This is a genomic window from Enterococcus sp. AZ101 (genome assembly GCF_050499005.1).
Lineage (GTDB): Bacteria > Bacillota > Bacilli > Lactobacillales > Enterococcaceae > Enterococcus_L > Enterococcus_L ureilyticus.
This window is the reverse complement of record NZ_JBMHEZ010000001.1, coordinates 1,902,960-1,950,515: the sequence shown is the minus strand read 5'-3', so window position 1 is coordinate 1,950,515 and position 47,556 is coordinate 1,902,960. Positions and strand designations below refer to the sequence as shown.

39 protein-coding genes, 13 tRNA genes, 1 other RNA gene, 2 pseudogenes and 1 other annotated feature (1 of these 56 cut by a window edge) are annotated in these 47,556 nt (G+C 35.7%); of the genes and pseudogenes, 44 read left to right on the top strand and 11 right to left on the bottom strand.

Features of this window, described 5'->3' with window-relative positions; genetic code table 11:
- Positions 1-4: 4 nt before the first annotated feature.
- From IGJ50_RS09320 to IGJ50_RS09260, 13 genes are all read left to right on the top strand, one after another.
- Positions 5-78 (top strand) — tRNA-Asn (locus IGJ50_RS09320).
- A gap of 47 nt (positions 79-125) precedes the next feature.
- Positions 126-214 (top strand) — tRNA-Ser (locus tag IGJ50_RS09315).
- Between the two features lie 15 nt (positions 215-229).
- Positions 230-301: transfer RNA gene (locus tag IGJ50_RS09310), tRNA-Glu, on the top strand.
- A 12-nt stretch (positions 302-313) separates the two neighbouring features.
- A tRNA-Val gene (locus tag IGJ50_RS09305) sits at positions 314-386 on the top strand.
- 9 nt (positions 387-395) lie between these two features.
- Positions 396-469 (top strand) — tRNA-Asp (locus tag IGJ50_RS09300).
- Positions 470-482: 13 nt separating this feature from the next.
- A tRNA-Phe gene (locus IGJ50_RS09295) sits at positions 483-555 on the top strand.
- Between the two features lie 3 nt (positions 556-558).
- Positions 559-639, top strand: a tRNA-Tyr gene (locus IGJ50_RS09290).
- A gap of 10 nt (positions 640-649) precedes the next feature.
- Positions 650-720 (top strand) — tRNA-Trp (locus IGJ50_RS09285).
- Positions 721-733: 13 nt separating this feature from the next.
- Positions 734-806 (top strand) — tRNA-His (locus IGJ50_RS09280).
- A 32-nt stretch (positions 807-838) separates the two neighbouring features.
- Positions 839-911: transfer RNA gene (locus IGJ50_RS09275), tRNA-His, on the top strand.
- Between the two features lie 14 nt (positions 912-925).
- A tRNA-Gln gene (locus tag IGJ50_RS09270) sits at positions 926-997 on the top strand.
- Positions 998-1,032: 35 nt separating this feature from the next.
- Positions 1,033-1,103, top strand: a tRNA-Cys gene (locus tag IGJ50_RS09265).
- Between the two features lie 16 nt (positions 1,104-1,119).
- Positions 1,120-1,203, top strand: a tRNA-Leu gene (locus tag IGJ50_RS09260).
- A 115-nt stretch (positions 1,204-1,318) separates the two neighbouring features.
- On the opposite strand, the pseudogene IGJ50_RS09255 reads toward IGJ50_RS09260, so the two are convergent.
- Both IGJ50_RS09255 and IGJ50_RS09250 read right to left on the bottom strand, forming a co-directional pair.
- Positions 1,319-2,196 (bottom strand): annotated as a pseudogene (locus IGJ50_RS09255) (transposase).
- A 207-nt stretch (positions 2,197-2,403) separates the two neighbouring features.
- Positions 2,404-5,067, bottom strand: a complete 2,664-nt coding sequence (locus tag IGJ50_RS09250; RefSeq protein WP_429950002.1) for a sigma 54-interacting transcriptional regulator — start codon at positions 5,065-5,067, stop codon at positions 2,404-2,406.
- 255 nt (positions 5,068-5,322) lie between these two features.
- On the opposite strand from IGJ50_RS09250, the gene IGJ50_RS09245 reads away from it, so the two are divergent.
- From IGJ50_RS09245 to IGJ50_RS09190, 12 genes and pseudogenes are all read left to right on the top strand, one after another.
- Positions 5,323-5,658 carry a PTS lactose/cellobiose transporter subunit IIA gene (locus tag IGJ50_RS09245; RefSeq protein ID WP_069640234.1) on the top strand — a complete coding sequence of 112 codons (336 nt, stop codon included), beginning with the start codon at positions 5,323-5,325 and terminating at the stop codon, positions 5,656-5,658.
- 25 nt (positions 5,659-5,683) lie between these two features.
- Positions 5,684-5,986, top strand: a complete 303-nt coding sequence (locus IGJ50_RS09240; RefSeq protein ID WP_429950000.1) for a PTS sugar transporter subunit IIB — start codon at positions 5,684-5,686, stop codon at positions 5,984-5,986.
- 24 nt (positions 5,987-6,010) lie between these two features.
- Positions 6,011-7,270, top strand: a complete 1,260-nt coding sequence (locus IGJ50_RS09235; protein ID WP_207121837.1) for a PTS sugar transporter subunit IIC — start codon at positions 6,011-6,013, stop codon at positions 7,268-7,270.
- Positions 7,271-7,282: 12 nt separating this feature from the next.
- Entirely contained in the window at positions 7,283-8,326 is a 1,044-nt protein-coding gene (locus IGJ50_RS09230) for a tyrosine-protein phosphatase (protein ID WP_429949998.1), read from the top strand.
- Between the two features lie 264 nt (positions 8,327-8,590).
- The gene (gene licT, locus IGJ50_RS09225; RefSeq protein ID WP_069640237.1) at positions 8,591-9,427 is read left to right on the top strand and encodes a BglG family transcription antiterminator LicT; all 837 of its coding nucleotides are present in this window, start codon (positions 8,591-8,593) and stop codon (positions 9,425-9,427) included.
- A gap of 200 nt (positions 9,428-9,627) precedes the next feature.
- Positions 9,628-11,508, top strand: coding sequence for a beta-glucoside-specific PTS transporter subunit IIABC (locus tag IGJ50_RS09220; protein WP_429949996.1), 1,881 nt, complete (start codon positions 9,628-9,630; stop codon positions 11,506-11,508).
- Positions 11,509-11,549: 41 nt separating this feature from the next.
- Complete coding sequence (locus tag IGJ50_RS09215; protein WP_429949994.1) at positions 11,550-12,980, top strand: 6-phospho-beta-glucosidase; 1,431 nt, start codon at positions 11,550-11,552, stop codon at positions 12,978-12,980.
- A gap of 571 nt (positions 12,981-13,551) precedes the next feature.
- Positions 13,552-14,031 (top strand): GAF domain-containing protein, encoded by a 480-nt coding sequence (locus tag IGJ50_RS09210; RefSeq protein WP_069639658.1) that lies wholly within the window; start codon positions 13,552-13,554, stop codon positions 14,029-14,031.
- A 65-nt stretch (positions 14,032-14,096) separates the two neighbouring features.
- Positions 14,097-14,527: pseudogene (locus IGJ50_RS09205) on the top strand (VOC family protein).
- 111 nt (positions 14,528-14,638) lie between these two features.
- Entirely contained in the window at positions 14,639-14,962 is a 324-nt protein-coding gene (locus IGJ50_RS09200) for a DMT family transporter (RefSeq protein ID WP_069639707.1), read from the top strand.
- 141 nt (positions 14,963-15,103) lie between these two features.
- Positions 15,104-15,471: a transfer-messenger RNA gene (ssrA, locus tag IGJ50_RS09195) on the top strand.
- A gap of 327 nt (positions 15,472-15,798) precedes the next feature.
- Entirely contained in the window at positions 15,799-16,131 is a 333-nt protein-coding gene (locus IGJ50_RS09190; protein WP_429949992.1) for a hypothetical protein, read from the top strand.
- 272 nt (positions 16,132-16,403) lie between these two features.
- Here IGJ50_RS09190 and IGJ50_RS09185 read toward each other — a convergent pair whose 3' ends face one another.
- Positions 16,404-17,273 (bottom strand): LysR family transcriptional regulator, encoded by an 870-nt coding sequence (locus IGJ50_RS09185; RefSeq protein ID WP_429949990.1) that lies wholly within the window; start codon positions 17,271-17,273, stop codon positions 16,404-16,406.
- Between the two features lie 125 nt (positions 17,274-17,398).
- On the opposite strand from IGJ50_RS09185, the gene IGJ50_RS09180 reads away from it, so the two are divergent.
- A complete protein-coding gene (locus IGJ50_RS09180; protein ID WP_069639660.1) occupies positions 17,399-17,977 on the top strand; it encodes a DapH/DapD/GlmU-related protein in 579 nt (192 codons plus the stop codon).
- A 400-nt stretch (positions 17,978-18,377) separates the two neighbouring features.
- On the opposite strand, the gene IGJ50_RS09175 is transcribed toward IGJ50_RS09180, so the two are convergent.
- From IGJ50_RS09175 to IGJ50_RS09165, 3 genes are all read right to left on the bottom strand, one after another.
- A complete protein-coding gene (locus IGJ50_RS09175) occupies positions 18,378-20,021 on the bottom strand; it encodes a YfhO family protein (protein WP_429949988.1) in 1,644 nt (547 codons plus the stop codon).
- 267 nt (positions 20,022-20,288) lie between these two features.
- The gene (locus IGJ50_RS09170; protein ID WP_429949986.1) at positions 20,289-21,203 is read right to left on the bottom strand and encodes a helix-turn-helix domain-containing protein; all 915 of its coding nucleotides are present in this window, start codon (positions 21,201-21,203) and stop codon (positions 20,289-20,291) included.
- A 489-nt stretch (positions 21,204-21,692) separates the two neighbouring features.
- Complete coding sequence (locus IGJ50_RS09165) at positions 21,693-22,004, bottom strand: hypothetical protein (RefSeq protein WP_429949984.1); 312 nt, start codon at positions 22,002-22,004, stop codon at positions 21,693-21,695.
- A gap of 191 nt (positions 22,005-22,195) precedes the next feature.
- On the opposite strand from IGJ50_RS09165, the gene IGJ50_RS09160 reads away from it, so the two are divergent.
- The 10 genes from IGJ50_RS09160 to IGJ50_RS09115 all read left to right on the top strand — a co-directional run bounded on the left by IGJ50_RS09160 (position 22,196) and on the right by IGJ50_RS09115 (position 31,622).
- Positions 22,196-22,513 carry a hypothetical protein gene (locus IGJ50_RS09160; RefSeq protein ID WP_069639663.1) on the top strand — a complete coding sequence of 106 codons (318 nt, stop codon included), beginning with the start codon at positions 22,196-22,198 and terminating at the stop codon, positions 22,511-22,513.
- Between the two features lie 159 nt (positions 22,514-22,672).
- Positions 22,673-22,720, top strand: a sequence feature (sodium ion sensor (DUF1646 type); this cis-regulatory element may regulate processes involved in with the transportation of sodium ions).
- A 158-nt stretch (positions 22,721-22,878) separates the two neighbouring features.
- The gene (locus tag IGJ50_RS09155; RefSeq protein ID WP_429949982.1) at positions 22,879-23,205 is read left to right on the top strand and encodes a hypothetical protein; all 327 of its coding nucleotides are present in this window, start codon (positions 22,879-22,881) and stop codon (positions 23,203-23,205) included.
- Positions 23,192-25,195, top strand: a complete 2,004-nt coding sequence (locus IGJ50_RS09150) for a V-type ATP synthase subunit I (RefSeq protein WP_429949980.1) — start codon at positions 23,192-23,194, stop codon at positions 25,193-25,195. Before IGJ50_RS09155 ends, IGJ50_RS09150 begins: the two co-directional genes overlap by 14 nt.
- A gap of 16 nt (positions 25,196-25,211) precedes the next feature.
- Complete coding sequence (locus IGJ50_RS09145; protein ID WP_069639666.1) at positions 25,212-25,685, top strand: V-type ATP synthase subunit K; 474 nt, start codon at positions 25,212-25,214, stop codon at positions 25,683-25,685.
- A 13-nt stretch (positions 25,686-25,698) separates the two neighbouring features.
- Entirely contained in the window at positions 25,699-26,280 is a 582-nt protein-coding gene (locus tag IGJ50_RS09140) for a hypothetical protein (RefSeq protein WP_069639667.1), read from the top strand.
- Between the two features lie 108 nt (positions 26,281-26,388).
- Complete coding sequence (locus IGJ50_RS09135) at positions 26,389-27,390, top strand: V-type ATPase subunit (RefSeq protein ID WP_069639668.1); 1,002 nt, start codon at positions 26,389-26,391, stop codon at positions 27,388-27,390.
- The gene (locus IGJ50_RS09130) at positions 27,380-27,691 is read left to right on the top strand and encodes a V-type ATP synthase subunit F (protein WP_069639669.1); all 312 of its coding nucleotides are present in this window, start codon (positions 27,380-27,382) and stop codon (positions 27,689-27,691) included. Before IGJ50_RS09135 ends, IGJ50_RS09130 begins: the two co-directional genes overlap by 11 nt.
- Before the next feature lie 144 nt (positions 27,692-27,835).
- On the top strand, positions 27,836-29,617 hold the full coding sequence (locus IGJ50_RS09125) for a V-type ATP synthase subunit A (protein WP_429949977.1): 1,782 nt from the start codon (positions 27,836-27,838) through the stop codon (positions 29,615-29,617).
- Positions 29,610-30,986, top strand: coding sequence for a V-type ATP synthase subunit B (locus tag IGJ50_RS09120; protein WP_069639671.1), 1,377 nt, complete (start codon positions 29,610-29,612; stop codon positions 30,984-30,986). The genes IGJ50_RS09125 and IGJ50_RS09120 overlap by 8 nt, the downstream gene beginning before the upstream one ends.
- Positions 30,987-30,992: 6 nt before the next feature.
- A complete protein-coding gene (locus tag IGJ50_RS09115) occupies positions 30,993-31,622 on the top strand; it encodes a V-type ATP synthase subunit D (protein WP_429949975.1) in 630 nt (209 codons plus the stop codon).
- Between the two features lie 357 nt (positions 31,623-31,979).
- On the opposite strand, the gene IGJ50_RS09110 is transcribed toward IGJ50_RS09115, so the two are convergent.
- Positions 31,980-33,428, bottom strand: a complete 1,449-nt coding sequence (locus tag IGJ50_RS09110) for a lectin like domain-containing protein (RefSeq protein ID WP_429949973.1) — start codon at positions 33,426-33,428, stop codon at positions 31,980-31,982.
- Between the two features lie 178 nt (positions 33,429-33,606).
- Complete coding sequence (locus IGJ50_RS09105) at positions 33,607-34,548, bottom strand: serine hydrolase (RefSeq protein ID WP_429949971.1); 942 nt, start codon at positions 34,546-34,548, stop codon at positions 33,607-33,609.
- A 332-nt stretch (positions 34,549-34,880) separates the two neighbouring features.
- On the opposite strand from IGJ50_RS09105, the gene IGJ50_RS09100 reads away from it, so the two are divergent.
- Both IGJ50_RS09100 and IGJ50_RS09095 read left to right on the top strand, forming a co-directional pair.
- On the top strand, positions 34,881-36,410 hold the full coding sequence (locus IGJ50_RS09100; RefSeq protein WP_429949969.1) for an ABC transporter permease: 1,530 nt from the start codon (positions 34,881-34,883) through the stop codon (positions 36,408-36,410).
- A gap of 15 nt (positions 36,411-36,425) precedes the next feature.
- Positions 36,426-37,085, top strand: coding sequence for an ABC transporter ATP-binding protein (locus tag IGJ50_RS09095; RefSeq protein WP_069639675.1), 660 nt, complete (start codon positions 36,426-36,428; stop codon positions 37,083-37,085).
- Between the two features lie 54 nt (positions 37,086-37,139).
- Here the strand turns inward: IGJ50_RS09095 and IGJ50_RS09090 are convergent, their stop codons facing one another.
- The 3 genes from IGJ50_RS09090 to IGJ50_RS09080 are packed head-to-tail and all read right to left on the bottom strand — an operon-like array spanning position 37,140 to position 40,547.
- Positions 37,140-39,032, bottom strand: a complete 1,893-nt coding sequence (locus IGJ50_RS09090) for a fructose-1,6-bisphosphatase (RefSeq protein WP_429949967.1) — start codon at positions 39,030-39,032, stop codon at positions 37,140-37,142.
- A gap of 15 nt (positions 39,033-39,047) precedes the next feature.
- A complete protein-coding gene (locus tag IGJ50_RS09085) occupies positions 39,048-39,860 on the bottom strand; it encodes a pyruvate, water dikinase regulatory protein (RefSeq protein ID WP_069639677.1) in 813 nt (270 codons plus the stop codon).
- Positions 39,861-39,911: 51 nt separating this feature from the next.
- Positions 39,912-40,547, bottom strand: coding sequence for a helix-turn-helix transcriptional regulator (locus IGJ50_RS09080; RefSeq protein ID WP_069639678.1), 636 nt, complete (start codon positions 40,545-40,547; stop codon positions 39,912-39,914).
- 171 nt (positions 40,548-40,718) lie between these two features.
- On the opposite strand from IGJ50_RS09080, the gene ppdK reads away from it, so the two are divergent.
- The 6 genes from ppdK to IGJ50_RS09050 form a co-directional block, all read left to right on the top strand.
- The gene (ppdK, locus tag IGJ50_RS09075; RefSeq protein WP_429949965.1) at positions 40,719-43,325 is read left to right on the top strand and encodes a pyruvate, phosphate dikinase; all 2,607 of its coding nucleotides are present in this window, start codon (positions 40,719-40,721) and stop codon (positions 43,323-43,325) included.
- Positions 43,326-43,576: 251 nt separating this feature from the next.
- Positions 43,577-44,572: a serine hydrolase domain-containing protein gene (locus IGJ50_RS09070; RefSeq protein ID WP_207121465.1), complete on the top strand. Its 996-nt coding sequence runs from the start codon at positions 43,577-43,579 to the stop codon at positions 44,570-44,572.
- 90 nt (positions 44,573-44,662) lie between these two features.
- Positions 44,663-45,964 carry a diaminopimelate decarboxylase gene (gene lysA / locus IGJ50_RS09065; protein ID WP_429949963.1) on the top strand — a complete coding sequence of 434 codons (1,302 nt, stop codon included), beginning with the start codon at positions 44,663-44,665 and terminating at the stop codon, positions 45,962-45,964.
- Between the two features lie 185 nt (positions 45,965-46,149).
- Entirely contained in the window at positions 46,150-47,118 is a 969-nt protein-coding gene (locus IGJ50_RS09060) for an alpha/beta hydrolase (protein WP_429949961.1), read from the top strand.
- Between the two features lie 16 nt (positions 47,119-47,134).
- A complete protein-coding gene (locus IGJ50_RS09055) occupies positions 47,135-47,503 on the top strand; it encodes an EamA family transporter (protein ID WP_069639683.1) in 369 nt (122 codons plus the stop codon).
- Positions 47,500-47,556, top strand: the 5' portion of a protein-coding gene (locus tag IGJ50_RS09050) for an EamA family transporter (protein WP_069639684.1). 291 nt of this gene lie beyond the right edge of the window; 57 of the gene's 348 nt are visible here — the first part of the coding sequence; the start codon lies at positions 47,500-47,502; its stop codon lies off the right edge, out of view. The genes IGJ50_RS09055 and IGJ50_RS09050 overlap by 4 nt, the downstream gene beginning before the upstream one ends.

The following is a 47,556-nucleotide window of genomic DNA, read 5'->3' as shown; positions in this document are numbered from 1 at the left end:
TTATTCCGGCATAGCTCAGTTGGTAGTAGCGCATGACTGTTAATCATGATGTCGTAGGTTCGAGTCCTACTGCCGGAGTTCCTTAATATAGGACTTGTGAGTAATACTTTGCTTCCTTTAACTCTGGAGAGTTGTCCGAGTGGCCGAAGGAGCATGATTGGAAATCATGTAGACGGTTAACGCTGTCTCAAGGGTTCGAATCCCTTACTCTCCGTATTAAGTTTTTATTGGCCCGTTGGTCAAGCGGTTAAGACACCGCCCTTTCACGGCGGTATCACGGGTTCGATTCCCGTACGGGTCATTTATATTTTTTGGAGGTTTAGCTCAGCTGGGAGAGCACCTGCCTTACAAGCAGGGGGTCGGCGGTTCGATCCCGTCAACCTCCATTAAATTACGGTTTGGTAGTTCAGCTGGTTAGAATGCCTGCCTGTCACGCAGGAGGTCGCGGGTTCGAGTCCCGTCCAGACCGTTTTATATTTTTTGGCGCAGTAGCTCAGTTGGTAGAGCAACGGATTGAAGCTCCGTGTGTCGGCAGTTCGATTCTGTCTTGCGCCATTTGGAGGAATAGCGAAGTGGCTAAACGCGACGGACTGTAAATCCGTTCCTTAGGGTTCAGTGGTTCGAATCCACTTTCCTCCATTATCTTAGTAGGGATATAGTTAAACGGTATAACTACGGTCTCCAAAACCGTCATTGTGGGTTCGATTCCTACTATCCCTGTTAATAGTTTATGGCGATTGTGGTGAAGTGGTTAACACAGCGGATTGTGGTTCCGCCATGCGTGGGTTCGATCCCCATCAGTCGCCCTTAGCTTTTAATTTTTATTATATGTTTTATGGCGATTGTGGTGAAGTGGTTAACACAGCGGATTGTGGTTCCGCCACGCGTGGGTTCGATTCCCATCAGTCGCCCTTAGTTCTAATTTTGGGGTATAGCCAAGCGGTAAGGCAACAGGTTTTGATCCTGTCATGCGTTGGTTCGAATCCAGCTACCCCAGTTTTCTCTTTTAGAGATTGTTTTATAGTTAAATATGGCGGTATAGCCAAGTGGTAAGGCAGAGGTCTGCAAAACCTTCATCACCGGTTCAAATCCGGTTACCGCCTTGCAAAATTATTTCATGCCGGCGTGGCGGAATTGGCAGACGCGCTGGACTCAAAATCCAGTGCCCGCGAGGGCGTGCCGGTTCGACCCCGGCCGCCGGTATAAAAAAACTACGATGATCATCGTAGTTTTTTTTTATGAAATTATGAAATATCGGCTCTTTGTCAACTAATGTTGGTAAAGAAAAACCAAAGAATTAAATCGATTAGTATGATCCCTAGAGGAACTTTCCTCTAGTTTTTTTATTTTCTTGAAAAAGAATCGTACCAAAACATAAAGAAATTCTCAACTTGAAATTGTAAAAGTTACGAAAGCCGTATGCATTTCTCTTCAACACTTTAATATGATTATTTAAACATTCTAATAGTCCATTAGAATAAGGCAATTCTAGCGCATTTTTAATTTCATTTTGGTACTTCTTAAAAGTACCGATAGTCTTTTGATAGTAGGAAGGAAGACGGCGGAAATCTTCGTCTAATAGTGTATGAAACCGATCAAAATCTCTTGTCTGTACGGCATAAAGAAAGTCCTGATAACAGGTGTAGCCACTTTTCAATTCGTCATCATACGCAAGTAATCGATCCACGACTTTTGTTTCAGTTAAATAAGTGCGGAAGGTGAGTCGATTGATTTTTTTAGGTTCATAAAATCGTTTCAAGACACGGTAAATAGAGGAAACTGAGACCTTCTTTTGACGCGCAATTTCACTCATAGAAGTGGTTTTTCTGAGCCGATCGGCAATGGATAACTTCACTTTAGTTGAAATCGAACAATGTTTTTCAACAAGACTCGTTTTAGCAACGAACGATCGATTGCAGGATTGACAGAAGAAACGGCGTTTCTTCAAGCGTAAATGAGTTTGATACTCCGAAACATCATTCAATAAAATTAGACAGCTTGTAAAGCCCCAACGGATAATCGCCTCCTTTTCTTCTCCTTCACAGTGAAGCCAACATGAGCAACATAATCGAGCGTACCTGAGAAGACCTGACAGATTCTACCTTTGATTCGTTCTTTTTTTAAGCCATTTTCATTAAAAGTAATGTTTAAGTCTAGAATATCTAAGGTTTCTTTGATAAGATTGGTGTAGGACATCTTGATTTCCTCCTTTTTGAATGGTTTTAGACGACTTAATTCTAAAGGATATCAGGGTGTCTTTTCTATTATTTTGCATTAAAAAGATGCCGGTGATTTCTCACCAACATCAGAAAGTATAGAGCCAAAATAGTTGATCAACTTATTCTTTTATAAACTAAAAAAAGTGGGAAATCAGAAGAAAATGATTTTTCACTTTTTTTAGTTTTAAAATAAAGATTCATTCATAAAAAATGCGGTAATATAAAAGATTTCATCTTCTGGAATTACAATGGCATAGTATGTTTCTAAAAATTGACTATTTTTTCGAACACTGGCAATTTCAGCTGAATATTTTTTTTTGAAAGCTAATGTTTTTGGAAAACTACTAACACTTTTACCCTTTTTTAGTCGATCAATCATGCAGACGACATGACAAGCTAAACCTACTTTTATTTCGTAAGAAACATTTGGATTGATTTCAGCAGCTATTGCTTCAACCCACTCTCGAACAGAGATTATTAGTTCTTTTCCGTGTTCATATTCTAGCATATTTGCGATATTATGTTGCATACCGTCAAAAGCAATCTCATAATCGATCAGTGATTGAATATTTTTAGTTTTAGTCTCATCTAAAGCATCTGTAATCGTAAAGTGTGGCGAAGTTAAGGAAAGTTGAAAAGTACCAATTGTACAAATGATTTTTCCAGAAAGAGTTAAATTTTTCAGCGTTTGTTCTAGTAATTTTTCGTCAGTAATTTGTAATGATATAAGTTCACAAGCATCTCCACGAAAGTTTAAGCGGTTACTCAGCATTTTTTTGATTAATTGAGCTGAGCCTTCACCAGTTGTACACAGTGTTAGAATATATAACTTTGATTCCTTTCGTTCATCGTCACTATTTTTTTGATAAGTAGAAAGGCCTTTAATGTTTCTGGTCGATTCAAATACCTCATTAAGTTCGTAACCTAGAGAAGCTTTTCTGCTCGCTTCCAGCACATGAAGAGTGCTGACTAGCTCAATACAGCGAATGTCAATACGCAGTTTTTGTTGCAACTCATCGCTAAAGTTGATTAACGACCCCATATCAACTAATAATAGGACGTCTTTTAGTTGATCTTTTGCTATTAGATAATTTTTAATATTGTTTAGAGTTACGATTGGTTTTTCCTCAAGAGACATATCAAAACCTACGGCAATTTGTTCCCCAAGTAATTTGTTGACAACACTTGCCATACTAGTTGCAGTTGAATCACCGTGAGCAACAACGATGACTTCGACTTTCGCTCTTTTTTTATTTTTGTTTTCATAAGAGGTAAAAAATAAGGCAAGAAAGCCAGCTTCATCTTCTGGAAGCTGAATACTAAAATCCGCTTCTATAACTGAGAGACAGTGTTGGGCTGTTTTGAAAAGGGTGGCATGTTCCTTTTTTATTTCTGTTATTCGAGGATTAATGATTCTTTGACCTCTCTTAACTCGTTGAATCGTATTATACAAATGAAGTGCCAATCCATAGCGAACATTATCAGATAAATGAAGATTTAACAATCGGGAAGCTTTTTCACATACTTTATTCGCAGTTGCAACAATCTCTGAACCGACGATTTGTTCAAGGTTCTTTAAATCAATGACTGAATCAGTATTATAGGAACGATAATAATTTGTTATCGTGGTATCAATGATTTCAGATGTTTGCGAAGTATCAAGGCCGATTCGCTCCATATCACTCATTTTTTGCTCGATGATTTGGTAGATATCATTATTTTTAGTGTCTTTTTGTAAAAATAAGGTTGTATCTTCATCATTAAACATGAAAAAACGTGCATTCATATTCGGAAGTAGTAGCCAAATTTTTGGACGATCTTCCGTGTTATAAAGGCCTTCACGGATGTAATGAGGCAGTTCATAACTACTGATTTTGATAGTTTCTTCTTGTCGAGCGATAAAGTGAGAATAGGCTTTTGCACAAAGTAGCTGTATATCGGCTTTTAGTTGACCTACATTATTAGGACAATGATAGCCCAATAATGCTCGAATCGTATTCGTAGAAACTTCTATCGGTGTTTTTAATTTCTTGGTTTCAGCTTGAAAAAAAGTTGAAATCAAGCTTAGCCGTTCGTCTAAACCACGATCTATTAAACTAGGAATTTTAATTCGCATGGGAATTCTACGGATAAACGTTTGTAGCAATGAAGAGGAAGTATCTTCAGTTGTTGCACAGACCAATAATACTTGGGCAGTTCTTTCACTATTGGTTTCACCAAGCCTTCGATAGATACCGCGATCAATAAAGGTGAACAGCATTTCCTGACCTTCAGGAGGGAGCCGATGAATTTCATCTAGAAAGAGAATACCGCCATTCGCTTTTTCCAATAGCCCGATACGATCATTATCTGCACCCGTGTAAGCACCTTTAAGAATACCAAAAATAGAACCTACTAATAATTGAGGATTGTTCGCATAATCGGCACAATTGAACGTAATAAAGTTAGAATCCGCTTTCAATTTAGCTTGGGAAACGGCATAGCTATAAATCAGTTCGGCAAACATACTTTTCCCGACACCTGTTTCTCCAGTCAATAATATATGCATGCCATTTGGCGGATATAGCACAGCTGCTTTAGCCTGTTCACCACAGTGAAATAGGCTAGGGCTTTTTTTGATGAAATCATCTAAAATAGTGCTTGTTTGTTTTTCTTTTGGACTTGTTGAACAAAAATAAATTGGTTTAGTACCACTTTTTTTAGCTTTTCTTAGCTTGACTAATTGATTCAAGTCACTGCTAACATTTGCACGTGTAAGATTCAATTGTTTAGCAATCTCACTGGCGGTTACCAGTTGATCTTCAGAATATTGTCCTAACAATTCTGCTATTTTTTCAATTCTTTTCATTTTTTTCCGACCTTTGATGAATAGTGTTTTTTTGTTCTATGCCCTTAAGTATAATGTTGAATAGTGAAATAGTCAAAGTCATCTGTTTTTGTATGCGTTAATGTGTTTTAATTTGTTGTTAAAATGTGTTTCGAAAATTATTTCTGGGAAACACATACAAGTGAAATCCTGCTTTATAGAGATTTTCTGTGTTTGGCACACTAGTTGCTTATATTAATATGAAAACGTAATTAGTGTTTGAAGGGAGACGGTCAAATGATTTCAGAGACAGATGTGATGCAAATCATCGTTTATGCAGGTAATGCAAAATCGCTGGCAATGAACGCAATTAAAGAAGCAAAAGGTGGAGAGATCACCGAGGCAAAAAGAATATTGGAGGAAAGCAAAGACAATTTAAAAATTGCCCATCAACATCATACAAACATTTTAAAAACCTTTGCAAGTAATCCAGATGAACCAGTAAATATGTTTTTGACTCATGCGCAAGATCATATGATGGCAGCAATTACAGCAACTGATTTTACAAAAGAATTTATTGAGTTACATGAAGAAATACAAGAATTGCGTACTTTAATTAAAGAGAATGCATAAAATCAAAATAGAAAAGGTGATCAGGATGAAAATTACATTAGCATGTGCAGGTGGAATGTCAACAGGAATGTTAGTTAAAAAAATGGAGGAGTATGCAAAATCCCAAGGAATCGAAGCGGATATTTCTGCATGCGGACTAAGTGAGCTAGAAGAAAAAGTATCAGGTTCAGATATCATTTTACTAGGCCCACAAGTGGGGTATCAATTAGATGATGTAAAAAATGAGTATCCAGATATTCCTGTATTGGTGATTGAAATGATGGATTACGGCATGATGAATGGGGAAAAAGTATTTAAAAATGCACAGGAAGTTATTGCATCGAGATAAGAATGAGTTAGGGGAGGATTACAAATGTCAGAAACAAAAAGAAGTTCATTTATCAACGGGTTGAATGTCTTTGTCAACAAATTTTCAAATAATACCTTTGTTAAAAGTATTGCGAATGGAATGATGATGACACTGCCGATTACTATTGTGGGAAGTCTGACAACGATTATTGGAATGATTCCAGGGTTGCCAGATATTGTTATGAAGGCTTGTTCATTAGGGACCTCAATTTCCAGTAATTTGATTACAATCTATGTAATTATTGGTATCTCTTGTGCAATGGCAAGAGAGAAAAAGGGCGATACGATTGCTTCAATCATTTTGTCTTTAGCTGCGTTCTTTGTTTTGACACCGATCACAGCTTTTGATATTGGGCAAGAGAAACCAGTCATGGCTTTTGAATTAACTTACCTAGGCTCAAAAGGTATTTTTGTTGGAATGATCGTGGCACTTATTGTGACTTGGGTCTTCGCAAAAATGGTAGAAAAGCGCATTACGTTTAGAATGCCCGAAAGTGTCCCAACGGCGATTGCTAAAACTTTTGAAGCAATTGTTCCAGCAGCTATTATTTTTATTGTGGTTATTATGATTAGTACGGCTTTTGCCGAAACTAAGTTCGGAAATATCCATGACTTTATTTATACGAATTTACAAACCCCTCTAGAAGCGTTAGGTGGATCGATTTGGTCAGCATTATTTATTATGTTTTTATCAGAATTGTTGTGGTTCTTTGGAATTCATGGAAGTATGGTAGTAAGTTCTGTCATTGCTGTTTTGTTTACAACTCAGGCTTATGCCAATATGGAAGCAGTTGCGGCAGGTGAAGTAGCTACAAATATTATTAATTCATTTTTCTTAGATGCATTTAAAGGACCAAGAGCATTGGCATTAGCTGTGATTTTAGTTTGGATGAGTAGAAGTGAAAAATTCAAATCAATTGGAAAAATTTCACTAATTCCAAGTATCTTTGGTATCACGGAACCAATGAAATTTGGTATACCAATGATCATGAACGCAATTATTTTCATCCCTTTGACACTTTCAGCTGCGATTTGTGTCGGTATTGCATATCTTGCAACGATTATTGGCTTTTTACCTGTCATTAGTGTAAATGTTCCCAAAAATCTACCGACGTTCTTATCTGGGTTTATGGCTGCTGGCTGGCAGGGATTGGTTGTACAGTTAATTCAATTTGTTGTGGTACTATTATTATATCTACCATTCATGAAAAAATTGGATAGCCAAGGAGTCACAGAAGAAGAAGCAACGCTTCAAAATCAATAGGAGAGTGAAATAATGCAAGCACTTCAAGTGAAAAGAATTGGGGATGAACTTGAGATTTGTATTCCTGATACAGTACAATTACCTGTGAAAGTGTATTATGGAACAGGTAGTACAACTGAAAATAAAACTGGATATATAGAATTTACTGAAAAAGGGTGGCAAAAGACAAAAGATCCCAATTTTCAAGAACGACTTTATTTTCAACTACAAACCGATTCTGAACTATTTATTGGAGCAGAACGCCGTTTGCCATTAAATAATTTGTACAATTGTCGTGATATGGGCGGTTATCTTACTACAGATGGTCGATTAACAAGATGGGGGCAGGTTTTTCGATCAGATGCGTTACATCAAATTGATTCTCAAGGACAAGTTTATATGGAACGGATGGTTATAAAAAAGATTATTGATTTTCGTTCACCAGAAGAAATAGTGAAAGATCCTAACAAAATGATTTCAACGAGTGAGACGTTTAATTTTAATCCTCATGCTGATTTAGCACAGCAGGCGAGTACACAATCTATTTCCAAAAAAGATGAAGATAAAATCGCTCATTTAGAACAACTAGTTCAGACTGAAGCAGGTCGAAACCAGTTGTATAAGAATCGAAATATGATGATCAAACAAATGGAACAATTGGTGATAGGAACAAATGCGATCGAGGCGTACAAACAATTTTTTAAAGTCCTATTGCAAGCTGATGTGACTCCTCTTATTTTTCATTGCCAAGGTGGCAAGGATCGAACTGGTTGGGCAGCTGCTTTGTATCTGGCTGCCTTAGGTGTGGATAAAGAGACAATTTATCAAGATTATTTACTAACAGATAAAATGAATGCACCTAGAAATGCCAAACGAATGGCTATTTATAAAAAATATACGGACAATGAAGAAGTTTTGCTATTTCTAGCATCGCTGCAGCAAACTAGAAAAGACTATTTAGATGGTGCTTATAAAACTGTGGAAGAACAGTATGGCACGATGACGAATTACTTAAAAGAAGTACTAGGGATAGACAGTGATCACTTAGAAATACTTAGAAATAAATATTTATATTAGTATTGTGTATGGAGGGAAATAACAAGGTAGACAAATAAAAGCTACCTTGTTATTTGTTTGCTATACGTTTCGTAACAATAATAGTTTAGTATCATTATTACCTGGTCTAAAAAAAAGCGTTCTTTTTTCCTTTGTTGACAACGCTTTACTTTCATGTTTTAATAACAAGAGAAATCAAGATTGTTACTGAATGTTCAGGCTATACTTAATTTCTTTTATAGACATTTTATTAGCTAGCTGATCTAATCTCATTGAGGAGATATTATGGAAGTAAAAAAAGTAATCAATAATAATATTGTAAAGTCTCTTGATGCTGAGGGTCACGAAGTATTAGTGATGGGTAAAGGTATTGGTTTTAAAAAAAATATCGGTGATATCATTGAAGATACTCTTATTGAAAAAGTGTATACTAGTAATGCTGATTCGAATACAAATAAGCTTACGCAGTTACTTTCCAATGTTCGCTTGGAACATTTACAAGTAGCAAATGACATAATTGGTTTCGCCAAAGTTTCTCTAGGCAAAAAGCTAAATGAGAATATTTATCTTACATTAACTGATCATATTGATTATGCGATTGATCGACATAATAACGGTCTGCCTGTTAGGAATGCACTACTTTGGGAAATCAAGCGATTCTATAATCATGAATATTTGATTGGTAAAGAAGCATTAAACATAATCTCCAATCGTCTAGATATTTCATTACCAGAAGATGAAGCTGGTTTTATTGCATTGCATATTGTGAATGCAGAACTAGATTTGTCACAAGTTAGTCAGGTTTCTGAAATGACAAAAGTCATTCAAACAATTATCAATATTGTTAAATATCATTATAAAACTGATTTAGACGAGTACACATTGAATTATGAACGATTTATTACGCACTTAAAGTTTTTTGTTCAACGCTTATTTAGCGGAATTGAGCTGGATAAAGACAAAGATGAAGGTTTCTTATTTATGTTAAAAGAGAAATATCAAGAAGAATATCTTTGTGCACTGAAAATTCGTGAGTATATCGGCAAAGAATTTGGTCGTGATCTACAAGAAGATGAGATGATCTATCTCACTATCCACATAAGAAGAATAACCAATAATTAGAGGATTGTTACTGCACAAGAGCAGGCTATACCTAAGAAAAATCTCTTTGACATAAGAGGTTTCTTAGGTATTTTTTCATGTTGTTTTATGCACTTTATGAGCTGTTTTTTTTAAAATAAAAATTTTATTACGACAAAAAAGGATCCCTCTGATTTCAAGGTCAAATGTTTTTATTACACGTTTAATTTAGGAGGAAAGAAATGAACTATCAACAATTAGCTAAAAAAATTATTGAAACTATTGGTGGAGAAAAAAATATCAGTGGCTTGACTCACTGCGCAACAAGATTACGTTTTAATTTAAAAGATGAAGGAAAAGCGCAAACTGATGTGCTAAAGAATACAGAAGGGGTCATGGGTGTAGTCTCAAAAGGTGGACAATACCAGGTCATTATCGGTAGTGATGTCGGTAGTGTGTATAAAGAGATCTTGAAAGAAAGTCCATCGTTAGATGAGCAACAAATTGAATCAACAGAAAAAGACGATCGTAGGGCAGCATCGAAAATTATTGATACGATTACTGGTATTTTCACGCCTATTTTACCTGCGATCACAGCAGCCGGAATGTTAAAAGCTGTTCTTTCGTTATTAGTTGTTTTTAATGCAATTGATAAAACTGGGCAAACTTATATCATAATTGATTTTATGGCTGACTCAGCGTTTTACTTTTTACCGATTTTATTAGCAGCCTCTTCTGCTCAAAAGTTTAAAACTAATATGTATTTAGCGATGATGGTCGGTGGTATTTTGCTTCATCCTAACTTTGTGGGAATGGTCAATGCAATTAAAGAAGCTGGTGAAGGCGGAATACATCTTTTTGGAATGCCGATTTCGGCTGTAACATATGGCTCATCAGTTATTCCAATTATTTTGTCAGTTTGGTTTATGTCCTATGTAGAACCAATTGCAGATAGAGTATCACCAAAAGTAATCAAGTTCTTCAGTAAACCATTGATTACGATTGCAATTGTCGGAACCGTGTCATTAGTAATCATTGGTCCAATCGGGTATTTGATTAGTGATGGGATCTCAAATGGCATCAAAGCATTAGAAAGTTTTAGTCCCTGGTTAGTACCAACAATTATTGGTGCTTTTACTCCGTTGTTTGTAGCAACAGGGACCCACTATGGACTTGTTCCAATCGGGATTAACAATCGGATGACCACAGGTTACGATACTGTGATTTATCCAGGTATGTTAGCCTCAAATTTAGGTCAAGGTGCTGCATCACTGGCAGTCGGTCTTAAAAGTAAAGATTCAGCAATCAAACAAATGGCGGCCTCAGCTGGTTTGACTGGTTTGTTTGGAATTACTGAACCTGCATTGTACGGAGTTAATTTACGATTTAAAACACCACTTTATGCAGCGATGATCGGCGGCGGATTAGGTGGATTATTTATGGGAATTGGCCGAGTAAAAAACTTTACAGGTGGTTCACCAGGTTTGTTAACACTTCCGAGTTATATTGGAGACGATACGTTAAGACATCTATATTTAGCCTGCATTGGTGCTGCAATTAGTATTACAGTCTCTTTTGTAATCTCTTATATCTTATATAAAGAACCAACTGTCAAAGCAACACAAAATGTTGTGAATGATTCAGCAGTAAATGAAGCCACAGTAGAAAATATCTTAGACGTCGCAAACCCAGTTAAAGGCGAGATCGTTCCTTTAGCATTAGTTGAAGATGGTATGTTTTCAGAAGAAATTTTGGGAAAAGGTTTTGCAGTTAAGCCTATTGAGGGAACTGTTTATGCTCCTTTCTCAGGAATGGTTACTGCTATTTTCGATTCTAAACATGCGATTGGTTTAACAAGTGATTCAGGTGTTGAGTTGTTAATCCATATTGGAATTGACACGGTTCAATTAAATGGAGTCGGTTATGAATATTTTGTTGAAAAAGGAAGAAAAATTCGAACAGGTGATAAATTAATTGAATTTGACTTAGATAAAATTGCTGAAAAAGGCTATAATATAATTACACCCGTTGTTGTAACAAATTCAGTAGATTTTGGTGATATTATTACATTGACCAAAGCATTGTCTGAACCAGGTGAGCAAGTAATGAAGGTTATTCGATAATAAGAATTCCTTTATTCTAATAAATTGGAGGATGATTTGACATGGCATTTAGAAAAGATTTTTTATGGGGTGGCGCAACTGCAGCCAATCAATGTGAAGGAGGCTATAACGAAGGCGGCCGAGGGTTAGCGAACGTGGATCTAGCACCAGTTGGACCAGACCGTTTTCCAGTGATCACAGGTGAGAAAAAGATGTTCGCTTTTGAGGAGGACCATTTTTACCCTGCACAAAATGCGATCGACATGTACCACCGTTATAAAGAAGATATCGCACTATTTGGCGAAATGGGGTTTAAAACTTACCGTTTATCAATTGCCTGGAGCCGTATTTTCCCTCTAGGAGACGAGACAGAGCCCAATGAAGAAGGGTTGAAGTTCTATGAAGATTTGTTCAAAGAATGCCGCAAGCACAATATCGAGCCTCTTGTAACGATCACGCATTTTGATTGTCCAATGCATTTAGTTGAAAAATATGGCGCGTGGCGCAGTCGTGAAATGGTTGGTTTTTATGAGAATCTTTGTCACGCAATTTTCAATCGTTATAAAGGCTTAGTGAAATATTGGTTAACCTTCAACGAAATCAATATGATTTTACATGCACCATTTATGGGTGCAGGTCTTTATTTTGAAGAAGGCGAAAACAAAGAACAAGTCAAATATCAAGCAGCACACCACGAACTATTAGCAAGTGCGATTGCCACAAAAATTGCTCACGAAGTTGATCCAGAAAACCAAGTTGGCTGTATGTTAGCGGCTGGCACAAACTATGCCTATACGTGTAAACCAGAAGATGTTTGGGCAGCGAAAAAAGCTGATCGTGAGAATTTCTTCTTTATCGACGTTCAATCTCGCGGAGAATATCCAGCATATGCGTTGAAAGAATTAGAACGTGAAGGCATCAAATTACCAATTGAAGAAGGCGATTTAGAATTACTGAAAGCACACACAGTAGACTTTATTTCATTTTCTTATTACTCATCACGTGTTCAATCAACGGATCCAGCAATCAATGAAAAAACAGCTGGAAATATCTTTGCCTCAGTGAAAAATCCATATCTAGAAGCAAGTGAATGGGGTTGGCAAATCGATCCACTAGGATTGCGTGTGACAATGAATGACTTATATGATCGTTACCAAAAACCATTATTTATCGTTGAAAACGGCTTAGGTGCAGTGGATGAACCAGATGAAAACGGCAATGTGATCGATGATTACCGAATCGAATATCTAGCGGCACACATCCAAGCGATGAAAGATGCAGTAGAACTTGATGGCGTAGATCTTTTAGGCTATACGACATGGGGCTGTATCGATCTTGTTTCAGCTGGAACTGGCGAAATGAAAAAACGCTATGGATTCATTTATGTCGATCGCGATAACGAAGGAAATGGCACCTTGAAACGTTCGAAGAAAAAATCATTTGACTGGTATAAAAAAGTCATTGCGACAAATGGGGAAGATTTGACGAACTAAGAATTTCTGTTTAAAAGTATACGAAAAAAAGTTGTCTTGGACATGTTATGCTCAAGACAACTTTCTTATTATAATTTACTATAATCATGGTGAGGTTTCGGACTGTGTTTTAAAAATGAAAGAGCAGCAAACATAATTGCTGATAATGTTGCTCCTGTAACCAAAATCTTTTTCATAATACCTCATTCCTTTCATCAGATTTGTATATAGGATTAAGTACATAGAGTGCACATACGTGGACGGTAGGATTCGAACCTACACCTCATCAGGTCGAGAATAAACATCCGTTAGTCCTCAAAGAGTTTTAACACCACGTTCATCCACAAAATTATTGGTTGTTTACTATGATTAAACTATAGCCTTAATAGATTAAATCAAACATAAAAAAGGTTGAAAAAAGTGTGAATTCATTTGAAGTTGTTATGAAGAGTATGAACTTCAATATGAGAAAAAATGGAAATAAGATACAGAATAATTGAAAATCAATGAAAACTCTTAAAGATAAATTTATGCTATAATAAAATGAATAGCAGTAGTACTGATTCCAGATGGAAAAGAGCGTGAATGAACAATGTGGAAAAGCAAAAAAGAGAAAATAGAGGCGTATGAACTTCTAGTCCAACAACAAGCTGCAATCATTGAAATTGAACAGGATAAAATTGCCAATTTAGCAAATTCTTCAGCATTGTTGGCGGATGCCTTACCGAATACAGTTTTCGCTGGTTATTATTTGTTTACAGGAGAAGAATTAGTTTTGGGACCGTTTCAAGGTAAAGTCTCTTGTACCCGAATCAAAATGGGGAAAGGAGTCTGCGGCGAATCTGCTGAAAAGCGAGAGACGGTGATTGTGACTGATGTGAAAAATCATAAAAACTATATTTCGTGTGATTCTGCTGCACGATCAGAAATTGTTGTACCACTGGTCAAAGCAGGAACGTTGTTTGGTGTTTTAGATTTGGATAGTTCAGTGACAGATGGCTATGATGAAATAGATCAAGAGTATTTGGAACAATTTGTTACAGCGCTCTTAAACAATACAGATTTTTCCTGAAAACGGAGCATTCCTTTCGCCTAATCTATTTTCACATGAGATAATCGAAAGAATAGATTGAGAGGATGATGAACATGTTAAAAGTGTATCTGAACTTTAAGAATGAGGCAGCTGCCGCAATTGCATTTTAAGAAAAAGTATTTGATGTAAAAAGCGAAGAAGTCATGACTTTTGCCGATGCTCCCGAAGATCCAGAACACCCCACACCTGCAGCATGGAAAGACTTGATCGTCAATGCGTCGATGACGATAGAAGGAGTTCCGGTTATGTTTTCAGATGTTCCAGACGGAATGGGCTGACGTTTGTGAGAGGCAATAATGTTTCTTTAGTGATCAATACGGATGATGAAGCAAAGCTTGATCTGTTTTTCGCCAGTTTATCAGAAGATGGGCAAATAACAATGCCGTTTGGGGAAACTTTTTGGTTTAAAAAATATGGGATGGTCATAGATAAATTTGGAATCAACTGGATATTAAATTACACTGTAGATCGTTGAGTTTATATCGGTGCGATTACATATAGTCGAATAAGAATCATCGAGGGATGTTGAATGACTAAATCTTTCGATGATTTTTTAGAGTAAGTAATGGAGGAGGAGAGTTATGTGATTGGATACTTGTATCTATTTGTTGCTATAATAAGTGAGGTCATTGCAACAAATTTATTAAAGGCAACGGATGGGTTCAGCAAATTACTACCATCAGTTGAATGCTTGATTGCTTATATTGTTTGTTTTTACAGTTTATCTAAAGCAATCAAATATATGCCTTTAAATGTAGCCTATGCGTTATGGGGAGCGATCGGGATCATATTGATCACTATTTTTTCCGTGATATATTGGAAAGAACAAATCAATACACCTACGATCATTGGTATTGGTTTTATTGTGATTGGAACGATTCTTGTCAATACATTTGGGACAGGTCACTGATTTTTAGAATGGTTGCGCCATTGTCAGTTTCTTTTGTTATCATGTATGAATAACGAGGCAGTAAATCAGCCTCTACTCCTTTGAAAGTCTGGAAAAATATGTTATACTAAGCAAAGCATAAAATATGCTATCAATCATAACGGGGACGTTACGGATTCGACAGGCATAGTTGAGCTTGAATCGCGTTTCGTAGGTTACGTCTACGTAAAAACGTTACAGTTAAATATAACTGCTAAAAACGAAAACACTACTTTCGCTCTAGCTGCGTAAAAACAGCGGGTGAAGATCCTCCCGGCATCGCCCATGTGCTCGGGTAAGGGTCTCAAATTAAGTGGGATACGTTAAATTTTTCCGTCTGTAAAATTTAAAAGAGATCATCAGACTAGCGAGAGTTTGGGCCTGTTATGCGGCATGAACTTCAGCGAAGCCTTAAAATAGTATGACTATGAGCGTAGAAGTTTAAGTGACAATGTGTTTGGACGCGGGTTCGACTCCCGCCGTCTCCATTTTTAGTAAATGTGAGAAGAAAAGTTGAAACGAAGAAATAGTTATAAACGCCTTTTTATAAGGGTTTATGGCTGTTTTTTTATTTTTTAGTAAATGGGAGAAAAAGGAAGTAATGCAAAAGTTACTGATTTTGTATTAGAAATAAAAAAAACGGCGTTAAGTATCAGCGTAAATTAAATTCATTAATCAATAATTATAGTTCTTGAACTATTAAAAATATTAAGAAGTCGTGAATCCGACAATAAAAAGAAGTAAGTTGGTCTAAATGAATGTTAATGTGCGTTATTCGTGTATTTCTTTTTATCCGTTACATATTTAAACGTTTCTTTGTGAAAAAGAGATTGTTTATAAGTGGTAGTTTAGTAGTTTTTGGGTTAATGTTGAATGCTTTATTACCAGTGGTGGCATCAGCCGAGGATTTATCGCCTAGCGAAGTATTTTATCGAGACCACATAGTCGTGTATAATGTGGCAGCAAAAGCACCACAATTAAAAAATGAGGCACCACTTGATCCAGGAGGTTCATTTATAAGTGGCGGTGGTTTTGTAGGGGCAAGATCAAGTTCAGGTAGATCAAGGCAGACAAGTTATCGAAGTAATTCAAATTATACATCTTCTAGTAGTAGAAGCTCATCTGGTCGTTTTTCCGCAGGACGGAGATAATAACAAAACAAGTAGATAGCGTAAAAGTGATCTACTTGTTTTGTTATTACTCAAAGTCTAAATCACCATGATATTAATTTTGGGTGTAATCCTGCTGAAAGCCTACATTATATCCACTTTTGAAAAGAATAATTTTATAGAAATTTCTAAATGATTATCCTTTCTCTCATCAAAATTTTGTATTCAACATCATGAAGCTTCAGCTTAAGGCTATTTTCATAAATAATTGAATTTTATAAAACACGACTTTTGATCGTTATACAAGTGAACGATTACAGTGAAGCTTTAATCATGCGTAAGAATTCTTTTGAAGCCCGTGAAAAGAATTGATCTTTTTTCCAAACAAGATTGACATTTGCACTCAATGGAGGTGAGAAAGGAACAAACGTTAGATTTGTATTGGTTGTATTCACAATACCATCGATACAAAGAACACTGGCGACATTCTCTTTCACCAACAGTGAAGCATTGTAAAGTAAGTTATAAGTACCAATCACATTAAAATGATCCATATTTCCACCAAGCCATTCGGAGAGTTGATTATCAACCAATGATTGGTTTGAAATGAGCAAAGGTGTACGTTGAATATCTTTTGGTTGGACTTTGTCTAGGTTCGCAAGAGGATGCAAGTTATTGACTAATATTCCCCAAGAATCGATTAGAGGCAGCCGAATATATTCGTATTTTTGTTTTTCTACAGGGTCAATAACGAGTCCAAAATCTAAAAGCCCTGTATCAATTTTTTCTAATACATCATCAGCATTTCCACTATAAAGATGGATGTCAATTTCCGGGTAGTCGTTTCTAAGATCGTGAAAAATACGACCAAGAAACTCAAACGCTTGTGTTTCTCCGCCACCGATCGTTATTTGTCCACTGATTATTTCATTTTTAATAAGGTTTGTTGTTGTTGACTCAACTAAAGATAGAATTTCTTTTCCTCTATTAATTAAATAGATACCATCTTCCGTTAAAGTGATAAATCGATTTCCTCTAGTAAATAATGTAACACCTAGCTCTTCTTCTAATTCTTTTAATTGTTTTGAAAGAGTCGGCTGGGACAGATGTAAGACTTCAGCGGCTTTACTAATTGTTTTTTCGCTTGCAACAGTTAAAAAATAGGTTAAAACACGAAGTTCCATGGACTATTCCCTCCTATAACTAAAATGAATAGTTATATATATTTAATTGGTATTAGTTAAGTATAACGGGTTTAGGTATAATTTGGATAGTGAAAAATGAACGAATATGTAAGGAGGGAAAATGAATGTCAGCTTTAGAGTTACAGCAGAAGATTATAGGGAAAGAGATATTAAAAGATTCGCCCTTATTTAAAGAAATCCATTTGGTCAAACAGGATAATGAACGATTAATAATGTTGTTGAATGCAAAATATTATTCCAATGAAGAGGTTTTACAGTATTTAGGGAGAATTACTGGACAAACAATTGATTCATCGGTAAAAATTTCTCAACCTTTCTATACTGATTTTGGGAAACATATCACTTTTGGTAAAGATATTTTTATTAATCAAAATGTTACGTTTGTTGATTTGGGTGGTATTACGATTGAAGATCAGGTGTTAATTGGTCCAGGTTCTAGATTAATTACAGTGAATCATTTGATTTCCCCCGAAAAAAGACGCGGAATTAAAGTAGAGGCGATTTGTATTAAGAAAAATGCGTGGCTTGGGGCAAATGTGACGGTTTTACCAGGCATTACTATTGGAGAGAATTCGATTGTTGCTGCGGATTCAACAGTAACAAAGGATGTTCCTGATAATGTGGTTGTAGTAGGAAGTCCAGCCAAAATAGTGCGAAAGATTGAAGAAGATGACGAAACGTAAAAGAATACGGGGCATTTTACTGCTAAGTGTAATAACTTGCTCTAATTGCACAACAAACGAAAAAATTAAAAGATCCACTTCCAATAAGAATTTGTCCGACTACAATCAACACAAAGTTATTCGCGAAAATTACAGACTGAAAAGCCGTTGATGGAATGTTTAGTTTGAGAAGTAAATCAAAGAAAATACGACTAGACCTCGACTGAGCAAATAGAAGGAAGAAGGCCAGAATAAATCATTTAGCAACTATTTGCGATGGCTGTTCACCTTTTTCGAAAGAAGGACACAGTTCAACTATCTAACGTCAAGAAATAAGAAGAACTTCCATCTTATTTCTTGACGTTTCCTTCGCTTTCAATTGACTGAGTCTATACAGCGAAATTTGAAAAGAGAAACTGTATCACTTGTTGAGTATTTTTTTGCCTATATATTGAAAGCATAGTATCCCAAAAATCAATATTGAAAAAATAACCGAAATTTTTTGAACCAATGTTTTCTTATATGAAATAGAAAGAGCATGCTCCCCTTCATTAAGTTTTACAGTAACGAGTCCTGCTTTATTATAGTTAGGAATCACTTTTTGATTATCAATGACTTCATAGCCTTTATAGAAAAACTTGGGTAGTTGGACTTCTTGAGTACCATTAGTTCGTAACGTAAAGTGGTTATAATTATATTTGTTGCTACTTGGATCAGAAAAATTAGTGGTAGAAGGAACGCCATCAATAATCAGAGCGGGACTGGCAAAATATTTTTTGAAGTCAGTGTCTTTTACTAAATATTCTTTCCCATGACCGATTTCCGATTCATAAAAATCAGAAAAATTTTCATTTGTCACGGTCACATTGTTTTGAATGCGAGCTTGCACTAAATTATTACTATTAAATCCAATTGTTAAAAAAATAGATAATGCAATAAATATTAGAAACTCCTTTTTAGAATCCAGTTGAAATTGTTCGATCAAATAAACTGCAAGTAGACTAGCAAAAAAAGAAGCAAATAATAATAGTCTCCAAGGAAATTGAATCGTTGCTAGGATTGATGTTTTAAAAAATGCCCATGGGAAAAGGTTAGTAGCCAGTAAAATAACAAAAAGAGTCAGTAACGTGAGTCGTTGAGTCGTTTTTGTGAGTTTAGGGTAACTAAATAGAGCAGCGATAATGGTTACTAAGAGAAACAAGCCAATATTCGGTTTTAGTTCGGTAAACGGGGCACTTAAGTTGGTAAGACTATTTATAAATAAATCGCCTAAACTAAAATGCAAACCGTTCGCCCATAATGTGGTGTTGTTAAAATTAAATTTTAGCTGTTCGATTTGTTCTAGATAAGGGAATAAAAACCAGGCGGATAAACCAACTGTTAATAAGAAAGCTTTAGTAAGGCTTTTTAGCTGAGCTAGCTTGCACTTTTTCCAATTGAATATGAGAAAAATAAGTAGCAAGAGAAAAGAATAAAAAGCTGTGATCAAATGACTGGCAATCAACAAGCTCATTCCTATTGCGAGCAGTTTCCAGTGATGTTGATGCGTATAAAAAAGGGTGTAAATACCTAAGACTAATAAAGGTAAAAAGGCAAATGCTAATGTTTCACCAAGTGCAGCTCTAACAGACTGATCGATTAAACGATAGGTAGATAGCGTATAAAAACAAGAAAATAGCAAGGATGATTTTTTTGAATGGTGTATAGAATAGAAAAAATAATAAGAGATAATAGCTGTAATAAAGCTGATAAATAGTTGAAATAGGTAGTAAGAAGATACGAAAGAAAATCCACCAATTCTAAAAAGTGCAAATGGCAGCAATAAAATAGAAGGATAAAATAAATCAGCACCGTATCCAAAATTTAGCCCCATTGTAGGAAAGATGCGTGGGAAAAAATCTAAATGCTTTACCGCTAAGGTGTAGCTTTCTAATCTGGTTCTGTGAAATAAAAGGTCATCTTGACTGAAAATATAGTTATTAAAAAAATAAGGAAAGATAGAAGTAATACTAATCAATATTAAAAATATAATTATAATTCCGTTTTTTCTAAATATAAAATTCAATTTATGTCGCCTTCTTTATCTTTTTTTCTTTATTTTAACAGAAAAAATAATAATTATGAAAATAATTGGACTAGTAGTATCAAAATAGAGAGGCGAAAAGACTTTGAATAAAAAGTGAACTAAAGGGTTGAAATTGATAACATGATGTAGTATTATAAATGTACCCTAACAGTATTTCATTTTACTCAATCCGAGTAATACTCCTTATCCCACCTTGAAAAAGGTGGGATATTCTTGTTTTAAGGTGATTTTAAAACATAAAATAGACTAAGTTTCTTTTAAAAGTCCAACTGAATAGCTGCTTAATAATTTTTCACCATCTTTTTCATGGGTGAGAATCTTTACTTCTTTTTTTACTTGTGCAGCCTGCAAAGTATCTCCAGTATTTTCTAGTAAGTGAATGAAATCATAGACACGTTCCATATAAAAGGGTTCGCCTTCACGAATGTAATTTAGAAGGTTCGACAAATACTGCAAATTCAATTTGAAACTATAATTCTCACTTTGTTTATCTTGTTTCTTAGCTAATCTGATATATTTTTCAGCACCAATATAATCTTTGGCATACAATTTTAAGGAGATTAGGTTAATCAGAATATTATAGGCAAATTTTTTAGTAGTGAAGTCTCGCTGTTCCTCATATTTGATGGGAAACATTCGAGCAACCAATAAATCAGCTTGTTTTGCGCTAAAAAAACGAGTTAAGTTCGCAGTGATTACATAGTCATATTGAAGATAAAATGATTTTTTTAATAGTTCTTCAAAAATATCATTGACTTCTTCTGATTTAATTGGCTCGACCTCTTTCCAGTGCGCGTGGAAAAAATTCTTAATCGCTATATAGTTTGACAGTTCTCTTAAGTTTTTTTCTCTTTTATCATTTAATGAATAAAAGTAAGTTAATAATTTTTGTTTGGTTGTTTTATTCTCTAAGTGAGCGCCACAATAATAAAAAAATTCTCTAAAATCTTGTTGCTCTTTGTCGAAAGTTGTAAAACTAAAGAATTCATCCGCATTAATAGAAATCTGTCCTAATATTTCTTCCAATTCATTTACTTTTAAAGAACGCTTACCACTTTCAATTTTTGAATACGTAGAAGGATCTGTGTATTCTGACATCATTTCTCTTTGTGTAAGTTTCAATTTTAATCTAAAAAAACGTAAGGTTTCTATGATATTCAAGCGTTTCTCTCCCTTCTTATGCGATTATAGCATGGAGTAATCATAAAATTCTTGTTTTTAATAAAAAAAGATGTAATATATTAGGTTTTTATGCCAATTTCGCACTTTTCAATATTTCTACTTTATTTTTTCGAGTCTGTTTGTTATTCTTTACTTAAGGAAAATTATTTGTTTGCAAACGTTGATCCGAAAAAAAATGATTTGGGGGTGCGCTAATGCTATCATTAATGGCTCTAGTCTCTAGTGTTATTTCTGTATTTGTTATTACTGGTGGGGGCTAGATAGATTATTAAGGTGCCTTATATTTGAGTTTTAGAAGACAATGATGTAAACAAATAATTTAACTAAAAAAAACTAAATGTATAAGTAAAAAGTGCGTAACAAAAAAAGTGCAAAATAATAGCTTCTGATTTACTTTTCCTGTTGAATGAAGTAAATCAGAGGCTATTATTTGTTTTTTTAAGAATCTTTAGCAAAAATGTCTTTGGCTTATGTTTCACTTATATATTGTTCTATCTGATAATTTTCTGCTAAAGATTTTGAGTAAACTTTTTCTTGAACTTTTTTCATATAATAGAAAAAGGCACTTTCGCTTTCGGTTGGTTCTTCTGTAACCAGAATCTCTTTATAATAAGTTAGTGCAATTTCCTCAGAAAAATAATAAGAATCGTTTTTTAAAATAGACAAACGAAGTGTATCGCCAAATAATATATTATTTTCTTCAGAAAAAAGATCTTTTTTCTGATCGACCAACCATGTATTATGGAAAGTCGTCGTTATTTTGATTAAATTTTGTTTCATTTAGTTGTTCTCCAATCGTTAGCTTAATAGACTCTACTTTGATTATATCAAATAGTCCGTAATTTTAAACAAAAAGATTGTTTAGAAGGATTGTTGATTTTGCTGAATGATTTAAATAATCATCAGATCAGGAAGAGATATGATAGAATAAGCAGTGGAATAATTTAGTGTATATGGAGGAGCAAATAAATATGAAAAAAATTACACCTAAAATGTTTATCACACTATTAGAAAATAAAGAAGAACGGTTTGTGGTGGTGATCAATCATTGGTTTTATTACATAGAACAAGGACGTATTTATAGATTTCAACAACATAATAACACGAAGATGCTAACACTGTTAAGTTCATTTTATGCAGATGAGATTGATGATCTGTTGATGAAGGATGGGTTGAAAAAGAGTATTATCGATCAAATAAAATATGATTGGTTTACAGACGTCTGGAAAGAGACGCTCATGGAGCGTATCGGACGTTCATACTATGATTTGGAAGTATTTTTTTTCTGAAAAATAGGAGAGCAAGACAAATCTATTCTAACAATAAGTTTTTTGTTTGCTCTCATGAGTAAAACTTCTTTCCTAGCTTTTTTAGTTAGATAAAGTTTACTTGTAAAGAAGTTGTAATTTCAGATTATTTTTGCTAAGATAAGGTTATACAAATAAAATGGTTGGGCGTAAGCTTCAAGGATCAGGTTCTTCAAGGGGTGAGAAGAATGTTTTTTTGAACTTATGCCCTTTTTTATTTTTTAAGGGAATAAGTTTGTGCTTTTTGTCAGTTAAAGTGCAGATTATTCCCTTTTTGATTGTAATAAAGGCTGATACGTACAATAATAAAATGGAAGAAGAACGACTTAAAAGATAGGGGTGAAAAAATGGTTTTAGAAGCTTTGGACAAAATTCGTGAAGCAGAAAAAGACGTAGAAGTAATGAGACAACTAGTTAAAGAAGAACTTACTGTATACGAGCAAGAAAAAACAGATGCTTTAAAGCAAAAAAAAGAGGAAAGTCAAAAAAAAGTAACGTGTTTACTTCAAGAGTTAGAGACACAAAAAGAACAACAACTGCAAAAAGAAAAGGACCTGCTATTAAGTGAAGCAAAAGAACAAAATCAAGATTTCGAAAAAAAATATGAAAAAAATAAAGAGTCGATCATTGATTATGTAATAGAAAGGGTGAAAGAAATCTATGGCAGTCAATAAAATGGAAAAAATGACAATTATTGCTGCGTCTGAAAAAGAAGAAGAGATTCTTCAAGCTATACAAGGACTGCAAACGATCGAGGTCAAAGATTTTTTTCATTCAAATGTAGATAGCTCTTATATAGAAAAACATTTTGCTTCAACATTGTTGAAGGAAGATCCAACGCAGCAAAAACATTTTGAAGCAATGTTATCTGAAATTCAAGAAGCATTAACTTTTATTGAACGATTTTCAGAGAAGTCCTCCAAAAAGAAAAGAATAAAAAGGCAAGTCCTGACTTTGGGTTCGTTAGAAAAAAAGTTTGATGAACCTAAAATCAGTAAGTATCTAAGAGAAATTGCCTTTCTTAAAAATGAGTTAACTAGACTTGCATCAACAAGGAAAGAATTAGTAACAAAAGAAAAATGGTTGGCTCGTTGGCAATATTTAGATGTAGTTCCTAAAAAAAATGTATTAGAAAGTAGCAATCTTTTATTGGGCTCAATCAATGCTGCGAACCAGTCCCTTTTCTTAGCAGATTTAGCAAATGTGAATTCTGTTTATGTAGAGGAAATTTATCACAGCCAAAATCATATATATTACAGTTTACTCTATTTAAAGAATCAAACTGCTGAAGTAGCGGAGGTTATTGCAAAATATAGCTTTAACGAATTTAATTATCCATACGATCGTTTGCCTAAGGAAGCATATCAACAAAATAAAGAAAAACTGACTGCACTTGTAGAAGAAGAAAAGCAATTAAAAGTTAAATTATCTTCTTATCATGCTTATTTAGAAGAGTTATATTTAGCTGAAGAGATGACTTACGCTTTTATTCATCGTGAAGCGGCTAAAAAGCATCTCTTGAACACTTCTTACTTTTTCATTATGCAGGGGTGGATTCCTGTAGACGAAAAAAACGAGTTATTGACTGTCTTGCAAGAAAATAGGCCAAAAGATGAACTTTACATCGTTTTTGACTTACCTACAGATGATGAAATTCAATTGGATATTCCAGTGAAGTTAAAAAACAATTCTGTAGTAGCACCATTTGAGATGCTGACAGAAATGTATAGTTTGCCCAAATACGATGAGATTGATCCAACGCCGATCATGACGCCTTTTTACATGGTGTTTTTTGGGATGATGGTAGCCGATATTGGCTATGGACTGATTATGTTAGTGGGAGCATTGCTTGCACTCAAGTTAATGGTTTTACCACGTGGAATGAAGCGATTTGCAGATTTCTTTCTGATCTTATCATTTCCGACGATTATCTGGGGGTTTATATATGGCTCGTTTTTTGGTGCTACTTTACCCAAAGTATTATTCAGAATACAGCTCCCGTTTCCTATTTTATCAACCACGGAAGATGTGAATACAATTTTGATTTTATCGGTTGTTTTCGGATTTATCCAGTTATTGACTGGTTTGATGGTCAATGGGATCGAGTTAACGAAGCGTAAGCGTTATTTAGAAAGTATCAGTGAAAGTTTTGCATGGCAAGGGTTACTGATCGGATTAGTGATCGTAGTTTTAGGTATGTTGATTTTTAGTAATGATGGGTTTGTTACAGTGGGAATCGTTGTAGCTGCTATTTCAGCCTTATCGATCATTGTCGTACCAATCATTCAATCAAAATCAAAAGTCAAAGGGTTAGCCAAAGGGTTATATGGCCTATATGGTTTGACAGGGTATATTGGTGATCTAGTTAGCTATACGCGTTTGATGGCTTTAGGTATTTCTGGTGGAAGTATTGCGGCAGCATTTAATATGTTAGTAGAATTTATGCCGCCTGCTGCACGCTTTACCGTTGGGATTGTATTGATCATAGCCTTACATGCATTGAATCTCTTTTTAAGTTTACTAAGTGCTTATGTACATGGTGCACGATTGCAATATGTAGAGTTTTTCGGAAAATTTTATACTGGCGGTGGACGGGCATTTAATCCACTAAAAGCTGAAGAAAAGTATATGAACATTGAAAAAAAATCAAAAGTAAAAGACTGATGGAGGAATAAAAAACATGATAGATTACTTAATTAACAACAATGGCGGCATTCTTTTCGCCGTTTTAGGAATGGCAATGGCAACAATTTTAGCTGGGATCGGTTCTGCTAAAGGGGTTGGTTTTACCGGGGAAGCTGCGGCAGCATTAACGACTGAACAACCAGAAAAATTTGGTCAAGCATTGATTTTACAATTATTACCAGGTACGCAAGGGTTGTACGGATTCGTTATCGCGTTCTTGATTTTTATTAATTTAGATAACAGCATGTCAATGGTTCAGGGATTGGATTATTTTGTAGCGTCTTTACCGATTGCATTTGCGGGTTTGTTTTCTGGTATCGCTCAAGGTCGTGTTGCAGCGGCTGGTATTCAAATTTTAGCTAAAAAACCCGAACACGCAACAAAAGGGATCATTTATGCTGCGATGGTTGAAACATATGCCATTTTAGGGTTTGTTATCTCATTCTTACTTGTACTAAATGTGAAGTAGTAGGAGGATAAAAATGGATGCAATTGAAAAAATTGTCGAACAGATTCTAGAAAAAGGTCGAATAGAAGTTTCTGAGCAAAAAAAAGTAGAAATTATGCGGATCGATCAAGAATATCAAGAACAAGAAGAAGCGTTGTATTTACAAGAAGCAAAACGAATTGAAAAAAATGAAGAGCAAACTATGAAAGCCTTTAAGCAAAAGCAAAACCGTCAACAATTAGACATAAAACAAGCAACTTTAAATCAAAAACAAGGTTATCTAGAACAGCTTTTTACAGAAGCAACTGAACGTATGAATGATTGGTCGGAAGTGGAATTTCAACAGTTTGTAGAACAAATCATTCATCAACTGCCAATAGAAGGACGAGCTGGTCTGAAACTAGGAGAGTTTTCCAAAAATAAACTGTCTGATCAATGGCTACAAGTACATTCGCCAGAGAAACTAGTTTTGGTTTTAGAAAAAGAAGTGATTCCAAACGCTGGAGGCTTTATCGTAGCAAAGGATGGCATTGAGTATAACTTTTTATTTTCTAGCCTTGTGCAAGAAATCAAGAAAATAGATAGTTTTAAGGTAGCGAAATTGCTTTTACAGTAACAAAGGTTCTTTTACTCATAGTGAGTTAAATTGGATAAAAAAGCTTTTTAATAACTAGATATAGAAATAGAAATGATTTGTTTCACTTTTTATGACAGGAGGATCATGATGAAAGAAACTGCGTATAATCAAATCAATCCTTTGATTCGTCTTAAAGAAACAGAACTGCTAAGCAATGCTCAGTACGAGCAATTATTGACTGCAAAAACTGTTGAAGAACTAAAAGATATCTTGAAAAATACAGTTTACAACGCTTATATGACGGATGATTTTGCTGAAAAGTTTGACTATATTTATGCAAAAGAAAAAGGGAAATTGTATGAGTGGCTGTACGAAATGGCACCCGAACCAGAAGTGATCACAATCTATACGTCAAGAGCCACTTTTCATAATTTGAAAGTATTGACGAAAGCAGAGCTAACAGGTAGGGACTTGGATTATTTATTTTTAGATGACGGACGATATTCTATAGAAACGCTAAAAAGTGCGATTCGTACCCGAGTGTCTACAGAATTACCTGAAGCTTTGATGGATGCTATTCTTGAAGTATTGGATTATTTTCAAGAATCATCTACATTGCAAGCAATCGATATCATTTATGATCGGAATTTTTTGACCTTTCAGCGCCAATTAGCTGAATCCTTAGAGAATAAAGATATTGTGAGAGAAGTTGCTGCATTTATTGATTTGACGAATATATCCACGATGGCTAGAGGAATTATTCAAGGGCAGCACGAGAATTTTTTATCAACTGTCTTATCTAGTTCAGGGACGATCGCAAAAGAGAATTTTCTTGCCTATGCCAAACAATCATTACAGGCTTTCACCGATTTTACATTAAATACAGCGTACGGTGGACTGTTAACAGCGATTGTTTCTACTAGTACAAAAGAATTAGATTTAATTGCCTTTGAAAAGGTTAAAGATAATTATTTAACAAGTTTGTATGACAAAGCAAAAATCATGGCCTTTGGGCCGTTGCCACTCTTGGCATTTCTAAATGCTAAGGAAGTGGAGTGGAAGAATTTACGGTTGATTTTAGTTGGGAAACGAAGTGGTTTTCCACTAGAAGTCATTAGAGAAAGGATGAGGATGACAGATGACCTATAAGATCGGCGTAATCGGTGATAGAGACTCTGTGATGCCTTTCAAACTTTTTGGCTTTGAGGTTGTCTACGCAATTTCGGAAAAACAAGTGAGAGAAACGATTGAAATAATGGCCAAAGATGATTTCGGTGTCATTTTTATCACAGAAGATGCTTCTGAATTAGCTGTTGAAACGATTGAACGTTATAAAAGTAAAGTCACACCTGCTATCATTTTGATCCCAAGTCATAATGGGACAAAAGGGATCGGGCTGAAAGAGATACAAGATAATGTGGAGCGAGCAGTAGGGCAAAATATTTTGTAGGATGTTAGAGTACTTTACAATAATATGTGGGATCTAGCTTTACGAGTCAGCTTTCGACTGAGAAACACAAGGAATAACTGAAATGATGTCGAACCGTAACAAGCGACTTTAGGAGCATTACTACATTTGATAGGAGGAATGATTTTGCAAACTGGTACAATTATTAAAGTATCTGGTCCTTTAGTCATGGCAAAAAATATGTCTGATGCAAGTATTCAGGATATTTGCCATGTGGGAGAATTAGGTGTTATCGGAGAAATTATCGAGATGCGGGGAGACGTCGCATCGATTCAAGTATATGAAGAAACAACAGGCATCGGACCAGGTGAGCCTGTCGTAACGACTGGTGAAGCGTTATCGGTTGAATTGGCGCCAGGATTGATTTCAGAAATGTTTGATGGCATTCAGCGGCCACTAGATACATTTGCACAAGTAACAGAAAGTAATTTTTTAAGTAGAGGCGTTCAGATTCCAGCATTAGACAGAAGTAAAAAATGGTTGTTTGAGCCAACTGTTGCTGTAGGAGATAATGTTTCAACAGGAGATATTATTGGGCTCGTCCAAGAAACGAAAGTAATCCCACACAAGATCATGGTTCCATATGGCATCAAAGGGAAGGTCAAAGAAGTGAAACAGGGTGAATTTACCATTGAAGACACCATTTATGTGATTGAAACATCGATAGGAGATCAAGAATTTACAATGATGCAAAAATGGCCTGTTCGCCGCAGTCGTCCGATTCTGGAAAAAGTAAATCCAGATGTTCCTTTATTGACAGGACAACGTGTGATCGATACCTTTTTTCCAGTAACTAAAGGTGGCGCTGCTGCAGTTCCAGGACCTTTCGGAGCTGGTAAAACAGTGGTTCAGCATCAAATTGCGAAATGGGCAGATGTTGATTTAGTGGTTTATGTTGGCTGTGGTGAACGTGGAAATGAAATGACCGATGTGTTGAATGAGTTTCCCGAGTTAATTGATCCAAATACAGGTGAATCTGTTATGGAACGCACCGTTTTGATTGCTAACACGTCTAATATGCCGGTAGCAGCGCGTGAAGCATCGATCTATACAGGAATCACAATTGCTGAATACTTCCGTGATATGGGCTATTCTGTTGCGATCATGGCAGATTCAACTTCCCGGTGGGCAGAGGCACTTCGGGAAATGAGTGGCCGTTTGGAAGAAATGCCAGGGGATGAAGGGTATCCAGCTTATTTAGGCAGTCGTTTGGCAGAATATTATGAACGTGCCGGCAAAGTTGTAGCTTTGGGTAAGGATCATCGTGAAGGCAGTATTACTGCAATCAGTGCAGTTTCGCCATCGGGTGGAGATATTTCTGAACCAGTGACACAAAATACATTGCGTGTGGTCAAAGTATTTTGGGGACTAGATGCGACTTTGGCACAAAAACGTCATTTTCCATCCATTAATTGGCTACAAAGTTATTCTTTGTATGATTCAGAAGTTGGCAAATATTTAGATCAACAGCTTCAGGTGAATTGGTCTGATATGGTGATGGAAGGGATGAGGATTTTACAAGAAGAATCGCAATTGGAAGAAATCGTTCGCCTTGTTGGGATTGATTCGTTATCTGATAAAGATCGTTTGACGCTAGAAGTTGCGAAGTCGATTCGTGAAGATTACTTGCAGCAAAACGCTTTTGATGATGTTGATACCTTTACTTCAAGAGAGAAACAATACAAAATGCTTCGCTTGATTTTGACTTTTTATGAAGAAGGACAAGTTGCTTTGACATTAGGGGCATATTTGTCTGAGATCATGGCTGGAACCGTTGGATTAAGAGATCAAATAGCTAGAAGTAAATATTTACCAGAAGATGAAATTGACCGATTAGATGGTCTAGTTGATGAAATCAAATTAACCTTAAAACAAATTATTGCTGATGGAGGGATGACAAGTGATTAAAGAGTATCGTACAATCAATGAAGTTGTTGGTCCCTTAATGATCGTTGAAAAAGTGGAAGGCGTTAAATATGAAGAATTGATCGAAGTCCGAATGCAAAATGGAGAGATCAGACGTGGGCAAGTGCTTGAAATAAATGGTGACAAAGCAATGGTTCAAATTTTTGAAGGAACGAGTGGAATCAATCTGCGTGATTCAAAAGTCCGTTTTCTTGGTCATCCATTAGAGTTAGGCGTTTCAGAAGATATGGTTGGTCGGATTTTTGACGGTTTAGGACGTCCTAAAGATAACGGACCTGAAATTTTACCTGAAAAAATGGTGGATATCAATGGTGAAGTGATCAATCCAGTCGCTAGAGACTACCCTGACGAATTTATTCAAACAGGAATTTCAGCGATCGACCATCTAAATACATTAGTTCGAGGGCAAAAGCTACCAGTTTTTTCTGGATCAGGTTTACCCCATAAGGAATTAGCCGCACAAATTGCTCGGCAAGCAAATGTATTAAACAGTGATGAAGAATTTGCTGTAGTTTTTGCCGCAATTGGCATTACGTTTGAAGAAGCTGAATTTTTCATGGAAGATTTTCGTCAAACTGGCGCTATCGATCGCTCAGTAATGTTTATGAATTTAGCCAATGATCCAGCAATCGAACGAATCGCTACACCAAGAATGGCATTGACGGCGGCTGAATATTTAGCTTATGAAAAAGGCATGCACGTTTTAGTGATCATGACAGATATGACTAATTATTGTGAAGCACTAAGAGAAATCTCTGCAGCGCGTCGTGAAGTTCCAGGACGTCGTGGCTATCCAGGTTATCTTTATACGAACTTAGCCACATTGTATGAACGTGCTGGACGAATTAGGGGCTTAAAAGGCTCTGTAACACAGATCCCAATTTTAACAATGCCAGAAGATGATAAAACACATCCAATTCCCGATTTGACAGGATACATTACCGAAGGACAAATCATTTTATCTAGAGAGCTGTATAAAAGCGGGATTCAACCGCCAATTGATGTACTGCCGTCACTTTCTCGTTTAAAAGATAAAGGGACTGGAGAAGGAAAAACTCGGATCGATCATGCGCCGACAATGAATCAATTATTTGCAGCTTATGCACAAGGGAAGCAAGCGAAGGAATTGGCTGTTGTCCTAGGCGAATCAGCACTTTCAGATGTCGATAAAATCTATGCTAAATTTGCGGATCGTTTTGAAAAAGAGTATGTAAATCAAGGCTTTTATACGAATCGTTCAATTGATGAAACGTTGGATTTAGGCTGGGAACTATTATCGATGTTGCCAAGAACGGAATTAAAACGAATCAAAGACGATATGTTGGATGAATACCTGACTGAAGGAGAGTGATCGAACATGGCACGGCTAAATGTGAATCCTACTCGAATGGAGCTCTCTCGTCTAAAGAAACAACTAGGTACGGCAACTCGAGGACATAAATTATTAAAAGACAAGCAAGATGAGTTGATGCGCCGTTTTATTTTACTTGTCAAAAAAAATAATCAACTACGGATCGATGTAGAACAAGAATTAACAACAGCTTTGTCTAACTTTGTATTAGCGAATGCAACGTTGAATGAAGCTTTTATCGAAGAATCAGTTGCAATTCCAGCAAATGAAGTCACACTAGATGTGATTGAAAAAAATATCATGAGCGTGACTGTACCAATCATGAACTTTTACTATGATGAAACGGTAGTCGAAGCACCATTGAATTATGGCTATCTAAATTCAAATGCAGAATTAGACGGAGTTTTTGATAGGATTTCGACGATTTTACCCAAATTGTTGGAATTAGCTGAAGTGGAGAAAACATGCCAGCTAATGTCAGAAGAGATAGAGAAAACACGTCGTCGAGTGAATGCATTAGAATATATGACGATTCCTCAATTAGAAGAAACGATTTATTATATCCAGATGAAACTGGAAGAAAATGAGCGAAGCGAAATTACTCGTTTGATCAAAATAAAAAATATGGGTAGTTAAATAAAATAGAAGTAAGTGAGAACATTAAAAAATTGATTTGTTCTTACTTACTTCTTCATTTTCTTATGGAAATCGTATAGTTACCGATATAGTTAGTGAGTGAATAATAGTTTTTATTTGAATCAGATAAAGTGGCTAAAACAGGTCTCCCTTCATTTAGAGGAGTAGACGAATTAAAAGAAGTACCGTGATGGTTTACGATTATTTCTTTCGGTGCTTTATATCATGATCATTCAATTTGGCTGTTAGTTGTTGAATTGCTTGAAGTAATGACCGTTTCTAGTTGTCGAGATTCTCCTTTATACATAATCATATTTTTTCTTTTATAGTTAAAAATTCTGATGATACTTCGGGTAATTATTTTAAATCATCCGTATAAACATGGATATAAAAGTCAGTTTTGAGACTTTGAAAATTTAAAGAAGTATCAGAACGGCTAGAAGAATAAAACGATTGATTACTTACATCTACTTTATCAGATATCCAAGTAAACTCAGCAGGAAAATATGCAAGAGCTACACCATCAGGACGTTTAAACTTGATTACAACTGAAAATTTGTCTTTACTATAAATAGGAATATGTTCTTTCAAACGAACGGTTTCAAAACCTGGTGATTCTTTTATTCCTTCTGCAACTTTGATCAGATTTTTCAGGTTTTTATTTTCAGTACCATTAGGATTTATATAGATTTCATAAGGCGTATTATATTGAACGGTACGAATTCCAATGGCTTTAATAATTTCATGATTATTTTTTGGCGCATCATAGTTGTTACTAAGGTAGTAATGTGGACTATCAATAGAATAACTTGATTCTGTGCTAGGGGTAATGAAATCAGTTTTACTATATTGATGTTCATAATTATTATTGTTTTCAATAGAGCTGATAGCATGTGAGTCGTTCGTCATAAGATGATAATCTTCATATGACACATAAAAATAACCACCATCATTATATGAAGTCCCCCAACTGTTTTTTACTATAAACGCACCATTTTGTGATGGCGGGGTAGAAAAATTATTTTTGCTGAAATTATCATCCCAACCAACAATTAGACACACATGATTGATAGCACTTGGATTATTCTTTATCGCAGTAAAGTAAGAATCAGTTTTAGCATTGTAGTGTGCGTTCGTTGATTGTAAATATTTACCATTGTTGCGAAAGGTAACACCACCATTGGTGAGTGTTTCTTTTTTTATTTCATTGACTCTGGCTACTTGTTCAGAATTGGTATAGTCTTTGCTCAATTTTGGTATATCAACAATTCCTTGGACATGGAAAGGAGTTGGTTTATCCAAATCTATCAAGGACAATGGCTTAAGTGATAATTGAAAAGGCATATCTTTTTCTAAAACTGGAGATTTCCATCGAATTGAACTGTAAAACGTAGCGGCTTCTTGTCCACCTGCCCCTAAGTTACGATTATAAGCTAAAGGGTTCTCATTTAAAATAGAAGTGGCATTTCTTGCAAAAAAATAATCACTATGACGTTCAGAAAGGGAAATCGGTGTTCCATTTTTTTTCTCGTAATGATGTTCCAATGCTGCATTTGAAGCGAAGGCCCAGCAGATATTTAAACTGCCTTGGTTTTTAACGGCTAAATTATTCGTGGTTCTTGGATCATGAATTCTTGGTAACGTTGTTCTTGTTTGTCTTTCCAATAGTTTAGGTTGCTCGATTGCAGGACTATTATCAGGAATGACACCATTTGTTGGTGGGGAGGCTAGGACCTCATTTGATGGATACAAGAATAGAACACTAAACAATAACAACCCACTTTGTTTAAACAATCTTTTTTTCATGATTCTCCCCTTGATTTTATTTTGTCACGTAATTATTATAATATATTTTAATTTATATGTACAATATATTTAACTTTATTTTTGGTCTATAATTAGTGAATAGGTTTTATTTCCGAAAAAAAAATTATTGAGGAAGTTATGAATTGATAACTTCGCTCAATAATCTGTTTAAAAATGATTATTCATTTGGATAATTATTTTTTTGAATCGTCCACAATTGATCAGTGATCGTTGAGATAAAAGCAATACCAGCATCTGTTTGACCCTTTGTAAACACCGTCAAGATAAAAGGCTGTTCTGTTTCCAAAATACCAATGTCATGTATAAAGCCTTCATAAGAACCAATTTTATGGGCCACTTTACCTGCGGTTGTTGGAGTCTCCATTCGTTCATGGAAAACAGTGTTTTTCATATAGTCATAAATCGTTTGATACTCCACATTTGATGCTTTTTCTTTATACAAAATCTTAAGAATCTTAGCCGCATCTTCAGAGGTGAATTTTGCGTCATCCCAATCCGTTTCTTTTTGTAAAAAATGAGCATAAAGTGCTTGTTTTGCTTTAACATCACCACCAAAAGTGTCATATAACATGTTTTTTGCAATATTATCAGAATAGGTGATGTTATATTCTTGCAAAGTTCTCACCGAATATTGTGGCTGGATATTATTGATAATGATCCCGGTTCCATCTTCATAATCTTCTTTTTCATTAAAAGTAAGCTGATCTTCCCATTTTAGACTACCTGATTCAGCTTTATCCGCAATCATCATTGCTAAAGGAACTTTGATCGTACTAGCGCTGTAAAATTCTTTCGTTCCATTTACAGAAATTTGCTTGCCTGTAGTTAAGTCAACATAAGTCATACCTATGTCGCCATTAAATGTTTTGGCAGCATCTATCATTGTTTGGTTGATTTTATGGTAGAAATCCGTCAGCTCAGGAGTTTCTATAGTTTTTGGTTCAGGATTTTTGTTTGCCGAAACAGCTGCTGATTTGATTGGAATACTAATTTTTTCACTTATTTCTGCTTCGTTTGCATAATCTACTGTATGAGCAGAAAAAAAGAACGATACGATCAAGAAGAAACAAATAGAGAAAATCATTCCATATAGAGTCATTTTCTTTTTTTCCAAATACCTTTCGTTCCTTTCTAACAATTGTAAGATAGCAATCTTATCTGATACTTATTTATCTAGTTCATTAAAAATAGAGCCACAATCATTTAATCATTTTTCTTGTAGATTTGCAAGGTTAGATATGGACGAAAATAATTGAAATCTGTATTTAAGGTTTGTTTAAGGTCCGTAAACTAAAGTAGTATCTGTCCAGAAGAAATAGTATTAATTGCTTTGGCAAATCATTAATACAGATGGATCAGCTAGAGTTGGCGGATTAATTTTTAGGAACGATAAAATGAGTCCGTTGCGTTTTTTATTTAAGGAGGAATTATATGAATTTTATCAAACGAGCAGCATTAAGTATGAAAGCTAAAAAGGGACGAACATTTTTATTATGTGCTGTTTTTTCAGCGATTTTAATTTTTGTTTTAGCTGGATTAACCATTCAAAGCGCTGCAATCACTGCAACAGAAAATGCCAAGAAAAGTGTTGGTGCCAGTGTCACGCTATCGGCGAATCGTGAAGCTGCGATGAAGAAAAGTCAAGACAGCACTACCAGTACAAAACCAGATCCAGGTAGTTTTAGTTTGACGCCAGTTTCATTAGCAGATGCGCAAAAAATCGCTGCTTTAGACAATGTGAAATCCTATTCATTTTTAGCCTCTTCATCGGCTGGAGCAGGTGATGGGATCACACCGATTTCAACTGATTCGGAAAGTGAGACGACAACTTCTTCAACAAGTAATAATGAACAAGCTGTTAATGAAGGGGAGGAACAAGCTCGAGGTGATGGACAAATGGGCGGTGGACCGATGGCTATGCAGCAGCAAAGCGATTTTCAAGTAAGTGGCGTAATGGATTTGTCGATGTTGAGTGATTTTTCAGACGGCATTGCTGAAATCACAAGTGGTGAAGCAATCAGTGAGGCTGATGTGGAGACAAATAATGTCGTTATTGAGCAAACCCTTGCTGAGGCAAATGAATTAAACGTTGGCGATACATTTAAACTGACAGATCCCGAAGATGAGACGAAAACTTATGAATTAACGATCAAAGGAATTTATAAGACATCTGAAAACGGAGACAGCATGGGGATGCAGTTCAATTTCTTGAATCCAGCGAACACCTTATATACATCATATACCTTTGCAAATACCTTAAAAGGAGATGACGCAACAGGAACGATTGATTCAGCAAGCTACACACTTAGTGATCCAAAAGCAATGGACACCTTTGTTGCCTCTGCTGAAAAGCTGATTGATACAGACAGCTTTAGTTTGCAAACTAACGATCAAGCCTATCAACAAATGCTACAACCTTTGAATAATGTTGCAAGTTTTGCTAAAAATATTGTGATTTTAGTCGCGGTCGCGGGAGTAATTATTTTAACTCTGATCGTCATGATGACAATTAGAGAAAGGCGATATGAAATCGGTGTATTATTATCACTTGGAGAATCACGCTTTAAAGTTGTCTTACAATTTTTCAGTGAGATCATTATTTGTATGGTTGTTGCTTTAGTCATTGCAACATTTAGTGGGAATATTGTCGGAAATGTTGTCGGTGAACAATTGATCAACCAACAATCTCAAAATGCTCAACAAACGGAAACGAATCAAGGTCAACCAGATAAAATGGGCGGTGACGGACAACAGCGCCAAGGCGGTCCAGGAGGAGCCATGGGTCGAATCGGAGCAAGCTCTGTTGAAGCAGCAGAAGCGATCCAAGAGCTAAATATTTCTGTACAACCAAAAGAAATCGCACTATTAGCAGGTTTAGGTATTCTAATTAGTTTCTTCTCGATAGTTTTATCTTCCGTTGGTATTTTGCGATTGCAACCAAAAAAAATCTTGACCACATAGAAAAGAGGAATTGCGATGTTACAAACACAAGAAGTAGGCTATTGGTATAAAAATGAAGACGAATTTCTTTATAAAAATGTGAATTTAACGTTTCAGCGAGGAAAAATGTACGCTATTTTAGGAGCGAGTGGTTCTGGCAAGACGACATTTCTTTCTTTAATTGCAGGACTAGACTTGCCAAAGGCTGGAGAGATCCTTTACAATGAAGAATCCTTGAAAAAAATTGGTCTTAGAAATTATCGTAAAAACGATGTCTCGATTATTTTCCAAGCGTATAATTTACTCCCTTATATGTCAGCGCTGGATAATGTTTTAACAGCTATGTCAATATCAAGTTCAAAACAGGCTGATAAAAAGACCTATGCTCTAGAAAATTTAGCGAATGTTGGGATTGATGAGGTCCTTGCCACTAAGAATGTGACCCAGCTTTCTGGTGGACAACAACAACGTGTGGCAATTGTTAGAGCGTTATGTTGTGACCATGAACTGATTGTAGCCGATGAACCTACCGGGAATTTAGATGAGAAAACATCCAAAGAAATCGTTCAGTTGTTCCAAAAAGTGGCACATGAACAACAAAAATGCATAATTATTGTGACCCATGAACAAGAAGTAGCGAATGCTTGTGATGCGGTTTATGAACTAAAGAATCAACGATTTGAACTGGTTAAGTAAAAAGGAAAAACGTGGAACAAAACTGTACTTTGGTTTTGTTTCACGTTTTTTTAGTTAAAAAGCTGATTGACCAGAATGTTTCAATTGATTGTTTAGCTGCTGTGTTTCTTTGATCAAAGTATGACCAATCGTTGTATCTTTGACCTTTAAACGTTCAATTTTCCGGTCAACGATTTGGCGGGTAGAAATAATATCATCATTTTTTTCGATGGCAGTTTCTTGATCAGAGAAGGGTTTATGGGCGGCTAACTGCATTCCAAAAGAATTATATAAAAGTGTATAACCGCCAATTCCAGTGACTTTTTGATACGCTTTTGAAAAACCGCCATCAATAACGATCATTTTGCCGTCAGCTTTGATTGGTGATTCGCCTTTGATTTGTTTTACAGGAGTATGGCCGTTGATAATGTGGCTATCAGGTTCATTAAGCCCGAAAGCTTTTAAGATATTTTGGCATACTTGAGAATCATTTCTTAATGAGTAATAAGCATTTTTTTCTTCCACGTGGGTTTGACATTCTTCAATAAAATAGCGCTCGAATGTTTTCATTGCTTCTTTTCCAAAGAGTGATGAACGCTCACCACACCATAAGTACCAAACGAGATCTGTTGAAAAATCTTCGGTTAACCATGGTTTTGAAAAGGCCTGCTGTATATTCGTTTCAAAAAAATCTAGTAACGCTTTACCCGCATACTTATTTTTGTTAAAGCTGATTTCTTGAAATGATCCATCATCATTAAGAGGAATACAGCCATGAATCAATAAATTGTGGTTATAAGACAGATACAATGCGCCTTTTTCCATAAGAAAAGTCATGTGCTGTTTTAATTTTGGGGAATTTTGAAACTGCTGCAATAAATCAGTGATGACCAATTCTTCTTCTGCTGATAATTGATAAGGCTGCTTCCAGTCAACTGTTTGAAAACATGTATTGACTAACTGATAAGCTTGACCATCGATCATAAGCTGATTTTCATGAATCTTGTCTAATAATAATCGATGGTCCATTTGAAATTCGGGACGGCGCTGAATTAATTGTCCTTCTAATTTTTCTTGGATCATTGCCATCGCCTGCTGGATTTTCATTGCATCTGTGCTTTCTAGAGTTGTAAGTTCTCTGTAAGGATTTTTTTTAGGGAAAAAATCCTTATTTTCCTGATAGATTTTACGGCTAAATGATTTTAGTAACTGTAAATCAATACCGTAGGCCTCTTCCAAGAGGTCTAAGTTGCCATAACGGGCACAAATTCGTAATACATTCGCTAAACAAGCTTTAGAGCCGCTGACAGCGCCAAGCCAAATGATATCGTGATTGCCCCATTGAATATCAAGTGAGTGGTAGTCGAGCAAAGAATCCATTATTTTATCAGGGTGAGGTCCTCGATCATAGATATCTCCAATCACGTGAAGATGGTCGATCACAAAACGTTGCGTTAAATAAGACAAGTCGGCTATAAAACGTTCAGCTTCTCCAAGTTCGATGATTTTTTGAATGATTTGTCGATAATAGGCTTTTTTATCTGTGGTTTCATCGTATTGATAAATCAATTCTTCTAAAATATAGGCGTAAGTTTGTGGTAATGCTTTACGGACTTTAGAACGTGTATATTTACTTGATGCAAATCGGACAATGATCAGTAACTGTTCAATCGTTTCAAACCACCAATTTTGCGGTAAACTTTGCGCCTTCTTTAATGACTGTATCTTTGCTTCTGGATAATAGATTAAAAAGCAGAGTTCATCTATTTTGTCTTGAGAAAGTTCTTGACTGAACAGCGTACTTACTTTGTCACGAATACTTCCTGAGCCATTTCTCAAGATATGATTGAAGGCGGCAAACTCACCATGAAGATCACTGATGAAATGTTCCGTTCCTTTTGGTAAATTTAAAATAGCTTCTAAATTAATAATTTCGGCAATCAGCTCATTTGAGTGAAGATTACTCATCAAGAGGACTCCTTACTATTGGTTTTGTGCCAAATCTTCGATTATTGTTGTCGTTTCTTCAATTGATTTTTTATCAACATTGATCACTAGGGCATTATATTTTTCAAAGATTCGATTAGCATAATCTAGCTCTTCTTGGATACGCTGCGCATTTGTATAAGCAGAATCTTCTTTCAATCCCAGTGAATGTAAACGCGATTTGCGAATGCCCATCAAGCTATCAATACTGGTTGTTAATCCGATGATTTTCTTTGGATCGATCTGGTCTAGTTCTGCAGGTAAAGCAACTTCTGGAATCAAAGGTAAATTAGCTACTTTATGATTGCGATTGGCCATATACATACTTAATGGCGTTTTGGATGTACGTGAAACACCTAATAAGACATAATCAGCGTCCAAGAACCCTTTTGCATCTTTTCCATCGTCATATCTTACGGCAAACTCAATTGCAGAAACGCGGCTAAAATACTGTTCGTTTAGCTTGTGAATAGCACCTGGTTCTTGCAAAGGCTGAACCCCAAAAGTTCCCTCAACAATTTCACTTAAAGGACTCATGTAATCAACAAATTGTAATCCAGTTCGAGTAGCGAAATCTTTCACTAAATTGACTAGTTTTTTGTTGACTAGCGTTGTAACAACGATTGCTTTATCGTGAAGGGCATCTTTTAGAATCGGCTGTAATAATTCTTCATCTGTAATAAATGGGAATCGTTGAATATCGCTCATATCAATGCTCGGATATTGAGCTGAGACAGCAGAAATGATTTTTTGTGCGGTTTCTCCAACTGAATCTGAGACTAAATAAATTTTAATTTTATCCTTTTGCATGAATACACTCTCCTAATTTTTAAAGGTTCGGTTGTTTGATCCGTTTTTTGATTAATAATTTTCCTTTTCAATATCATTGCCTGCATTGATAAAATAGGCCATCATTCTCGTTTTTGTGACTTTTCCAATCACTTTTTTTGGTTGATCAAGTGTAACAACGGGCAAGGTATCAATACTATGCTGCATCAATAAGCCGCCAGCTTCTAAAATCGTACGATCACGAGTGATGGTGATGATGTTGGGCATACGACTCATGATCATGGCTACTGGTGTTTTTTCAGTATTTGGATTACTGATAGCTGCTCGAAGCAAATCCTTGCGAGAAAGGATACCATTCAACTCATCATTGTCATCTTTGACGTATAAAGAACCAACATCATACATGAATAAATTGGTTACAGCATCATAAACTGTCGTACTTTGATGAATGAGGATAGGAGGTAACATGATGTCTTCCACCTTTTTTTTGTACAATTTTTCATAGAGTAAGGGTTCAATTGTTTGACCAGTATAAAAATAACCGACTTTTGGTCTAGCATCAAGCAAACCAGTCATCGTCAAAATAGCTAAATCACTGCGCAAGGTCGCCCGACTCAATCCTAGTATTTTTGCAATATTATCACCACTGATCGGTTCATTCTCCTTAACGATTTTGATGATTTCTAATTGCCTTGAGGTAAGTTTCATTTTATTGACCTACTTTCTAAATGTGACACACTAATTATTATATATTTCTTATAAAAATAAAGCAACCATAAAAATAAGATACACTAATAATGATTGACAATAAATGTGATACACAATATAATGATTTTTATACAAATGTGATACACTATTAGAGAGAAGGAGAGTTTGCGAGTGAAATATGTGATTGATTTTTTAGAAGGAAGTAAAGAACAAGCTGATTTGTTAGGAGGTAAAGGAGCAAATTTAGCGGAGATGACGAAATTGAAATTACCTGTTCCTACTGGTTTTACAATCACAACAGAAGCATGTTTAGCTTATTTAAAAGAAAAAGAGCAGGTCTTAAAGGAACTGAATGAAGAGATTCAAGTGCATATTCATAGTATGGAAAAAAGCACGGCAAAAAAATTTGGAAATGTCGCTGATCCATTATTAGTTTCAGTAAGAAGCGGATCCAAATTTTCAATGCCTGGCATGATGGATACTATTTTGAATTTAGGGTTAAATGATGAGACGGTGCTTGGTCTGGCTAAAAAGACTAGTGATGAACGTTTTGCATACGATTGTTATAGGAGATTGTTGCAAATGTTTGGTGATGTTGTTTGTGGTATTGATAAAAATCGTTTTGAAGAACAATTGGATTTTTATAAGTCAAAGAATAACTATCAGTCGGATACAGAGATGCAAGCGGCTGATTGGCAAGAATTGGTAACGGTTTATAAAGATATATTTTTGGAAGTGATCCATCAACCGTTTCCGCAAGATCCTTACGAGCAATTGACTCTAGCAGTTGAAGCTGTTTTTCGTTCGTGGAATAATCGCAGAGCTATCACTTATCGCCGTCTACATGATATTTCTGATTCACTAGGAACGGCGGTCAATATCCAAGAGATGGTCTTTGGTAACTTTGGGACTGATAGTGGAACAGGGGTAGCTTTTACAAGAAATCCTGCTACAGGTGATAAAGGAATTTTTGGAGAATTTTTACTCAATGCACAAGGGGAAGATGTTGTGGCAGGAGTAAGAACGCCACAACCAATCAGTCAACTTGAAACGTTGATGCCAGAAGTTTATCAAGAATTTTTGAAAATAAGTCATTTATTGGAATGTCATTATAAGGATATGCAAGATATTGAGTTTACGATCGAAAATCGAAAATTATATATTTTACAGACGCGAAATGGTAAGCGGACGGCCAAATCTGCGTTTAAGGTCTGTATTCAATTAGTAGAAGAAGGAATTATTTCTAAAAAAGAAGCAATTCAGCGAATTAATCCAACAATGGTGACGCAATTACTCCATCCGGTTTTTGAACCAGATGAATTAGAAAAAGCGACTATTTTTGCGAAAGGTCTGCCAGCAAGTCCAGGTGCTGCTAGTGGAAACATTTATTTTACAGCTGAAGGGGCAAAAAAAGCGAGTGAACAAGGAGAAAAGGTCATCCTAATTCGGCAAGAAACCTCACCAGAAGATATTGAAGGGATGGTAGTGAGTGAAGCAATCGTCACTTCTAGAGGTGGTATGACATCGCATGCTGCAGTAGTCGCTCGTGGGATGGGCGTTTGTTGTGTTGCCGGTTGTGAAGAAATATATGTTGATGAATTTCTAGAGCAAGCCACAGCAGGAAATGTTATTTTACGTCAAGGAGAGACGATTTCTGTCGATGGAACAACAGGAACCATTTATAGAGGTAGTATTCCCTATGTTGAAGGTGATGAATGGCAGTTGCTAGAAACGATCACGGATTGGGCAAAAGAAGAAGCCAGTATTGGTGTAAAAGCAAATGCAGAAACACCTGCAGATATTAAAACTGCGCTAAAATTAGGAGCCGAAGGAATTGGCTTGGCGAGAACAGAGCATATGTTTTTTGGTGAAAAGCGAATATTCGAAATGCGCAAAATGATTTTGGCGGAAAATGAAGAGTCACTAATGAAACCGTTAAATAACCTAAAAGAATTTCAAAAAGAAGATTTTCGGACGATGTTTACGTTATTAAACGGCAAAGCTTGTACAATTCGTTTATTAGACCCACCCTTACATGAATTTTTACCACAGACGGAAGAAGAAATTGCCCATTTAGCCAGTGCGACACAACGAACAATAGAGGAAATCAATCATCGAATTGAAGAACTGCATGAACAAAACCCAATGCTTGGGCACCGTGGTTGTCGTTTGGCGGTTACCACACCACAAATATATGAGATGCAGGTAGCTGCTATTATTGAAAGTGCTTTGGAGATTTCTCAAAAAGAAACAGACAGCGTGATTGTTCCTGAAATCATGATTCCACTGATTGGCAGTCAAGCAGAGATGAAATGGCTAAGAGAACGTTTGGAGCAAACAGTTCAATCAATTTTTTCTAAAACAGGCCAAGCTATTGCTTATAAAATTGGTACGATGTTAGAAATTCCAAGAGCGTGTTTAACTGCAGAAAAAATTGCTGAAGTTGCTGACTTTTTTAGCTTCGGTACAAATGATTTAACGCAGTTGACGTATGGCTTTTCACGAGATGACTCTGGTAAATTTATCAGTGCGTATCAAGATCAAAAATTGCTAAAAGAAGATCCCTTTCAACATATTGATGAAGACGGTGTGGGTATTTTAATGAAAATGGCTGTAGATAAAATAAGAAGTTATGATGCGACTATTAAAATTGGCGTTTGTGGTGAAGTTGGTGGAGATCCTCAATCGATTCGTTTCTTGAAAAAAATCGGTGTCGATTATATTTCATGTTCTCCCTATCGAATTCCCGCTGCAATTTTAACAATTGCACAAGAATAGAAGCAACTCATTAATTCAACATTTTTTTCATAGCTTAAAGAGCTGGAATATGACTTATTGAAGTCAGTTCCAGTTTTTCTATTTCTTAGTATTCTTTATTTCAGTCAGCTAATGCTATAATTTAGTGGAAGTAATTGGGAAAGGAAGAGATATTCGTGAATCGACTACGTAAACGAGTTCTTTTAATAAGCGTGTTCTGTTTACTTGTAGTGCTGGCAGGTGGTTGTTTCTTTTACAAAGAGTATCATTTAATGGAAACTAAACAGAGTAAACAAACGGAGACTGATACTACATCCAGTCGGCAAGAAACAATCGATCAAATCATCAATGATTCTCATTTTAAAGGGACGGTCTTATTGATCGACCAACAAACAAAATTCTATGAAAAAAGTTATGGCTATGCAGATGTGAATAATAAGTATCCAAATAAAATTGAGGGGATTTTTCCTATTGCTTCATTACAAAAAATAATCACAGGAGCCATTATTTTAACATTAGTGAAAGACGGAAAGCTTGAATTAGATGCGACCTTAGACAAATTTTATCCGCAAATCGATTTTAGTCAAACGATTACGATCCAGCAATTACTTGATCATCGTTCTGGTATTTCGATGGCTGAAGAAGCACCAAAACAACTGTTGATTAACGAGGAAAGTCAGTTGGAGAATGCATTGGATACGTTGACTGTAACGCATAATAAAGAATTTGACTATACAAATGGGAACTATACTTTATTAGCTGGAATTATTGCCCAAATCACTGGACAATCATATGAAATGGTTGTAAAAAAATGGGTGATCGATCCATTATCATTGACTCAAACTTATTTTTGGGATCAGTTACCGACGGATGAAATAACTCCGCAGCCTTATTTTTATACAGGGCAAGATTATCAAGACGATCCTTATCCAGCAAGCAAAAAATTATTTTCTAGCTTATTGGGTGCTGGTAATTTATATATGTCAGCGGAAGATTTTTGGCTAGTTATACAAGGCTTAGCTGACGGTCGACTTTTCCAACAAAGAGAGTATGAACAACTTGCTGATATCGATCAAGAAGGATATCGGGCAGGGCTGATTTATTTTGATGATTTAAAATATTCTCAAGGAAGTCTTGGTGGGTACGAAACGGCCGTGTATGGTGATCAGGATAATCAAAAACTAGTGATTCTTTTTGCAAATCAGCCAGCTTTTGATGGCATGAGAAAGCTAAGCGAAAAGTTATATGAGTATTTGTCACAAATTTGAATGGTTCGTTATAAAAAAATGGAAAATAGATAGGAAGTTTTTCATTTTTGTGCTATTATTTTTAATAAATCTGTTGAAGAAGGTGAAGAGATGCCACTATTATTTGGAACGGCAAAATTTAATGAACAAGAACATTTAACAATCGGTGGATGTGATACCGTTGTTTTAGCTGAAAAATACGGAACACCGTTATTTGTTTATGATGTTGCTCATGTTCGTGAACGCGCTCGAGGATTTAAACAAACATTCAATTCTTTAGGTGTAAAAAATAAGGTGATTTATGCCAGCAAAGCTTTTTGTTGCTTGGCTATGTACAAACTTTTAGAGGAAGAAGAATTAGGTTGTGACGTGGTTTCTGGTGGAGAACTCTATACGGCAATCAAAGGTGGGATGTCTCCTGAAAATATTGAATTCCATGGAAACAATAAAACAAAAGAAGAACTAAGTTATGCAGTAGATCAAAATGTTGGGATGATCATCATTGATAACTTTTATGAGATCGATTTATTAAGTACTATTTTAAAAGAAAAAGGAAAGCAGCAAAAAGTGATGTTTCGTATTACACCTGGTGTGGATGCCGAAACCCATGAATATATTTTAACTGGACAGGTCGATTCAAAATTTGGTTTCGATGTTATGAGCGGACAAGCGACAGACGCGCTAGAAAAAATCTTAGCGGATGAGAATTTGTTACTAAAAGGAGCGCATTGTCATATTGGCTCACAAATTTTTTCTGCAGAAGGATTTTTGGCGGCTGTTGAGAAGATGTTGTTGATTTTGAATGATTGGAAAAAAACGTTTGGTTATACTGTAGATATTTTAAATATGGGTGGTGGTTTTGGTGTTCAGTACACTGAGGCTGATGATCCGCTAGAGCCAGAAGCGTTCGTCAAAGCAATTGTCAATGGCGTAAAAGATCAATGTGAATTGTTAGATTATGCGTTTCCAGAAATTTGGATTGAGCCAGGTCGTAGTATTATTGCAGAAGCAGGAACTACGATTTATTCCATTGGATCGCAAAAAGTGATACCAGATGTCCGTCACTATGTTTCAGTAGATGGTGGTATGGGGGATAATATCCGACCAGCATTGTATGATGCTGTATATGATGGTTTTTTAGCTAATCGAATTAGTACAGAGGCGACCCAAGAGAGTAGAATTGTTGGGAAGTATTGTGAATCAGGTGATGTTCTAATCAAAAACATCGACTTACCTCCAATGAATCCAGAAGATTTGTTTGCGATGACTAGTACCGGTGCCTATGGTTATTCAATGGCAAATAATTATAATCGTAATTTAAAACCAGCCGTTGTTTTCGTGGAAAATGGTCAAGACAAACTAGCCGTTCGACGTGAAACATTTGAGGATCTGATTGCATTAGATTGTGAATAAATAGAGTATTTCTAAATCGTATAATGAAAACCAGCATACTGCAGATAATGCAGAGGCTGGTTTTTAATTTAGTCCCGCAGAAATCGAATTTTTTACTTTTTTGTTTTTGAGTACATTCATACTTTTTTTCTTAAATAAGAGTATACTTAAGAGAGAAATGAAAATAAAGAATCGAGGTGTCATTATTGAAGTGGATTGTGTTTGGTTTAGTGATTGTAGTGATTTTCATCGTTGCGGCTTCATTTTATGCGGCTAATTTTTTCTTGAGCGTAGCTCTTTTTAGAAACAATAAGTGGTATGACAAAACAGGTCACAAGATGATGAATCCAGATAATTTTAATAAAGGGACATCAAAGTATGACCTAACTGAAGAGCAGCAAAATCAACAAGGAGAAGTTTTTTGGCAGCAAGAAGTAGCTAAAGATTATTGGTTGGAAATAGGTCGTGAAAAGCTATATAGTCGTTTGATCGTTTCCCATCCTGATAGCAAAAAATGGGTGATTTGTGTTCATGGTTATCGCTCATATGGTAAACGGGACATGGCTTTTGTTGCTTCAAAATTTTCTGATCAACAGTATAATATTTTAGTTCCGGACTTAAGAGCCCATGGTAAAAGTACAGGTAACGTGATCGGCATGGGGTGGTTAGATCGTTTAGATTTACTAAAATGGATTCAAGAAGTGATCACGATCGAACCATTGGCTGAAATCGTTTTATTTGGTGGGTCGATGGGTGCATCTACTGTGATGATGACAAGTGGGGAGAGACTACCTAAAAATGTCAAAGGTTTAGTGGTTGATTGTGGGTATTCTTCGGTTTATAGTGAATTTGGCGCGATGCTGAGTTCGGCCTTCAAATTGCCTGCCTTTCCCATTTTGACTATTGCCAATCATTTAGCGAAAAGAAAAGTGGGCTATTCACTGAAAGAGGCGTCCTCAATTTCTCAACTGGCACAGAACAAATTACCGACGTTGTTTATTCATGGGACAGGAGATAAATTTGTCCCACATCAAATGCTCTATGAAAATATGGAAGCTACAAAAGGCGTAAAAGAAAGTTTGATAGTGGAACAGGCACCGCATTTGTCTTCGTTTATTTATGAACCAGATCACTATTTTGACACTGTTTTTGAATTTATTCATCGTTATTGTTAAGTGAGGGGGAAGTGGGATGGATGAAAGAAATAAACAACAGAAATTAAGTTTGGGTATTTTACTGATTTTGATTGCTGCAACATTAAGTAGTTTAGGTCAATTGGCATGGAAATTTGGCGCTGATGGAGTTGGGAGTTATGCAATTATACTCTATGCTATTGGTTTCGTAGCAGCAGGAGCAGGAATGTTTGTGATGATGGCCGCTTTTCGTTACGGTGAAGTTTCCATTTTACAGCCAATGATGAGCTTAGGTTTTGCACTGTCAATTGTTTTAGGGGCATTATTCCTAAATGAGAGCATTACGTGGTATAAATTGTTGGGAACAGGCTTCATCATTGTAGGCTCGATCCTTTTAGGAATCGAAGGGAATGAGGAAAAAATATGATCAATTATGCAGCGATTTTAACGATTTTGATCATTACGACTTTTTCGGGGAGT

Excerpts from the sequence above, each read along its gene's own strand:
- IGJ50_RS09105 (WP_429949971.1), bottom strand. The coding sequence starts at position 34,548 with ATGACTCTATATGGAATGATTTTCTCTATTTGTTTCTTCTTGATCGTA.
- IGJ50_RS09145 (WP_069639666.1), top strand. The coding sequence starts at position 25,212 with ATGATAGATTACTTAATTAACAACAATGGCGGCATTCTTTTCGCCGTT.
- IGJ50_RS09210 (WP_069639658.1), top strand. The coding sequence starts at position 13,552 with ATGTGGAAAAGCAAAAAAGAGAAAATAGAGGCGTATGAACTTCTAGTC.
- IGJ50_RS09085 (WP_069639677.1), bottom strand. The coding sequence starts at position 39,860 with ATGCAAAAGGATAAAATTAAAATTTATTTAGTCTCAGATTCAGTTGGA.
- IGJ50_RS09150 (WP_429949980.1), top strand. The coding sequence starts at position 23,192 with ATGGCAGTCAATAAAATGGAAAAAATGACAATTATTGCTGCGTCTGAA.
- IGJ50_RS09055 (WP_069639683.1), top strand. The coding sequence starts at position 47,135 with ATGGATGAAAGAAATAAACAACAGAAATTAAGTTTGGGTATTTTACTG.
- IGJ50_RS09185 (WP_429949990.1), bottom strand. The coding sequence starts at position 17,273 with ATGGAACTTCGTGTTTTAACCTATTTTTTAACTGTTGCAAGCGAAAAA.
- IGJ50_RS09135 (WP_069639668.1), top strand. The coding sequence starts at position 26,389 with ATGAAAGAAACTGCGTATAATCAAATCAATCCTTTGATTCGTCTTAAA.
- IGJ50_RS09140 (WP_069639667.1), top strand. The coding sequence starts at position 25,699 with ATGGATGCAATTGAAAAAATTGTCGAACAGATTCTAGAAAAAGGTCGA.
- IGJ50_RS09155 (WP_429949982.1), top strand. The coding sequence starts at position 22,879 with ATGGTTTTAGAAGCTTTGGACAAAATTCGTGAAGCAGAAAAAGACGTA.
- IGJ50_RS09245 (WP_069640234.1), top strand. The coding sequence starts at position 5,323 with ATGATTTCAGAGACAGATGTGATGCAAATCATCGTTTATGCAGGTAAT.
- IGJ50_RS09100 (WP_429949969.1), top strand. The coding sequence starts at position 34,881 with ATGAATTTTATCAAACGAGCAGCATTAAGTATGAAAGCTAAAAAGGGA.
- IGJ50_RS09090 (WP_429949967.1), bottom strand. The coding sequence starts at position 39,032 with ATGAGTAATCTTCACTCAAATGAGCTGATTGCCGAAATTATTAATTTA.
- IGJ50_RS09165 (WP_429949984.1), bottom strand. The coding sequence starts at position 22,004 with ATGAAACAAAATTTAATCAAAATAACGACGACTTTCCATAATACATGG.
- IGJ50_RS09180 (WP_069639660.1), top strand. The coding sequence starts at position 17,399 with ATGTCAGCTTTAGAGTTACAGCAGAAGATTATAGGGAAAGAGATATTA.
- IGJ50_RS09250 (WP_429950002.1), bottom strand. The coding sequence starts at position 5,067 with ATGAAAAGAATTGAAAAAATAGCAGAATTGTTAGGACAATATTCTGAA.
- lysA (WP_429949963.1), top strand. The coding sequence starts at position 44,663 with ATGCCACTATTATTTGGAACGGCAAAATTTAATGAACAAGAACATTTA.
- IGJ50_RS09230 (WP_429949998.1), top strand. The coding sequence starts at position 7,283 with ATGCAAGCACTTCAAGTGAAAAGAATTGGGGATGAACTTGAGATTTGT.
- IGJ50_RS09215 (WP_429949994.1), top strand. The coding sequence starts at position 11,550 with ATGGCATTTAGAAAAGATTTTTTATGGGGTGGCGCAACTGCAGCCAAT.
- licT (WP_069640237.1), top strand. The coding sequence starts at position 8,591 with ATGGAAGTAAAAAAAGTAATCAATAATAATATTGTAAAGTCTCTTGAT.
- IGJ50_RS09235 (WP_207121837.1), top strand. The coding sequence starts at position 6,011 with ATGTCAGAAACAAAAAGAAGTTCATTTATCAACGGGTTGAATGTCTTT.
- IGJ50_RS09115 (WP_429949975.1), top strand. The coding sequence starts at position 30,993 with ATGGCACGGCTAAATGTGAATCCTACTCGAATGGAGCTCTCTCGTCTA.
- IGJ50_RS09080 (WP_069639678.1), bottom strand. The coding sequence starts at position 40,547 with ATGAAACTTACCTCAAGGCAATTAGAAATCATCAAAATCGTTAAGGAG.
- IGJ50_RS09110 (WP_429949973.1), bottom strand. The coding sequence starts at position 33,428 with ATGAAAAAAAGATTGTTTAAACAAAGTGGGTTGTTATTGTTTAGTGTT.
- IGJ50_RS09095 (WP_069639675.1), top strand. The coding sequence starts at position 36,426 with ATGTTACAAACACAAGAAGTAGGCTATTGGTATAAAAATGAAGACGAA.
- IGJ50_RS09130 (WP_069639669.1), top strand. The coding sequence starts at position 27,380 with ATGACCTATAAGATCGGCGTAATCGGTGATAGAGACTCTGTGATGCCT.
- IGJ50_RS09160 (WP_069639663.1), top strand. The coding sequence starts at position 22,196 with ATGAAAAAAATTACACCTAAAATGTTTATCACACTATTAGAAAATAAA.
- IGJ50_RS09070 (WP_207121465.1), top strand. The coding sequence starts at position 43,577 with ATGGAAACTAAACAGAGTAAACAAACGGAGACTGATACTACATCCAGT.
- IGJ50_RS09240 (WP_429950000.1), top strand. The coding sequence starts at position 5,684 with ATGAAAATTACATTAGCATGTGCAGGTGGAATGTCAACAGGAATGTTA.
- IGJ50_RS09220 (WP_429949996.1), top strand. The coding sequence starts at position 9,628 with ATGAACTATCAACAATTAGCTAAAAAAATTATTGAAACTATTGGTGGA.